Below are 54,948 nucleotides of genomic sequence, written 5' to 3' on the forward strand. Positions count from 1 at the left end.
AAGATCCGCGATTCGAATGGGGCGTGGTGTTGCTGTGTGATCATTCTGCCGACGGCGCCATGGGCCTGATCATCAACAAACCGGCGCAAGACATCGACATGAGCGCGTTGCTGACGCAGCTGGACATCGAAAATACCGCGGATCTGGGGGCTTTGCCCGTGCGCTATGGCGGCCCGGTCGAGATGGGGCGCGGCTTTGTGCTGCATTCGCCGGATTACGCGTCTGCGGTGACGACGCTGGAGGTCACGGATGATCTGAGCATGACCGCGACGCTCGATGTGCTCGAAGATCTTGGCCAGGGGCAGGGGCCTGAGAAGTGGCTGATGATGCTGGGCTACGCCGGCTGGGGGCCGGGCCAGTTGGAACATGAAATTGCCGAAAACGCCTGGCTTGTCTGCGAGGCCGTGCCGTCGTTGATCTTTGGTCTCGCGGATACCGACAAATGGGAGGCCGCGCTGGAAACCCTGGGCGTGTCGCCGATGATGTTGTCGTCCGAAGGCGGTCGCGCCTAGCAGTTGGCGGCGCGACCGGCATGGCGCTTTAGGCGCGGGCCTCGTCCATAAGGCGGCGCATTTCAGCTATGGCGGGTTGCAGCCCGCGAAAGATCGCTTCGCCGATCAGGAAATGCCCGATGTTCAGTTCCATCACCTCTGGAAAAGCGGCGACAGGCTTGACGGTCTCATAGGTCAGGCCATGGCCTGCGTGGACCTCCAGCCCAAGGCTGTGCGCGTAGGCGGACATGTCGCGCATTTTCTCCAGTTCGGCGGCGTGCAGCTCCATGTTCCCATCGGAATAGCTGTCGCAGTAGCCACCGGTGTGCAGTTCGATGACTTGCGCGCCGATGCGGTGGGCGGCGTCGATCTGACGCTTGTCCGCAGCGATGAAAATCGACACGCGGCAGCCCGCTTCGCGCAAGGGGCCGATGAAATGCGCCAGGCGGTTTTCGTCATTGGCGACTTCCAGTCCGCCCTCGGTGGTGCGCTCTTCGCGCTTTTCCGGAACGATACAGACGGCGTGCGGCTTGTGCCGCAGGGCAATCTTTTGCATCTCGTCGGTGGCGGCCATTTCGAAGTTCAGCGGAACCGTCAGCGCGTCCATCAGCCGTTCGATGTCTGGGTCGGTGATATGGCGGCGGTCCTCACGCAGGTGAGCGGTGATCCCGTCGGCACCCGCGTCCTCGGCGAGCTTGGCAGCCCGGATCGGGTCGGGGTAGTCGCCCCCCCGGGCGTTTCGGACAGTGGCAACATGGTCAATGTTGACGCCAAGACGGAGGCGGCCAGCATAGTCGGTCATAGCTTTCGATCCCTTGCATTCCGCGGGGCGGTCAGATTTTGATCAAAAGGTAGCGTTTCGGTTACGGAAAGAAAAGCGCGTGATTGCCGTTCCGTCATGCGCGCTGCGCAAGATCAGCGACCCTCGCGGGCGCGGCCTTCTGCCTTGCGTTTTTTCAGTTCGGCCAGCTTTGCGGCGATGGCCCCTTTGCGGCGGTTTTGAAAAGCCGTGATGATCGGCAAGGAGATATAATAGCAGATCGTCGCCGTAATGATGCCGGGAATGATCCCGCCGATCATATAGGGGTAGAACACCTCGTCATAAAAGATACGGAGGTTGGTCCAGTCGACCTGATGGCCGCTGAGCACCGCCCAAAGATTGCTCCACAGATCATCGCCGGCCTTCAGGAATTTGGTGACCAGCCCGCCGCCTTCGTGGTGGTGGGTAAAATTGTCAGAGTTATTCAGATCCAGCAGCCAATACCCGGTTTTCATCGATACGACGCCGATGGGCACGTAGGTCAGCGGATTGCCAAAGAACGTGGCCAGGATCGCAGCCAGCAGGTTGCCGCGCATGACAAAGGAGATGATCGCTGCCGTCAGGAAGTGCAGCCCGTAGAACGGCGTGAACGTGGTGAACACCCCTGCCCAGATGCCGCGCGCAATGCGGTGCGGCGGGTCGGGAAGGCGGTTCAGCCGTAGACGGACGTAACGCGCTGCGCGTCCCCAGCCACCCTTGGGCCAGAGCGCTTCGAGCCCGATCCGCCAGATCGGCCGTCTGTCGCGTCGCTTAAACACCGAATGTCGCCCTTTATTCCGCCGCCTCCGGCATGGTTTCCAGACCCGGATCACGGCGTCGCTCAACCGAAGCCACCATGCTTTCGGCCTCCAGCGAGGAGATCACGGAATGCAGATGTTCAGCGTCACGCAGGTCCACTTGCATCATAATCCGGTAAAAATCTGGTTTGCGATCCTTGAAAGTCATGTCCGAGATATTGGCCTTCCGCTCGCCAATCAATGTGCAAATGCGCCCAAGCGCCCCTGCATCATTCGACAGCACCATTTCCAGGGAGACACAATAGACCGCCGGATGCGTTCCGTCCGCCCAATGCAGGTCGAGCCAGCGGTCCGGCTGTTCCTCGTATTCCTCCAGAGAGCTGCAGTCGATGGCGTGCACGGCGACACCTTTGCCGCGGTGCACGATGCCGACGATGCGTTCGCCGGGCAGCGGCTGGCAGCAGGTTGCGCGTTCGAACCCCTGACCGCCCAGGCCGACCACGGCGCGCTTCATCTCCACCTCGTTTTCGGCAGCGATGACAAGGTTGGGATAGACGGTTTCCACCACCTCACGCGTGGTCAGTTCCGCGCTTCCAAGCCGCGCAAGCAAGGTTTCCACGTCGCCAAGGCGCAGCGTGGTTGCGGCTTTTTCCAGCGCCTTGTCGGTGGCCTTCTTACCATGGGATTCAAAGGCAGCGCGGGCCAGCTCCATTCCCAGCTTGGCAAAGCGTTCCTTGTTCGCCTCGCGCAGGGCGCGGCGGATCGCGGTCTTGGCCTTGCCGGTGGTGGCGATGTCGAGCCATGTGGCCTGCGGCGCTTGCCCCTCGGCGGTGATGATCTCGATCGACTGGCCATTTTTCAGCCGGGTCCAGAGCGGCACGCGGATGCCGTCCACCTTCGCGCCGACGCATTTGGACCCGATGCGCGTGTGAATCTGATAGGCGTAATCCAGCGGTGTCGCCCCTTTGGGCAGCTTCACAACATCGCCCTTGGGCGTGAAGCAGAAGACCTTGTCCGAGTACATCTCCAGCTTGACGGCCTCCAAGAAGGCGTCGTGGTCTTCCTCCTGATCGAATTGCTCCGTCATCTGGGCGATCCACTTGGCAGGATCGACGGCAAAGCGGTTCGCGGCGGGGGCACCATCGCGGTAGGACCAATGCGCAGCGACGCCGGTTTCGGCGACCTCGTGCATTTCACGGGTCCGGATCTGCACTTCGACGCGCTTGCCGTCGCGGCCCGACACGGTCGTGTGGATGGAGCGGTAGCCGTTCGATTTCGGCTGGCTGATGTAGTCCTTGAACCGGCCGGGGACGGATTTCCAGCGCTGGTGAATCGCCCCCAGCACAGCGTAACAATCGGCCTCTGACCGGGTGATCACGCGGAAGCCGTAGATGTCGGAAAGACGGGAAAACCCGATCTTCTTTTCCTGCATCTTGCGCCAGATCGAGTAGGGCTTTTTGGCGCGCCCGTAAACTTCGGCGTCGATGCCTGCCTTTTCAAGTTCCTTGCGCATGTCCGAGGTGATCCGGTGGATGACGTCCCCGGTTTCCTTCTGCAGCGTGATGAAGCGGCGGATGATCGATTCGCGGCCCTGCGGATTCAGGACGCGGAAAGCCAGATCTTCGAGCTCTTCGCGCATGGACTGCATCCCCATGCGTCCGGCGAGAGGCGCGAAGATATCCATGGTTTCGCGCGCTTTCTGCATCTGCTTTTCAGGCTTCATCGCCTTGATTGTGCGCATGTTGTGCAGACGGTCGGCAAGCTTCACAAGGATCACACGAAGATCCTTGGACATGGCCATGAACAGCTTGCGGAAGTTTTCCGCCTGCTTGGTCTCTGAACTGGAAAGCTGGAGGTTGGTCAGCTTGGTCACACCATCGACCAACTCCGCCACGTCCTTGCCGAACTTTTCAGTGACCTCGGAGTAGGTGGACCGGGTGTCTTCGATCGTGTCATGCAGCAAGGCCGTGATGATGGTGGCATCATCCAGCTGCTGTTCGGTCAGGATCGCGGCGACGGCGACGGGATGCGTAAAATAAGGCTCCCCCGACTTGCGGAATTGCCCATCGTGCATCTCGCGCCCGTATTCATAGGCCGCTTTGATCAGCTTTTCGTTGGTGCGCGGGTTGTAGTTGCGAACGAGTGCAACAAGATCATCAGCGGCGATCATGCTGCCTCATCCTTCCAACCCTTTGCCGGTCTCAGCTCTGGCCCTGTGCTTCCATCAGAGCGCGCAGGAGCTTTTCCTCAGACATATCGTCCTCCTGAGGTTTGTCCTGTTCTGCTCCCATGAGCAATGCCATCGCGTCGTCTTCCGGCTCGTCCACTTCGATCTGAGACTGGTTGGACTCGATCAGGCGTTCGCGGAGCTCGTCGGTGGACTGGGTTTCCTCAGCGATTTCACGCAGGGCAACAACCGGGTTCTTGTCGTTGTCTCGGTCGACGGTGATCGCCGCACCGGAGGCGATTTCGCGGGCGCGGTGCGCTGCGAGCATCACCAGATCAAACCGGTTGGGAACCTTATCGACGCAATCTTCTACCGTCACGCGGGCCATGTGAACGCTCCAATCCTATGGTGGATTCTTCTCGAGAAAATCCCACTTACCGCGAGACGGGCCGAGATACAAGGGACGGGCCATCACAATGCGACTGGTTCAGCCCGCAAATGATCGGGCAGGGCGGCACATAGCTCTGCGGTTGATTGTCGCAGTACGGGGTGCTGCCAAGTCGGGGCGACATCCATAAGCGGCACGAGAACAAAGGCGCGGTCCTGCAAGCGGGGATGCGGCAGGATCAGCTGATCCGGGGTTTGGCATGTCTGCTCCTGCGGTGTCAAACGCTGCCATGTGTCATAGGTTTCCGGGTCCGGCAAAATTGTATCGCCGACGGCCAACAGGTCCAGATCAAGCGTGCGGCTGCCCCACCGCTGAAGCCTGGCTCGTCCGAAATCAGCTTCAATTTCATGCAACTTATGCAGGAAGGTCGCAATTTCTGTTCGACCCAGATCAAATCGGGCGGCGCAGCAGGCATTGACGTAGTCAGGCCCGGTTCCGGCGGGAAAGCAGGGTGTTGCATAAAGTCGGCTTACCCGAAGGGGTGTGATGCCCTTGGCTGGCATCGCGTCAAGTGCGGCGCGCACCGTCTGGGCCGGGTCCCCAGCGGATGACCCTAGGTTAGACCCTAATGCAATCAGGTATTCTTGTGTCAATTATGCCCCCAATCTATTCTAAAGAGATATGTCGCCGCCTTGCGATACGTGCTCAAAGCATTATTCTTGTGCCCTACGCCTGCAAGCACTCACTCACTCACACTCAATCTGTTGCGCGGGCAAATTTAAAGAAAGGACTTTTCATGTTTTACAAGGACGAACGGCTTGCGCTGTTCATCGATGGGTCGAACCTATACGCTGCGGCAAAGGCTCTCGGCTTCGACATCGACTATAAGCTTTTGCGGCAGGAGTTCGCGCGACGTGGCAAAATGGTGCGCGCGTTTTACTATACAGCGCTTTTGGAAAATGACGAGTATTCGCCGATCCGTCCGCTGGTCGACTGGCTCCATTACAACGGCTTCACCATGGTGACGAAGCCTGCGAAGGAGTACACCGACAGCCAAGGCCGTCGGAAGGTCAAAGGCAACATGGATATCGAGCTTACGGTCGATGCGATGGAGCTTGCGCCACGTGTCGATCACATCGTGCTGTTCTCCGGCGACGGTGATTTCCGCCCGCTGGTGGAATCGTTGCAACGTCAGGGCGTGCGCGTGTCGGTGGTGTCCACCATTCGCAGCCAGCCTCCGATGATTGCGGATGAACTGCGCCGTCAGGCAGACAACTTCATCGAGTTGGATGAACTGCGCGACGTGATCGGACGCCCGCCGCGCGAAACGCCGGTTGAACGCAATTTCGAGGTTGCTTCCTCGACCTGATACGCCACATCCCGAGGGCGGCGCGGATGGGGCCGCGCCATCACCGGGGGCGATAGGATATGCAGTCATTATGCTGACAGATTTGGCCGCCTCGTCGCTTGGATTGGGCGGCCTTTTTGTAGCTGCCTTCGGCGCTGCGACCGTTCTGCCATTCCAATCGGAAATCGTCTTTGCCGGCTTGCAAGCCACCGGGCAGTGGCCCCTGTGGGTGCTCGTTGTTGTGGCCAGCATCGGCAATACGCTTGGGTCAGTTGTGAATTACGGCATGGGCGTGGGGCTGGAGCGGTTCCGCCACAAGCGCTGGTTCCCCGCCAACGAGGAACAACTGGATAAAGCGCAGCGCTGGTATGCCAAGTGGGGCTTGTGGTCGTTGTTATTGTCTTGGGCGCCACTGGGCGATGCGATTACGCTGGCCGCAGGGATCATGCGCACGCCATTGTGGCAATTCGTGCTGTTGGTCGGATTTGCCAAGACGGTGAGATATATTGCCTTCGCATGGAGCGCGGCGTTTATCCTCGGCTAGCTGCTGGGGTGATGATGGCCGAAAGGGCATGTCTGTGTCGTATCGAAAGCAGATTGTTCTAGCGCACGCCCACCGTGGGCGCGTTTGACAACCTTCGCTGACGGGCGTCACCGTCGATCACTGGACGAATGCTCACCGGGTGACTAGGTGAAGTGCCAAAGGAGACCCGTAATGACCGACACTGCTCTGCGCCCCCTCGACGTATACCTTGCCGCGCCGCGCGGGTTTTGCGCTGGTGTGGATCGCGCCATCAAGATCGTCGAGATGGCCTTGGAGAAATGGGGGGCACCGGTCTACGTGCGCCACGAGATCGTGCACAACAAGTACGTGGTAGATGATCTGCGGGCAAAGGGCGCAGTCTTTGTCGAAGAGCTCGAAGAATGCCCTGACGACCGTCCTGTGATCTTCTCCGCCCACGGGGTGCCCAAGGCGGTGCCGGCAGAGGCGGCGAAGCGTGAAATGGTCTTTGTGGATGCCACCTGTCCGTTGGTGTCCAAGGTCCATATCGAAGCGGCGCGCCACGCGGAAAACGGGCTTCAGATGATCATGATCGGCCACGCCGGCCACCCTGAGACGGTTGGTACCATGGGCCAGCTGCCGCAAGGCGAAGTCCTGCTGGTTGAGACCCCTGATGATGTCGCCCATGTGGAGGTGCGCGACCCGGAGCGGCTGGCGTTCGTTACGCAGACAACTTTGTCTGTGGACGATACGGCGGACATCGTGGCGGCGTTGCAGAAGCGGTTCCCTGCCATCGTCGGCCCGCATAAGGAAGATATTTGCTACGCCACAACAAACCGTCAGGAGGCGGTAAAGGCCATCGCGTCAAAGATTGACGCCCTCATGGTCGTGGGTGCACCCAATTCGTCGAACTCTCGCCGGTTGGTGGAGGTGGGGCGCAAGGCGGGCTGCGCCTATGCGCAGCTTGTGCAGCGCGCCGAAGACATTGACTGGCGCGCGCTGGAGGGGGCCAGATCCGTGGGCATTACCGCCGGAGCCTCCGCTCCCGAAGTGCTGATCGAGGAGGTCACGCAGGCCTTCCGTGACCGGTTCGACGTGTCCGAAAGGGTGGTGGAAACGGCGCAGGAAAATGTGGAGTTCAAGGTGCCGCGCGTGCTGCGAGAGACCGCCTGATGCCGCACCCGTTCGATCCGCAAGAGGTGCTTTCTCAGCCTCTGATGGCCTTTCTGGCGACGCTTGACGACACAGGCGCGCCGCGTACGGCGCCGGTCTGGTTTTCTTGGGAGGGCGGTGCGCTTTGGATGTTGTCCGACGAAGCTGCCAGTTCTGCGCGCAGGGTGGCCAGTGACCCGCGCGTCAGTGTCGAGATCGTGGATTACGACAACGAAGACGGGCTTTTGCGTCATTTGGGGCTGCGCGGCAGCGCCACGGTGGAGCCGATGGATGCCGCCCTCTTCCGGCGGTTGCTGACGCGTTACCTCGGCACGCCCGAAACATGGAACCCCTGGTTCGTTGAAACGGTCGCGCAGATCGACGCGCCGTCGGGGCGGCTGATCCGTCTGGTGCCTGAATCGCTTTTCACCAACGACGTGAGCTATTTTCGGACCGGCCCGGTTCTGGCGACACATGCCGTGCTCGATGGCACAGGGTCGTGACTGGACAAGTTTCACGGTTGAGGTAGGGTCAGGGTTGATTGTCATTAGCCCGGAGTTTGCCAAATGCGTCTTTTTTCCATGATCTTTATCACCGCCACCAGCTTTGCCTCCATGACCACATTGGCGCATTCAGAAGTGGCAAACCCGGTCGTCAAGGCGCGCATGGCCGCCATGAGCGACATCGGCGCATCGATGAAAACACTGGGCAAGATGGTCAAGGGCGAGGCGGATTTCGACGCCATGGCCGCTCAGGCGGCGGTGGATACGGTTGCTGCGCGGGCAGAGGCGGCGCCCGAGTTGTTCGAGCCAAAGGAAACCGACCCGGAATCCGAGGCGCTGCCAGCCATCTGGGACAACTGGGATGACTTCGTGACCAAGGCAGAGGCGCTTCAAACCACTGCGGAAGGGATCACGATCACCGCCGCTGCTGATCTCGGCCCGGCAATGGGCCAGTTGGGCGACGCCTGCAAAGCATGCCACAGCAAGTACAAGGAATGATGCGGATCACTGCACTCGCGGCGATTTGCGTCGCGGGGCCTGCTTGCGCAACCCATGAACTTGACGAGCGAGATCTGCAAAATGGGCAATCCGTCTATGCCGAGAGCTGTGCTATGTGCCATGGTGCAGCGCTCGAAGGCCAGCCGGATTGGCAAATCCCCAATGCAGATGGCAGCTTGCCTGCGCCGCCGCATGACGAGACCGGCCACACATGGCATCATTCCAATGCGCAGAATTTTGACTATGTGAAATACGGTGGGGCACAGCTGATGAAGCGGCTCAATGTCATCGACTTCACCAGCGGAATGCCCGGATTTGGTCACACTTTGTCCGACGACGACATCTGGGATGTGCTCGCCTACATCCGGTCGCAATGGCCGGAAGAAATCCAGATCATGCAGGCCGGCCGTAACCCCCCGCACGAGTGACGCATCCGGCAGACACTGGCGTTGAGAGATGTCCCGGCTACAATGGTTCGAAGTGGATGACGGGCTGCCCCTGTCATCCTCACGGGACCGGAGATACACAATGACACAGATTCCACGCTCTGCCTTGCTGCTGGGCCTTGCGGGCGTTCTGCCCTTCGTCTGGGGGGCGCTGACGTTGTTATCGCCTGCGTTGGGCGGCTGGGCGCTGGACACGCTTGGCGGTCGTTTCACCGGGCCATACGTCCAGCTGTATTACGGGGTCGTCATCCTGGCCTTCATGTCCGGCGTGCTTTGGGGCTTTGCCACAAAGGCGACAGGCGAGCAGGCAACGACATGCTATGTGTTGTCGGTCATCCCGGCGCTTTGGGCGTTTTTCATGACCGGGATCGGGACAAAGGCCTCGGGCATTTCGTTGATCGTGGGGTTCCTTGGGCTTTTGATGATCGACGCGGCCTTTGCCCGCTGGGGGCTGGCGCCCGCGTGGTGGATGAAACTGCGCGTGCTGCTGACGACATTGGTGGTGGCCTGCCTCGCCGTGAGCGTGGTTCTGTGAACGACCGCGAAACGCTTTCGGTCTACGACGCACGCGCGGCGGAGTATGCGGAGAGCTTTGGCAAAGATCATGCGGCGGACCCGTCGTTGCGCGCTTTCATCGACGCGCTGCCTGACGGCGCCAAGGTTCTGGACCTCGGCTGCGGTCCGGGCACTTGGGCGGCGGCTATGCTGGCGGACGGGCTGGAGGTCGATGCCGTTGATGCCTCTGCCGGGATGGTGGCGCAGGCGCGGCGCGTGCCCGGCTTGCAGGTTCGGCAGGCCAGTTTTGACGAGATCGACGCGGTTCATGTCTACGACGGTATCTGGGCGAATTTTTCGCTGTTGCATGCCCCGCGTGACGATATGCCGGGTCATCTGGCGGGGCTGCATCTGGCGTTAAAGCCCGGTGGCTTGATGCACATCGGCCTGAAAACCGGTCGGGGTGCTGCGCGCGACGGCTTGGGGCGTTTCTACACCTATTATACGGTGACCGAGATGACCGGCCTGCTGGAGGCGCTGGGCCTGTCCGTCGGCGATCTGCGCGAAGGTGCGGACAAGGGGCTTGACGGGGTGGTGGCGGGCTGGTTCACCCTGACCGCTCGCAAACCGCAGCAGGAGTGACCCATGCCCGACCTTTACGCCTATACTGACGGGGCTTGCTCCGGCAATCCGGGGCCCGGCGGCTGGGGCGTGCTGATGCAAGCCAAAGAAGGCGGCGCGGTCGTCAAGGAGCGTGAGCTGAACGGCGGCGATGCGCATACCACCAACAACCAGATGGAGCTGATGGCGGCAATTTCAGCGCTGGAGTCGCTCAGCCGGCCGTCGAAAATCGTTGTCGTGACAGACAGCCAATACGTCAAGAACGGCGTGACCGGCTGGATCTTTGGCTGGAAGAAGAACGGCTGGAAAACCGCTGCCAAGAAGCCGGTGAAGAATGTTGAGCTGTGGCAGCGGTTGGACGCGGCGCAAGCGACCCATGATGTGACATGGCAATGGGTGAAGGGGCACGCCGGCCACCCGGAAAACGAAAAGGCGGACGAGCTGGCCCGGGCTGGCATGGCGCCGTTCAAGAAATAAGCGCGCGGCGGAGAAACGTCTGAAGAGAGATATCTTTCGCGTCGATAGATATCAGGTCCGCACGAGGGGAGGCGTCATGACCGCTTTGAACCTGCTCGATTACGCAAGCGTTCTGATCTTTGCGCTGACCGGCGCTCTGGTGGCAAGCCGCGCGCAGTTGGACGTTGTGGGATTTGTCTTCATGGCCTGCCTGACGGCGGTCGGGGGTGGGACGCTGCGCGATCTGATGCTGGACCGCAATCCGATCTTCTGGATCGCGGACCCAACCATACTGGCTGTTGCAAGTGGCGCGGCGCTGCTGGTTTTCTTCACCGCGCATCTTCTGGAAAGCCGCTATTCCGCGATCCTTTGGCTGGATGCGGCGGCGCTGGCGGTTGCTGTCGCGGCTGGGTCCGGGATTGCGGTGGCCCAAGGACAGCCTGCGCCCATCGTGTTGGTCATGGGGGTGGTGACAGGCTGTGCGGGGGGCTTGATGCGCGATGTGGTCGCAAATGAGCTGCCATTGGTCCTGAAACAGGGCGAACTCTATGTGACATGCGCGTTTTTCGGCGGGCTGGCCACGGTGCTGGTCTCAGACTATGGCGCGGCAGAGGCGGGTCTGGCCTGTGCTGCGGTGACGTTTGTGGCGCGGGCGGGCAGCATGGCCTTTGGCTGGCGGTTGCCGGTCTACAAGGGGCGTCCGCCGCGCACCAAACCCTAGTTCATCTTTCCGTCGGTCAGGCCGCGCTTGCACAGCTCCGGACCTGCTTCATGCTGCGAAAAAGCCGTGACACCGCAGGTCTTGCAACGGAAGGGGCGCAGGCGGCCCTTGGCCTCCCCATCCGGCACCCATTTGCAGTTCTTTTTCGCCGGACGGGCGGCCCCGCCGCCGCCCATGCTCATGCCTCGACTGCCGCCGCGGGTGCGCCACGACCAAAGCGCGAGCGCGGCGATGACGAGGATGGCGAGCAGCGCCGTTGTCATTGCAGATCCCCGAAGGCCTGTTGCAGCCGTTGCACCGCCTGTTCGACGCGCGCACGCGGTGTCGCAAAGTTGAACCGCAAGAAGCTTTCCCCGCCTTTGCCAAAGGTCGGCCCGTGGTTGGCCGCGATCTTGGCGTCCTGTTCGACACGCTTGATGTAGTCCGCGCGCGGCATCCCTGTGCCGGAAAAGTCGACCCATGCGAGATAGGTGGACTGCATTGCCATGCTTTTGAGGCCGGGGATGGCGTTTACCCCTTCGTCAAACAGACGGCGGTTTCCGTCCAGATACCCGGTCAACTCATCCACCCAGGCCGCGCCTTCGGGGGAGTAGGCCGCTTCTGCCATGAACAATCCAAAAGAGTTTGGCGACATGCCAAAGCCGGCCATGCGCGCGGCGAATTTGGCCCGCAAGGCTTCGTCATGGATGATAACATTGCCGATGTGCGCCCCGGCGATGTTAAAGGTCTTGGTGGTGGCGGTCATCATCACCAAACGGTCCGCGATGCCGTCGATCAGCGCCATGGGCGTATGCGTTGCGCCGGGCATCACCAGATCGTGGTGAATCTCGTCTGAGACCAGCACAAGGTCATGACGTTTTGCGAATGCCGCGACGCCTTCGAGTTCGGCGCGGGTCCAGACGCGGCCGCCGGGATTGTGCGGCGAACACAGCACCAGCATGGTCTCCGACCCGGTCATCTGTGCGTCCCATGCGTCGAAATCCATGCAGTACTGGCCGTCGACCACGGGCATTTCACATTCCACGACCTTGCGACCGGAGGCCTGAATGACGCGGGCAAACGCGTGGTAGACTGGTGTGAAGAGAACGACGCCGTCGCCGGGGGCCGTGAAGGATTCGAGGCACATGGCCGTGCCATTCACCAGACCGTGTGTGGTAAAGATCGCACCTGTGTCGATGGACCAGCCGTGGCGCGTGTCCATCCACCAGCGGATCGCCTCGCGGTAGCTGCTGTCATCTCCGTAGTAGCCGTACACGCCGTGGTCGGCCATTTTCTGCACCGCAGCCTGAACGCAATTCGGCGGGCGGAAGTCCATGTCAGCGACCCACATGGCCAGCCCGTCATCCGCGGGGACGTTATAGAGCGTCTCCATCATGTCCCACTTGGCCGAGTGGGTGCCAGTGCGGTCGATCTCTTCGTCAAAGCGGCTCATGCAAGGTCTCCTGTGATGGTGTAAGAGTCCTCCCAAGAGGTGCGCGCAGGCGCAAGGCCAAAATTTGCGGGCTTTGTGACGTCTCGCGGGCCATTTGAGCTGAAATACGGTGCGCTTGTGCCCTTGCGTGATATTGCGATTCATCGCGCCTGCGCCTAAATCGTGCGGATGAAGCGTTCGATCCTGATCCACCCCGACCCGCGTCTGAAGAAGGTCTGTGCAGAGGTGCCCGACCTGTCGGACGACCTGCGCGTCTTGGCCGACGACATGTTGGAAACCATGTACGATGCGCCGGGGATCGGACTGGCCGCCCCGCAGATAGGTGTCATGGACCGCCTGATCGTGATGGATTGTGCCAAGCCTGATAATGGCGAAGAGCCGCGACCGCTGGTGATGTTCAATCCGCGTGTGATTGCGTCCTCGGACGATCTGAACGTCTATGAAGAGGGGTGTCTGTCTATTCCTGACCAATACGCAGATGTTGAGCGCCCGAAGGTGGTGGATGTGGCCTGGCTCGACGTGAATGGTGTCTTGCAGACCGAAACCTTTGACGGGCTCTGGGCCACCTGCGTACAGCACGAGATCGACCACCTCGATGGCAAGCTTTTTATCGATTATCTCAAGCCGCTGAAGCGCAACATGATCACCCGCAAGATGGTCAAACTGAAAAAAGAACGTGCGAGGGATTCTGTATGAGTGTGCACCCGATTGTAAAATGGCCGGATGCGGCGCTGAAATTGCGCTGCCGTCCGGTGGCGGTCTCTGATGATGTGACGGCACTGGTCGCGGATTTGTTCGACACCATGTATGACGCGCAGGGCCGCGGGTTGGCTGCGCCGCAAATTGGCGTGGACGCGCGAGTTTTCGTCATGGATGCGGGCTGGAAAACAGGGGAGAAGACGCCGCTCGCCTGTCTGAACCCGGAGATCGAAGTGCTCGACGGCCCGGAAGTCGACGGCGAAGAGGGCTGCCTGTCCATGCCGGGCGTGTCGGTGACGGTTCCGCGGGTGGAGCATATCTGCCTGCGTTTCAGCGACCTGCAAGGCGAGCGGCAGGAGCTGATCCTGACAGGCGCAGAGGCGCGCATCGCTCAGCACGAGGCGGATCACCTCGACGGGAGAATGCATTTTCACCGTATCGACAGTGCGTCACTGGCAGATGTTATGGCAGAATGGGGCGCGCGCACGTGACTGTTCGCCCCTTTGTGGCATGGCCGGACAAACGCTTGCGGTCGGTGGCGGACCCGGTTTCCGAGGTGACGGACGAGATCCGCACGCTTTGGGACGATATGATCGAAACGATGGACGCCATGCCGGGGGTCGGCCTTGCCGCGCCGCAAATCGGCGTGATGCTGCGTGTGGCCGTTGTGGATGCCTCCGATACGCGGGGGCAGGCGATCCGCATGGCCAACCCGGAGATCCTGCATGCCTCCGTGCAATTGCGCGAGCACGAAGAAGGCAGCCCCAATTTGCCGGGCGTCTGGTCCAAAATATCGCGCCCGCGTGCGGTGACTGTGGCCTATTTGGATGAGACCGGAACCCGGATCGAAAAGGACTTGGTTGGCCTTTGGGCCACGTCGTTGCAGCATCAGGTGGATCACCTGAACGGCAAGATGTTTTTCGACCATCTGTCCAAAGTGAAGCGCGACATACTGATCCGCAAGGCGCGAAAACGGTAAATGGCGTTTCGCTGCCTTGAAATGCGAAGCGGGGCCAGCCCGCAGAGTTTTTCTAAAGCACGGAAGCGGGCGGCGTTTTGTCGGTGGGCAACGGAGCCCAGAGTGGCTGCTGCGCGTGGAAGCGATTAACCAATCAGGGCTTTGATCCCCGCGGCGTGGTCTGACGTGGCGGCGAGCGTGTCGGTTGCCAGCATGCGCGCCTCGGCCAATGGATCGTCGATGATGCGGTCGATGAGGCCCCAGGTCTGCGCCTCCTCGACGGTGACTTTTGCACCGCCCATGAAGATCATCTTGGCACGGCTGGGACCGGCGAGCGCAGCGAGGCGTTTTGGGTCGGAGGGCTGCGGCAGAAAGCCAAGTTTCATCACTGGATAGAACAGTTTGGCGTTGGGGACGGACAGCCGCAGGTCGCAGGCGAGGAACATCCCCATTGCGCCACCGGCAACTGTGCCGTTCAGGGCGCAGATCGTCAGACCGCGATGGCGTGCAATTGCGGCTGACAATCGCTCCCACAAGGGGGATGTGGCAAGCCCAGCTTTGGCCGCGTCAAGGTCGGCCCCGGCGGAGAAGACCTTGCCCGTGCCCGTCAACACCAGAACGCGGGCGGTTCGGGCGTCCTCTGCGATCTGGCAAAGCTGCTCCAGCATGTCCTGCGTCAGCGAATTTGCCTTCTCCGGGCGGTCGATGGTGGCGGTCCAATAGTCACCGTCCTTGTCCAGCCGGATCATGCAAGGCCAACCTTGGCGCGGACGTCGGGATCCCGCAGAGAGATTTCGTCGCCCAGATAGGCATCGGCCTCGGCGCCGCACATCCAGACCAGTGTCTGCGCCACCCATTCCGGCGGGATGTGGTCGGACCAGTCCAGTTGGCTGATGGGGTTCACGCCAGACGCCTTGATTTCCTTTTGCATCTGGGTCGCGACAGTGCCGGGTGAGAGAGATATGGCGCGGATGCCTTTGTCGCCATATTCCTTATGCGCCATCTTGGTCAGCATAAAAGCGCCGGCCTTTGAGGCGCAGTAATGCGACCATGCCTCTACCGGGCCATGCGCCGCGCCAGAGCCGATGGTCAAAACCGTGCCGTATCCTTGTGACAACATGCCGGGCAACGCCGCGCGCATACCGTGAAACACCCCCTTGAGGTTGATGTCGATCACTGTGCCCCATGCGTCCGGGTCGGCGTCCGCCAGATGGGCGATGGGTTCGATCACACCTGCGTTGTTCACCACGATGTCCAGCCCGCCATGCGCGATCACGCAGTTGGCCACGGCTTGCTCCATCTCCCAGTAGCGCGAAATGTCGCAGGGAATCGCAACAGCAGAAGCGCCGATTTCCCCGGCCAGTTCCGCGATAGCGTCAGAGCCGCGCGCCACCAGCGCGACTTTGGCCCCCGCGGCGGCAAAGGCGCGGGCGGCTTGTGCACCTATGCCACGGCTTGCTCCGGTGATCAGAACCACTTTGCCTGTCAGACTCATCTCGTGCTCCATCTCGTTTGCGCTGGGTCGTCTCGCAAAACTGGTAAAGACAACTAAGTATGGAATCCAGCCCCTTGACCCCAAGGGCAGGCCTGCAACACTACGGCCAAGAATTTTATGAACGTACCAAAGAGGCACATTGATATGACACGGGTTTCCGCAGTTTCCATTCTGGCGCTTTCCGCCATGGCCAGCCCGTCCTTCGCGGACGTTACGAGTGAAGAGGTCTGGAACAACCTCGAGTCCTACCTGTCCGATTTCGGTTACGAGATTTCGGCGACAGAGACCGCCACGGACAACGGGCTGGAGGTGTCTGGCATCAGCTATACTGCGCCTCTGCCGGAGGACGGTGGCACCATGGTCGTGACGCTGCCGGACATGATCTACACCGATGTCGGCGATGGCACTGTCGATATGACGATGCCGGAAAGCGGCATGATGGAGGTGACCATCACACCCGAGGGCGAAGATGCTTCGCCGACCGTGGTGGCGGTGGCGCTGTCGCACAGTGGTCTGCTTGTGAACGCATCGGGCACCCCGGAAGAGATGACCTACGAGTCGCGGGCCGAAGAGATCCGGATGGTGTTGGACAGCGTGACGGACGAGGGCGAACTTCTGCCGAAGGAGGCCCTGAAAACATCGCTTTCCATGGGGCCTGTGGCGGGGACGTCTGTTGTCAGCATAGAGGACGGTCTGCGCAGCGTATCGCAGGACATGACTTACGGCGACATCACCTATGACTTCGCCTTCACCGCGCCGGAAGATGATGAAACCAAAGGTCTTTTCAGCGGGACGCTGCGTGGCCTCGCGGGGAAGGGGACGACGGTGGTGCCCGATGGGGCCGATATGTCCGACGCCCCTGCGATGCTGGCTTCGGGGTTTGAGGTCGATGCGTCGATCACGCATCAAGGTGGTGAGACCAGCTTTGACTTTCAGGACGGGTCGGATCGTGTGACGGGGCAGTTGTCGTCTGACGGTGGCGAACTGGGCTTTGCCATGTCGCAGGAAAAGATGGTCTATGTGCTGTCCGCCCTTGGCCAGAGCGTGTCGATGATGGTGCCGGACATGCCGTTCCCGATCGAGGGCAAGTTTGGTGAGGCGGGGTTCTCCTTCGAGATGCCGCTCGCGGCGTCAGAAGAGCCGGTTCCTGCAAGCCTGTCGGTGTTGCTGTCTGATTTCGAGATGGCGGATATGCTGTGGGGCATCTTTGACCCGCAGGGCGTGCTGCCGCGTGATCCCGCGACGATCGGCGCGAACCTGGAGGCGGAGGTCACGCCCTTTGTCAGTATCATCGACGAAGATGCGATGGAGGCTGTGGAAGAGGGCGAAGAGCTGCCCGGTGAACTGAACAAGGTTACCCTGACAGATCTGGTGGTGCGTGCCATCGGGGCTGAGATTCTTGGCGAGGGTGAATTCACCTTTGATAACACCGATACGGAAACCTTTGACGGGATGCCGCGCCCAGAGGGCCAGATCGATCTGACCATTTCCGGCGTGAATGGCGTGATCGACAAGCTGATCGAGATGGGCTTTGTCCAGGAGCAAGACGCAATGGGCGCGCGGATGATGCTGGGCATGTTCACCGTGCCGGGGGCAGAGCCGGATACGGCGACTTCGACCATTCTGGTGAACGATCAGGGTCACGTGCTGGCAAACGGTCAGCGAATCAAGTGATCTGACGATTGAGTGTTTGCATAGGGCGGGGAAGTTCCCCGCCCTACGCGTGTCTGGGGTAATTCAGGGGCACGCCCTGCGGCGAGAGATATCTCTCGCCTGAGGGGGCTGCCCTAGCCCTCCACCGAAGTATTTGAAACGCCAAGACGTTATGACTGCAAAGCCAGAACGCCGACGCCCGTCGAGGCAGATCTGCCGTCCACCGCGACCGCTCGACCGGTGATATATGCGGCCTTGTCCGGGCACAGGAAGCACCTGAGTGCGGCCAGTTCGTAGCGGTTCAAAGGTAGGGCGTCGTGATATGCGGGGATAGTCTCCGGAGTGTGGACGGCCATGGCGAGTTCGGTGCGCACCGGACACGGCGGGGCGCAGCTCACCCGGATGTCATAGTCACCCAGCCCCGCTGCGTGCTGCTTGGTAAGTTGGATCACGGCGGCCGTGGATGTGCCGTAGGCCCGACGACGGATAGGCCCTAGCGCATCAAGTCGGGGAGGTCGCCGTTGAGGCCGGCCGCTTCGCGAATGAAGCCGCGGCGGAGTCCGGGAGCGGCGTTGATTGCAGCCATGCCGATGTCGCGGGCCGCGCGGAGAAGGGGATTGTCATTTGAAAACAATCTGTTGAAAAGGTCCGTGCTGCCCGCAAGCGTCGCCGTGTCCCAGCGCCGCCATTGCTGGTAGCGGGCCAGAGTGAAGTCGGAGGCGATGTCTTCGCCCCGACGCGACGCATGAGACAGCACATGCGCCAGCGCGGCCACGTCGCGCAGCCCGGCGTTCAGCCCCTGGCCCGCGATGGGATGCATCCCATGTGCCGCATCACCCACCAGCGCCAGCCGCGTGTCGATAAAGCTGTTCGCCAGCGTCAGGCCCAGCGGGTAGGTGAAGCGGGTTCCTGCTAGGGCTATATCGCCGAGAAAGTCGCCGAAACGGGGGCGGAGGACAGCGAGGTAGTCATCTTCGCTCAGGGCATTGATGGCTTGGGCGCTGTCTTGCTTCTCGCTCCAGACGATGGAGGAGCGGTTGCCGGTCAGCGGCAGGATCGCCAGTGGTCCGGCCGGCATGAACAGTTGATGCGCTGTGCCCTCATGCGGCTTTTCGTGCGCTATTGCGCAGACAAGGGCGGTCTGACCGTAGCCCCAGCCGGTGCGTCGGATGCCTGCGCGCTGGGCGGTGCCGGAGCTGCGCCCATCTGCGCCCACAAGCAATCGTGCGCTTACGGTCTCGCCGCCTTCCAGCGTTACGGTGACGCCGCTGTGGTCGGTGTCTTGGGCGATCACCCGACAGGCGGAACGGGGCGTGATCTGCGGGCTGTGGTCCATGGCATCCATCAGGGCACGGCGCAGGTAGCGATCCTCGACCATATATCCCATGGGGCCTTCTTCGATCTCGGCGGAGTCGAAGTGCAACCCGAGGAACACGCGGGCATCCCCAACGCGCCCGTCGGAGACCTTGATCTGGAGCATGGGCTGAGCGTCGTCTTCGAGCCCGTCCCACAGACCAAGCCTGTCCAGCATGCGTTGCGAGGACAGAGCCAGCGCATAGCTGCGGCCGTCGAAATCGTCCTGCGTCCGGGTAGGGGCGGGCAGGGCGTCCAGCACCACGCTGGTGAGGCCGCATTGCGCCGCCGCCAACGCGAGGGCGGGGCCATTCAGGCCGCCGCCGACGATGATCAGATCGTGTTTCATGGGGCTGAATATGGTCGCGCGCGCGGGATTGTCCATGCGCCTTTGTGGCGCTAGCGTCGCGCGCAAAGAAGGAGTGCCCGAGATGACCGACTGGACCAAAGCCACCGCCGCAGAAATGGGCCGCGCCATCGGGCGGGGGGAGGTCGATCCGGTCGATCTGACGCAAGGGTTTTATGACGCCATCGCGGCAGAGCCGGCGTCCGACCGGATCTACGCGCGCCTGACCGAAGAGCGCGCAATGGCGGAAGCTCTGGCCGCGTCAAAGCGCGCCAGGGACGGTGTGCGGCGGCACCCGTTGGACGGGGTGCCGATCTCTTGGAAGGATTTGTATGACACCGCCGGCGTGGTGACGGAGGCTGGGTCAGGCCTGCTCGCCGGGCGCGTTCCAGACCGCGATGCAAAGGTGTTGCGCGCCGCGACGCTGGCGGGCACGGTTTGTCTGGGCAAGACACATATGTCGGAGCTGGCGTTTTCGGGGCTTGGTCTGAACCCGGTGACAGCCACTGCGCCTTGTGTGAACGATCCGGAGGCGGTCGCCGGTGGGTCGTCCTCTGGCGCGGCAGCCTCTGTGGCGTTTGGGTTGGCGGCGGCGGGGATCGGGTCGGACACCGGCGGGTCAGTGCGCTTGCCGGCCTGTTGGAACGATCTTGTGGGCTTGAAGACCAGCTCGGGTCGGCTGTCACTTGAGGGCGCGGTGCCCTTGATCACCAGCTTCGACACGGTGGGGCCGCTGGCGCGCTCGGTCGAGGATGCGGCCCTGTTGTTGTCCGCGATGGAGGGCAAGCCCGCACCGGATCTGCGCGGGGCTTCGTTGAAGGGGCGCCGCTTTGCAATGTTGCAGACCGTCGTGATGGAGGATCTGGACGAGGCTCCGGCGCGCGCCTTCGCCGATGCGGTGGCGCGGTTCCGCGATGCTGGGGCGGAGGTTGTGGAACTGGACTTTCCGCAGATCGGTGCCCCGCACCGGGACAGCGGGATGCTGTATACGGTGGAGGCCTGGGCCACATGGGGAGAGGCGATCAAGGCCAACCCGAACGCCATGTTCGCTCCGATTCGAGAGCGGTTCGAGTCCGGGGCGACGCATGATGCGGCGACTTACAAGGCCGCTTGGCAGCATCTGGAGGACGTGCGGCGCGCGTGGTGGCGCGAGACGGCCAGCTTTGATGCCGTGATTTGCCCGACCGCGCCGAACCTGCCCGCCAAAAAGGACAAACTGATGGAGCAGGGCGATTACTACGTCTCCGAGAACCTGCGCACATTGCGCAACACGCGCATCGGTAACCTGTTGGGCGGCGGGATTGTGACGCTGCCAACGGGTGTCCCGTCCTGTGGCGTGTCGCTGATGGCGCCGCCGATGACAGAGCCTCGCCTGCTGCGGCTGGCCCATGCCGCGGAGGCGGCGCTGAAGGTGTAAGTGGCGGGCGCGCCCGTCGAATCAGTTTGACCCAGTAAGAAAAACGCCCGCGATACAGGCGAACCCGAGCTGCGGTTCTGGCAAGACACCAATCTCATTGCGACTTTCGCGCCACAGGCCTTCTCTGCGGCGTCATCATTGTGGACAGCGCCCCCCTTTGTTCCGTATCCTGCGGGCAATCGCGGGGCGAACAACGACCCCGCACGAGGCAGATCAGAGCTAGACCTATGTCCCCCGAACGGTTTTCGAACCTACCGGCATATGCATTCCCGCGTCTGCGCGCCCTTTTGGACGTGCATGAACCCGGTGGTGATATACGCCACATGAGCATCGGCGAGCCAAAGCACGCCTTTCCGCAATGGGTCTCCGAGACCATTGCGACCCATGCGCATGAGTTTGGGAAATACCCCGCCAATGAAGGCACGCCGGAGCTGCGCGGCGCGATCCGTGACTGGCTGTATCGTCGCTATGACGTGATGGTTGACCCGGACACGCAGGTCATGGCGCTGAATGGGTCGCGCGAGGGGTTGTACAACGCCGGCATGGCGCTGATCCCGGAACACAAGAACGGCGCGCGCCCCGTGGTGCTGATGCCGAACCCGTTCTATCAGGTCTACATGATCTCGGCGATCTCGGTGGGGGCGGAGCCGCGCTTTGTCCCGGCAACCGCAGAGACGGGTCATTTGCCCGACTTCGCGGCCGTCGACCCGGAGGTGCTGAACCGCACCGCTGCTGTCTACATTTGCTCCCCTGCAAACCCGCAAGGGGTGATGGCGGATGAGGCATATTGGCGCGGGCTCATCGGGCTGGCGGAGCAATATGATTTTCAGATCCTCGCGGACGAGTGTTACGCAGAGATCTACCGCGACACGCCCCCTGTGGGCGCGCTGGAGGTGGCCAAGGCGATGGGCGCTGATCCGGAGCGCGTTGTGTCCTTTCATTCGCTGTCCAAGCGGTCGAACCTGCCGGGGCTGCGCTCTGGCTTCGTGACGGGCGGGCCGGACAGCATCGCGCGGATGAAGCAGCTGCGCGCCTATGCGGGGGCCCCTGTGCCGCTGCCGATCCAACGGGCGAGCGAAAAGCTGTGGGCCGAAGAAACGCATGTGACGCAGAATCGCGCGCTTTACGCGGAGAAATACGAACTGGCGGATGAGATCCTGGGACATGTGCCGGGCTATCTCAGCCCGCAGGCGGGCATGTTCCTGTGGTTGCCAGTCGAAGACGGAGAGGCCGCAACGCTGCGGCTGTGGCAGGAGACCGGCGTGCGTGTGCTGCCGGGGGCCTACCTGTCAAAGGACATAAGTGGGCAAACCAATCCCGGTGCGGGCTATATCCGCGTGGCGATTGTTGCCCCACTGGAAGAGACACGGGACGGGCTGACCCTGATCCGGGACACCCTGTACTGATAAAGATAAAAAGACGAGGCGGAACAATGGCATCATATCAGGTCAACCAGACGAACCGGCGGCGCGACCCTCTGCTCGATTCCGGCACCACGGAGGTGCTGGAAAAGCGCGGTCGTGAACTGGTGGGCTTGGTGCTGGTCTTGCTGGGCCTGATGGCGGCGGCAATGATCGCCTCCTATTCGCCGGATGATCCCAGCTGGCTGTCGGCCACCGACGCCCCGGCAGAAAACTGGATGGGCCGCCTGGGGGCCTTTGTTGCGGCCCCGCTGTTCATGATTGTGGGCACCGGCGCCTGGGCTTTGGCTGCGGTTTTGGTGGTCTGGGGCGCACGGTTCGCGATGAACAAAGCGCAAGGGCGTGCCTTCGGCTGCCTGATCTTTGCGCCGATCTGGATTGCAGTCTGCGCGGTCTATGCCTCTGGCCTGCCGCACGGCAACGACTGGTCGCATCACTTTGGCCTTGGCGGTTTGTTTGGCGACATGGTCATGGGCTCCGCGCTGACGGCCCTGGACGGGTTGGGCGTGTCCCCGGCGACGGGCCTGAAGTTCATGATGCTGATGCTGGGGGGGGCCATCCTTGGGCTTGGCATCTTCGTGCTGGGTTTCACCAAGGCGGAGCTGAAGTTCCTTGGTCGTTTCCTTTTGGTGGGCGTCATCATGACCTATGCGCAGATCGTGCGGCTGACCGGGGTTGGCGCGTCTGGCGCGATGGGCGCGGCGCGCAAGTTGCAGGAAAAGCAGGCGGACCGCCGGGCAAATCGCACCGTGCAAGCCGAGGCTGCGCGGGATCATGTGGCCGTCGCTGCGCCGCGGGTGCAGCGGGCCGTGCCGCCGATGCGCGCTATGGAAGATGACCTCGACGTGCCTCTGCTCGATGACGAAGAGATGGCACAGTACGAGGCCGCGGCCGCCGAGGAAAAGGCCGAGAAGGGCGGTTTCCTGTCCCGTATGCCGTCTTTGATGCGCCGCTCTGAGCCGCAAGTCATGCCGCAGCCTGAATTGGTGGACAACCTGATGGATCACGATGTGGATGCGCCCGAACCTGACCGGATCAGCGCTAAGATTGCCCATGCGGTGAAGGCGCGGCACCCCTACGCGGCCCCGGTCGCTGCACGCCGAGATGATCCGACCAAGCCGTTGACCCGTGGACGCGGCCATGGTCCCAAGCCGCTGATTTTCTCTCCCGCGCCGCGAACCAACGGCCTGCCGCCAGAGCCGCCCTTGACCGCCGGCCCCGCAACTCTCCCGCCGGAACCCCCGGTGACGGCACGGGATACGGTGCGCAGTTTGAGCGCCCCCGCTGTGGGTGCTGCCATGGCCACCATGCCGCCTGCGGCCAAGGCGGCGTCGGCTCCAGCCTATGAAGATGCGTACGACGCGCCCTATGAGGACGCACCCTATGATGACCTTGCGCATGAGGCTCCGGCATATGATGCCGCGCCGACCCGCAATGGTCCGGACGCCACCGCCTATGCAGAAATGCCTGCTCCCGCCTCGCCGCGCATCAATGCCGGCATGGACGATGCCTACGGCGAGATGACGGATTTCGATGATTACGGCGACGACTATGACGCTGGCGATTATGACGAGGCGCAAACGTATGGTGATGAGCCATCGGCCCCGGCGTCGTCCAGCTCTGCGCCGCCGATCCAGCGTGGCGGCAACGGAACGCATGACCTCATGCCCGAGGCCAAGAAGGTCGTGCAGCAACCGATCCGCAAGCCGGTACAATTGTCGACCCGCGCCAAGCTGGAGGCCCAGCCCTCGCTCGCGTTTGATGAGAAGAAACACGCGGAATACGAACTGCCGCCGCTCAATCTGTTGATGTCGCCGGAAGCTGTCGAACGCCACCACCTGTCCGATGAAGCGCTGGAAGAAAACGCGCGTATGCTTGAATCCGTGCTGGATGACTACGGCGTGAAGGGGGAGATCGTCTCTGTCCGCCCCGGCCCTGTGGTCACGATGTACGAACTGGAACCTGCGCCGGGCCTCAAGGCGAGCCGCGTCATCGGTCTGTCCGACGATATCGCGCGCTCGATGTCGGCTTTGTCCGCGCGTGTGTCCACTGTGCCGGGGCGCTCGGTCATCGGGATCGAACTGCCCAATGACAAGCGCGAGATGGTCTGCTTCCGCGAGATTCTCGCCGGGCGCGACTTCGGCGATGGAAACCAGAAACTGCCGCTGGCGCTGGGCAAGGACATCGGCGGTGATCCGGTCGTGGCCAACTTGGCCAAGATGCCTCACCTGCTGATCGCGGGGACGACCGGTTCCGGTAAATCTGTGGCCATCAACACCATGATCCTGTCCTTGCTGTACAAGCTGACGCCCGAGGATCTGCGTCTGGTGATGATCGACCCGAAGATGTTGGAACTGTCGGTTTACGACGGCATCCCGCACCTGCTGTCGCCCGTTGTGACCGACCCGAAGAAGGCCGTTGTGGCGCTGAAATGGGTCGTGGGGGAGATGGAAGACCGCTATCGCAAGATGTCAAAGATGGGCGTTCGCAACATCGACGGCTACAACAGTCGTGTGGCCGATGCGTTGTCCAAGGGCGAAATGTTCTCGCGCACCGTTCAGACGGGCTTTGACGAGGAGAGCGGCGAGCCGGTGTTCGAGACGGATGAATTCGAGCCCAAGAAAATGCCCTACATCGTGGTCATCGTCGACGAGATGGCCGACCTGATGATGGTGGCGGGCAAGGAGATCGAAGCCTGCATTCAACGTCTGGCGCAGATGGCCCGTGCCTCGGGCATTCACCTGATCATGGCGACGCAGCGTCCGTCCGTAGACGTCATCACTGGCACGATCAAAGCGAACTTCCCCACCCGGATCTCGTTTCAGGTCACCTCGAAAATCGACTCGCGCACGATCCTTGGGGAAATGGGCGCAGAGCAACTGCTGGGCATGGGTGACATGCTGTTCATGGCAGGCGGGGCAAAGATCACGCGCTGCCACGGGCCGTTCGTTTCGGACGAAGAGGTCGAGGAGATCGTTAACCACCTCAAGGCGTTCGGTCCTCCCGATTATGTCGGTGGCGTGGTCGAAGGGCCGGCTGAGGAGAAGGCAGACAACATCGACGCCGTGCTGGGCCTGAACACCGGTGGCAACACAGGTGGCGAGGATGCGCTTTACGATCAGGCGGTGGCAATTGTCATCAAGGATCGCAAATGCTCGACGTCGTACATCCAGCGCAAGCTTGGCATTGGTTACAACAAGGCCGCGCGACTGGTGGAGCAGATGGAAGACGAAAGCGTCGTCTCTGCCGCCAATCACGTGGGTAAACGCGAAATCCTGGTGCCAGAGCAGGCGTAATCCCTTTCGCGGAATGCACAAAAGGCCCGCGTCGCGTCCCTTGCGATGCGGGCCTTTTTATGTGCCGGTGCGCTTCATCCGTAAGTGTGCGGATCAGACAAATCAAAGATGCCCAGCACATGATTGGTCTCACCATTGTCGCCACGCAGAGGAACGAGCAGGGCTTGGACGCGGGCAGACTTGGTGCCGTCGTGCTCAGGCGTGAGTTCGATAAATTGAGCGCGGCCTAGATTTACGGCATTCATGTAGGCCGAAAAGCTACGGGTGCCGGGGCGGGAGATCGGCATCTCGGAGTGGAGGCCGCCCTCGCGCGCCCCGGTCTTGAGTATCCGCAGCTGTGGATTCAGATAAATCGTCTGAAAGTCCGTCGGCGCCGACGCTTTTTCGGTGCGGATCGCTTCGCTGATCGCTACGGGCAGGTCGATGCCTGTAAACTCCTCCAGCGGCAGATGGGACAGGCGTGGCGGCAGACCTTCAACATCACGATAGCCGGCCCACAAAAGAACCTTCTGGCGGAGGATCCGCGACATTTTCGGAAGATGATGAGCAATATCGTCCAACGGCGTATCCTACCATATCTTGCTGACTGTAACGCAATAAAATGGGTCTGTCTCGTGTTGCGATGCTTGCGTGGTACCATGCATGACATCCTTTAGGTCCACACGGGAACCAAAGGCAGGGTTCGACGCGTTAAGGAGTTGTATACGAATATGTGAGGCAGGAATGTGCGCGGGTAAGGTGGAGAGGATTCTGAATCGGCTCGATGATTGCGCTGATCAACAGAGCACCGTTTCCGTCGCCGGTGCGATGGACGAGATAGGCAACCGCAGTTTCGGCCCTTTGATCCTGTTGCCCGCGCTATTGGTGATAACGCCAATTGGCGGCGTTCCGGGCGTGCCCACGCTGTTCGCCATTGCCATCCTGATATTTGCCGTCCAAGTGGCTTTGGGGCGGGACAGCCTGTGGCTGCCGCGTGCGATCCGCAATCGATCCGTCGAAAACGATAGCATTCACAACGCGACGCAGAAGGCGCGTCCTGTTGCCAGTTGGCTGGACGACCACACCTCGGAACGTCTGACGGCCTTAACACGTCGACCCGCGCCCCGGGTTGCAGCTGTGATGGTGGTTTTGCTGTGCCTGACCGTGCCGTCCACTGAAATCTTACCCTTCGCCTCTCTCATGCCGATGTCCGCCATAGCGCTTCTGGGCTTGGCGATCACAGTGCGTGACGGACTTTTGATGGCGCTCGGTTTGATCGCGGGCGCTGCGGGCTTGATCGGCGGGGTTTGGCTATTGATATCGTATTGAACGGCCTCTGATATCGCATGACCGTTCCGCCCATGCCATATGTGGGTCAACAGACACCGGAAAGGACCCGTATGTTCCGCACGTTTCTCGCTGCAATCGCCCTGAGCCTCGCCGCTCTGCCCGCAATGGCACAGCAACTGTCGCTTGGTCAGGTTTCGCAGTACCTGAATACGCTTCAGACCGTTAAAAGCCCCTTCACCCAGATCAATGCCGACGGCACGATCTCGACCGGAGAAATCTGGATCAAGCGCCCGGGCAAGGCGCGTTTCGACTACAATCCACCAGAACGCGGGCTGGTGCTTGTGTCCTCTGGTGCGGTCTATGTCATGGATCGCAAGCTGGGTGGCAACCCGGAGACCTATCCGCTGAATCAAACGCCACTGTCGATTATTCTTGCGCGCAACGTCGATCTGGCACGCGCAGGCATGGTGACCGGGCACGGCTATGACGGCACCGCGACGACCGTTACCGCACAGGACCCAAAGCGCCCGGAGTACGGGTCCATTCAGATGAAGTTCACCGGAAACCCGGTCGAACTGCGTCAGTGGATCATCACCGATGGTGACGGCACCAAGACCACCGTTGTCTTGGGGGGGCTGGAAAAGGCTTCTATCCCGACGAGCGAATTCCTGATTGATACAGAGCTGAACCGATAAAGCGGCAGGGCGCGCGTTTAGTCGCCTTTTGCTGGATCTCATTCGCCAAGCCCGCTGGTTCTCAAGGACCGGCGGGCTTACCTGTTTAGTATCTCATGCAGGAGAGTTCGCGATGAACCGTCGCACCATGTTCAAGACCCTCGCCGCCACCGTTGGCATTGGGGGTGTGGGTGGGGTAGTGGCCACCCGACGTCGCGGGCGAAATCCGTATTATGAGGGGCCGGTCAGCGATCACTTTGACGGGGTTCGTTTCTTCAATCCTGAAGGCAAGCCGCCAAAAGGGTTTCGCGATTTGATGCGGTGGCGCTTTGGGCCGACGCCCGCCGCTTGGCCAGAGACGGTCGCAGTTATTCCCGCCAAACCTGCCACGCGAATCGATGATCTGACCGTCACTATGGTGGGTCACGCGACGCTGTTGGTTCAAATGGCGGGACTGAACATTCTCACAGATCCGTTTTGGTCGGACAGGGCGTCTCCGGTGAGGTTCGCAGGGCCAACGCGGATAGCGCCGCCGGGAATTGCGTTTGCGGATCTGCCGCCCATCGACCTGATTCTGCTGTCACACAATCACTACGACCATCTCGATATCGACACATTGCACCGGGTGCAGGCCGTGCACGCGCCACAGGTGATTACACTTCTGGGCAATGACACTTTGATCGCGCCGACGGGGCTGCAGACGCAGGCGATTGATTGGGGGGAGAGTACGGACTTTGGTCCGTTGCAGGTTCATGGCGTGCCTAGCCACCATTGGTCCGCCCGCGGCATGGGCGACCGGAGCATGGCGCTTTGGGGTGGCTTTGTGCTGACGGGGCCTGTGGGCGCTCTGCTGTTCATCGGCGACACTGGCTTTGATGAGGGGCGACCGTATCAAGGACTGCAGCGTTTCGGCCCGTTGCGGTTGGCGATTCTGCCTATTGGGGCGTATGCGCCGCGTTGGTTCATGCAGGACCAACACCAAAACCCGGACGAAGCCGTTCGCGGGTTCAAACTGTTGGGCGCGGCCCATGCGATCGGCCACCATTGGGGCACAATTCAATTGACGGACGAGGCGCGCGAAGCGCCCCGTGATGCCTTGTCAGAGGGGCTGAAGCGTCATGGCGTGGCCCCTGAACGGTTCCGCGCCATGGCTCCGGGCGACAGCTGGGCCATCCCCTCGATTTGATCAGCGCGCGTGGCGGCAGTTGCGCAATTGCTGGCTGTAGACCACGGCGCGTTCGCCAACCTCGGAAGAGACGCGAAGCAACCAGGCCTTGCTGTTGTAAGATCCGCGACGGTAACCTGTGCGCCCTTCGTGGTAAGCAAGATAATGGTTGCGGGCGTCCCACATCGGCAGATTCAGCTGGTCATGCGACTGCTTCATGTACCACCCCATGAAATCGGTTGCGTCCCGAATGTCATCGCGTCTGGCGTTACGCCGTGCAGTGGACGAGACGAGGTATTCCTTCCAGGTTCCGTCCAACGCCTGGCTGTAGCCAAAGGCAGAGCTTTGTCGACCCACGGGGATCACCCCCAGCGAGTAGCGCAATGGTGTGCGCGCATCGGAATCGAATTTCGATTCCTGATAGATCGTTGCCATTTGGACGTGCACAGGCACGCCCCAACGGCGTTCTGCAGCCTTGAAGGCGCGGTAGTATGTCGGGCGCTGCTGGAGAATCGAACAGGCGTTGTCCAAGTTGTCGGGGGACGTGCCAGAGCCGCCGCCGCCTCCACAAGACGCCACCAAAAGTAGAATCACCAGCGCGCGAAAGAATCTGCTCATCTGCCTCACGCGTATTACATTTTTTTCATTATCATCAAAATAACCGAAAACGCGGCGCTTTGAAATGATAATTCACGCGGAGGGCGGTCAGCCGCCGGGGAGATCACCATGGCCTGAGAGGGGGGAATGTTTCGTGTGCGAAGACGACTGTTCGGTCGCTTTCCACAGAGTGTTTCTGGCAAATCCGTGTCAATAGTTGGACAACCGGGGCCAAGCTTGGCTACAAGGTGAGTATGACAAAGGTGGAGCATATGCTGAAGAAGCGCGCAAAATATCACCTGGGACAGGTCGTTCGGCATCGCAAACACCCATTCCGCGGCGTGGTGTTCGATGTGGACCCTGAATTCAGCAACACAGAGGAATGGTACGAATCCATTCCCGAAGAAGCTCGCCCCGCCAAAGGGCAGCCGTTTTATCACCTGCTCGCGGAAAACGATCAGAGCTTTTACGTGGCCTACGTGTCAGAGCAAAACCTGATGGCGGATTATTCCGGCGAGCCGGTCGACCATCCGGACATTCCGGATCTTTTCGGTGCGTTTACCGATGGCAGTTATGAACTGCACTTCCAGCTGAATTGATCAGCTGACAACAGACTCTCTCTCACGCTCCGTGAGGCTGAAGGCGGTTCCTTACAGGGCCGCCTTCAGCTTTTGCAGGAACTCGTCAACGTGTGCGTGCTCCAGCGCCCAATCGACGACCAGACGTCCGCGCGTCATGTCTTCGGGCTGTGCATCCGCTGTGCGCATGTCGTAATACATTGCACCGGCCGCCTGTACGGCATCATGAGCGCGCAGGGGCATCTCAAAATAAAGCAGGTTCGCAGGCGTATCTGTCAGGACTTTAACGTCCAATGCGCGAAGACCGTCCACCAGCCTGGCACATGTGCCGTTGGCCTTTTGCGCCAGTTCAAGCCACAGGCCATCCTTGAGATAGCCGTTCATCTGGGCCGCCAGATAGCGGTGTTTCGACAGCAAGTGCCCCGAACGCATCCGTCGAAACGGCAGGCCGCGGGCCTTTTCGGGGTCGAAGAAAATCACCGCCTCGACGCCCATACAGCCATTCTTGGTTCCGCCAAAGACCGCCACATCGGCACCGGCTTTCCACGACATCTCAGCCGGAGTGCAGCCCAGCATGGCGCAGGCATTGGCAAAGCGGGCGCCGTCAAAATGCACAAACAGCCCGTTTTCATGCGCCAACGTCGCCAGTGCCGTCAGTTCATCAAGCGTGTAGATGTTGCCGCGTTCGGTGGTGTTGGTCAGCGACAGCGCGCCCCGATCAAATTGGTGTACATCGCCGGTGTTCCAAAAGGCCAAAGCCTTGGTCAGAGCCTCCGGCGTGACCTTGTCGCCCTCGCACACGCCGACCAGCTTGGCCCCGCCGGTGTAGAATTCCGGCGCGCCACATTCGTCGACATGGATATGCGCGAGGCCGGAACAGTACACCGCCTGATAGGGTTGCACCAATGTCCCAAGTGCCAGTGCGTTCGACGCTGTGCCGCCGGGCATGAGGAACACTTCTGCGTCCGGAGCCTCGAACAGGTCGCGCAGTGCGGACTTGGCGGCTTCGGTGTGCACATCGTTGCCGTAGCCGTGAACATATCCCTCGTTAGCCTCTGTCAGCGCCTGCATGACCTGAGGGTGGACCGGGCCGGTGTTGTCGGACGCGAGATACATGGCAGCCTCCTGAAGCTAGCGGGGTTCGTCGATGATATGGTCTTCCCAGTCGTCATCGTCGACGTCAAATTCCGGCACCGTCATGCCCTGCATCGACACACCAGCGCGATGCACGCTATCGGGATCGCCGGTCTCGAGCGGGTGCCATTTCGGCAGGGGGTTGCCGTTCCAAAGCAGCTTGTAGGCGCAGGTTTCCGGCATCCAATAGAGGTTTTTCGCCATGTTGGACGGCGAGAGCACGATGCACTCCGGCACGAACTGATGGCGAATCGGGTATTGCGCGCAGCGACAGCTTTCGTTGTCGAAAAGGCGGCAGGCTATCCGGGTCAAAGCGACCTCGCCCGTGTCCTCGTCTTCGAGCTTGTTCATGCAGCACTTGCCGCAGCCATCGCACAGCGCCTCCCACTCATCCTTGGACAGGTCAGTGAGTCGCTTCTTCTCCCAAAATCGAGGGGCAAGGTCGGGGCGCGCGATGGGGTCGGTCAAAGCGCCTCCAGAATGTCGCGCGCCTTGGCGCAATCTGCGTCCATCTGGGTGATCAGCGCATCCAGCCCGTCGAATTTCAGCTCCGGGCGAAGGTAATCGACCAGAGCGACAGACAGGGTGGCCCCGTAAAGGTCGCCGGTGAAATCGAACAGGAAGGTCTCGATATTTGGCACATCGCCGTCGAACATCGGGCGGACGCCGATAGAGGCCGCACCGTGATAGCTTCCCTTGTGGGGCCCATCGCGCACATCCACCAAAACGGCGTAGACGCCGAACCTTGGCGGATGCAGTCCCTCGATGGACATGTTGGCCGTGGGATAGCCCAGCTCTCGACCGCGCTGTTCGCCGCCGATCACCTCGCCCTCGATCCGGTGCCAGTGGCCCAGCAACTCGGCTGCGTCGCGCGGGCGGCCTTCGGTCAGGGCTTCGCGGATCGCGGTGGAGGACACCACAAGCCCATCGGTTTGCATGAGTTCAGCCACAGTCACCTCGAATCCCATTTCAGCGCCAAAGGTCTTCAGATCTTCGACGGTTCCGGCGCGCCCCTGCCCAAAGCAGAAGTCTGCGCCCACCACCACATTTCGCAGGCCCAAGCCCTCGCAGATAACGCGACTTGCAAAGTCTCGTGGCGAGAGCGAGGCCAACGATTTGTTGAAGTTAAGTTGATAAAGCACATCGACGCCAAGCTTTTCCAGTCGCGCGGCGCGGGCCTCTGCGCTCATTAGTCGAAAAGCGGGCGCGTCGGCAGCAAAATACTCACGTGGATGGGGTTCAAACGTCAAAACGCCCAGCGGCGAATCTGGCATGGCGCGGCGCGCGAGGTCGATCACCTGTTGGTGGCCCCGGTGCACCCCGTCGAAATTCCCGATGGCCGCGCTGGCGCCACGGTCCCCGGTTTGTGTATATTGGTAGTCTCTGACGATCCGCATACGCTGGGAGTTAGAGCATTCATTGGCAGGGATAAACCGCTTTTGTATTTTGCTTGCAGGTTGGTCGGTTGACGTAGCGACAGCCTTGGCAGAACATTGTTCCACGGGGCATAGGGAGAACAAATGAACGATGTTGTGATCCTTACCGACGAGCGGCTCGTCGCAGCGCTGATGCAGGCGCAAGGTGGCGATTGGGCCGGCCACGAGATCACCTCTGTCGAAGAGGCAGAGGGCGAGCGCGCGATGTATCGCGTAGGATCAGATTTTGCGGTGCGTATGCCGCGCCATCCGGACGCTGTTCCCCTGATCGAACGCGAGGCGCGGTGGCTGCCGCATTTATCGGGCTTGCCGCTGGCAATGCCTTCTCTGCGCCTGCGGGGAGAAGCGACGCCTCGGTTCAATTGGCCTTTCATCGTAGTGGACTGGATCGACGGCACCGAGGCAAATGAAAGCACGGTCCGGGACTGGTCTCAGGAGGTGGCGCTTTTGGCGCGTTTTCTGCGTGCGCTGTGGAAACGGTCGCTGAAGGGCGGACCGGCGGCCGGAGCGGAAAACCGGATGCGTGGTGTGCCGCTGCACCAATTGACGGACACTGTGCTGACCGAAGTCGGAACGCTGCGCGACGAACTGGACGTGTCGCTGACACGCGAGGTTTGGATGAACGCATTGGAGGCGGCCCCGCCGCGAAAAATGCGTTGGTTGCACGGAAATCTGAAAGCCTCCAACATGATCGTTCGCGAAGGAAAATTGGCGGGCGTGGTTGATTGGGGACATGTGGCTGTCGGCGACCCGGCTGTGGACGTCGCCGTGGCATGGCGCTGGGTGCCAGAGCTTGAAATGGGCAGCTTTCAAAGCGCCCTGAGCGCGGGTGATGATCTTTGGCGGCGGGCACGCGGCTGGGCCTTGTACGACGCCGTGTCGACTTTGGGTAAATATCGCGGCAGCAATCATCCGCGCCACATCATCGACTGCGACGACGCGCGCTGCGTCATTGGCCGTCTCGGGCTTGGCACAAGCTGCTAGGCTTTCAGGACCGCGGCGATTCGGGCGATACCCTCTTCGATTCGTTCGCTTGGTATCGAACTGTACCCCAGCCGGTAGAAGTTATGGGGTGGCTGCTCGCCCGCAAAAAAGGCCGTGCCCGGTTCAATCAAAACACTTTCTGACTGCAGGGACCGCGCGACGTCGCGCATGTCCCGATCTTTTGGGGCGCGCATCCACAGGCCGGAGCCTCCATGCGCGCCTTCGCCCGCGACCTCCAGGCCGTAGCGCGCGGTGGCGTGTTCCATCATTTCGCGCCGCGCAGCCAAAGCCCGTCCGATGCGCCGAACCAAGGCATCATAATGGCCAAGCGACAGAAAATGCGCCACAGTGCGCTGGATGTGGCCGGGCGGGTGACGCAGCACGGACGCCCGCAGCGCCCGCGCTTCGCGGATGAACTCCGCCGAGCCAACGAGATAGCCCAGCCTCAATCCCGGAAACAAAGACTTGGAAAAGCTGCCGACGTAGATGACGCGCCCGTCCTCATCGAGGCTTTTGAGCGCGGGGGAGGGGGCGCTGAGATAGGCCATCTCGAACTCGTAATCGTCTTCGACAATCACCGCGTCGAGGTCGGCGGCCCGCCGCAGCAATGCCTCCCGCCGTGCCAATGGCAGGGTGGCGGAGGTCGGGCATTGGTGGCTCGGCGTGGTAAATATCACGCGCGTGCCATCGGGGATTGTCTCTGGCGGCAGCCCATCATTATCCACCGAAAGCGGCGTGACCTGCGCGTCCGCGTGCGTCAACAGCTGTCGGAGCGCAGGATAGCATGGGTTTTCGACCACCACCTCCCGCGTGACGGCCAACAGCTGGGTGGCCAGCCAGAGCGCGTTCTGCGCCCCCAGCGTGATCAGGATCTCCTCAGGTCTGGCAAGGATGCCGCGCCGTGGCAGAGTATGATGCGCGATGAAGCGCACCAGCTCAGGGTCGTCGGCGTCGAATTGATCCTGGGTAAGTGCATTGAAATGCCGCTGCCCAAGGGCCTGTGTCGCGCAAAGCCGCCAGTTGGCGTGGTCGAACAAAGCTGGGTCGGTTTGCCCGTAGATAAAGGGGAAGCGGTAGCTCGCCCAATCCGCAGGCCGCCCCATGTTGAACGCAGGCCCTCCGGTGTAACGCCGCGCGAGCATTTCATTCCAGTTTACGGTGTCCTGCGATTGCGGCGTTGGGGCGAAATCAGGCGGCTCAGGTGCGTTGTCGGAGACGAAATACCCCGATCGCCCGCGCGAGGTCAGGTAATCGTTGGCGAGCATCTCCGTATAGGCGAGTGTCACCGTGATCCGGCTGACATTGAGGTGGCGCGCGAGGGCTCGGGTGGAGGGTAGTTTCTCACCACGCCGAAAGCGTCCTGACAGAATGCCGTCCGCCACCATCTGCTGGATGCGCGCTTGCAAGGTGCCTTGGGCACGCGATGTCAGATGAAATGTCTCTACCGGAATGGCCATGACGCGACCGTATTCTGGACTGATGGCGGGCGCAATCTGGACCGACGCCAAAGCGGCTTTGTCAAACAGCCCTGGCGTCAAAGGTTAGTGAACCTTAGCCATAGTCGCGTTCGCCAAAGATCGCAGAGCCGACGCGGATGTGTGTGGCCCCCAGCGCAATGGCCTGTTCGAAATCGCTGCTCATGCCCATGGACAAACCCGTCAGACCGTTGCGAGTGGCGATTTTTGCAAGCAAGGCAAAATGCAGCGACGGCGTTTCATCCACCGGGGGAATGCACATCAGCCCTTTGACAGGCAGATCCAGCGCGCGACATTCCGCTATGAAACCGTCCGCCTCGGAAGGCATGACGCCGGCCTTTTGGTCCTCTTCGCCGGTGTTGACCTGCAAGAACAAGTCGGGACAACGCCCGATTTCGTCAGCCAGGCGTGCAATCGTGTTTGCGAGTTTGGGGCGGTCAACGGAATGGATGGCGTCAAAAAACTCCATCGCCACACGCGCCTTGTTGCTTTGCAACGGGCCGATCAGATGAACCGAAACACCGTCATATTGTTCTTTGAACGGCGTCCAGCGGTCTTGGGCCTCCTGCACGCGGTTTTCACCATAGAGCCGATGGCCCTCGTCCAGCACGGCCTGCACCCGCTCGGCCGGTTGTACCTTGCTGACGGCGATCAATTTTACGTCCCCGCGGTCACGCCCGGCCTCTGAACAGGCTTTGGCTACACGGGTTTCGATGTCTTGCAAGCTCATGCGTCCCACTCCTTTGCGCCGAAGGGCCGGTCGCCCCATGCGTCTATAAATGGTTTCAGTTCCGCCTCGTAGCGGCGCCATGCCTCCCGGCGCCCGGTGTGAATCGGCTGGCGCACCTGCGCGAGGCTGAGGGTTTTGACCCGGTTTGTCTGCGTGTGCGGGGAAAGGCAGGCCTCCTCCCAGTCCAATCCGGCGGCGGCGATCAGAAGGTGGGTCTGCGGCTCCGGGTCAGCCACCAGATCCTCGTAATGAACCTCGTGAATGCGCTCGGGCATTCGGGTTTTCCAGTAAGCCACCTGATCGCGAAAGGCTTGTATCATATCGGCAATGGCGGCCAAGTCGTTGGCGTAACGGTGGGCGCCGGGCCGAAAGAAGTTCTTGTAGATAGACAGGGCCACATCACGCGGATCGCGATGCACGACGATAAATCGTGCGCCGGGCAGGGCGTGCGCCAGCAGGCCATAGATGTTCTGAAGCTGGATGGATTTGTCGGTGACGCGTCCACTGTCGACGCCGGTGTCCCGGCGCACCAACACGGCATACTTGTCGGCGAAGTCGGTGAAAGCCTCGGGCGCAGCCTTGGACAGATCGGCAAAGGTCTGGTTGCCGCCAAAGACCGCATTGGCCAGCTGCTCGGCGTGGGCCAGTTCGCCGCCAGCGGTGACAGCCGAATGTGCGGACAGGATCTGTTCCACCAGCGTCGTGCCAGAGCGCGGCGTGCCGGTGACAAAGATCGGCTGGATCGGTGCCGTGCCATCGCGTGGTGTCAGGTCAAGGGCCTGCTGACCCTGCTTGTAGGCGGCCCAGCGGCTGCGACGCGCATCCGGGTCATGGGGGTATTGGCGCGCTTGGGCGGCATTCGCAGCGTCGAGATAGGCAAAGACCTGATCGGGTTCGCCGATGTCCTCATGCACCTTGGCCAAGGTAAAGCCGAGCGCCATGCGCCCTGCATCGTTGAGCTTCGGGTGCGCCCAAAGGCGTTTCATCTCGCGGATCAGCGGATCGCCCTTGCGCGCCTTTTCGGCAAAGAAGATCAGCCGGTAAAGGTCGGTCTCATCGGGATGGCGTTTGACGAGGCGACGCAGAATGCTCGACGCTTTTTCAAATTCACCGATGTTTTGCAGATAGGTCGCCTTGTCCGCGCGGGGGGCGATCTTGTTCGGCTGGGCGGCGATACGCGCGTCGTGGATCGCCAGAACCGCCTGACTGTCACCGGCACGGGTAAAGATCGGCAGGGCGGCGTCGGACAGGACCGGATCGCCGGGACGTTTTTGCAGTGCGGAATGCAGCGCCCGAGCCGCGCCTTGTGTGTCGCCCAAGCGGTCAAGCGCGCGGGCCAGTTGGTAATTGACCTCCGGGGCCTGCGCGGTGGGGATCAGCAGGGCACGCAGAAGACGGGCTGCGTGTTCCGGCTTCTGGTTGCGGATGCAGGCCTGAGCCTCGTTGAACTGCGCCTTGATCTGGGCCGGGGTCATGCTGGTGTGCCTGTTTGGGATTTTTGCGCTTGAACCAAAAGAAAAGAGCGGACGCAAGCGCCCGCTCTTCCCTTAAGCCGTGAGGCTGGTGTCCTTAGAAGGACATTGCCAGACCCAAGGAGTAGTTGTCGGCGTCGAAGTCGTCGCCGCCGGAGACGTCAACTTTGGACAAGCCGTAGCCCGCCTGAACAGCAAGACCGCCGCCCAGATCGTATGCCACTGCCAGGCCGTAGCCGGAAGTTTCCAGACCGTCGATGCCGTAACGGTCGTCGTACTCACCGTAGTTCAGGCCGATTGCCAGAGCGTTCATTTCGTAGCCGATGCCGACGCCCATGTACTTCTCGGTCTCACCGAGACCCAGGCCGGACGTGCCCGCATCGCCGTACTTGGACTCTGCGTAGTTCAGGCCCATCATGATGCCGGAGTTCAGCGTCACGTCGACGGAAGCTGCGATAACTTCGTAAGCTGCGATATCGGAAGCGATGTCGTACTCGTCTTCGAGAGTCGCTGTCGCGGGCAGCAGGCCAAGTGCGGTAGTCGCAGCGACCAGAGTGGCGTCGGAGAAGTCTTCGTCGCCTTTCTGGTAACCGATGCCGAAGCCAACTGCTGTGCCAGCGAAGTCAGCGTTGTACTGGAAGCCAACACCCCAGATCGGGTCGAAGTCGCCACCGTCGTCGATTTCGGTCGACAGAGCAGCTGCGAAATCACCGTATGTGTAGGTCACACGAGCGATCTGGCCGTCGTAGTCGCCGTCTGCGCCGTAGTTGCCGTTGTAACCGAGGTGCTCGGTTTCAGCGTCGTCGATGGAGCCACCGGCCAGTGCAACTTCTTGCAGAGCCCAGTCAACCGCGCCGTCGGTGTCGCCCATGTCGAGACGTGCGTTGCCGAATGCGACGAACCAAGTTGCGCCACCATCGTCGGTGCCGTTGCCGTTTGCAGCTTCGTCCAGATCGATTTCTGCACCGAAGGTCAGGCCGTTGTCTGCTTCACCGGTCGCGATGAAGTCGATTTCGATATCGGTCCAGAGCTGGCTGACGCCGTCGCCGTCTGTACCTGCGTAGCGGAAATCGCCACCGACGATACCGACTTCTGCGGTGCCGGACACTTCGACTTGAGCAGCCGCTGCGCCTGCGAATGCGACCAGAGCGGTGGACGCGAGCAAGATGTTTTTCATTGTTTCCCTCATGTGTTCAAAGGCACGTACCAAGCCGTTGCCGGCTGTGATGACGTTTCTATGCGCCCGCAGACCCTTTCATTGCAACCCGCCCGAAATGCCGTCGCGCCCAAACCGATTTTGTGATGCACGATTGCCACAAGGTTCGGGGGTGGCAGGGGTTTTCGGCGCGAAATTGGCAAAATACTGCCGATACCTGATGGGTTGCCGGTTGAGGGCCGTCGCAGTAATGAGGGTGCAACAGGCATTCTCGTGGGAGTATATCGACATGACACAGCGCAGCGCGCCATCGCGGGTATGGCTGGGGATCGGCATCGCCGTGGCGCTTTCGGCGACAGCGTCCTGTGGCATGATGGGGGACCGGACCGAGCGTGAGCCGGTTGTAACGCCGTCGTCCGACGAGATCCTTGGTGAGATCAAGGATCGTGAAGGCGCGCGGGGACGCTCCAAATCGTCGGTGTTGGATATCTTCAAGTCGCGCGGTGATCAGGGGCAGGTCGGGCAGGTGAACAAATACCTGTGGAACGCCTCGCTCGAAGTGCTGAATTTCCTGCCGATCGAAACAGTCGATCCGTTTACCGGTGTCATAACCACAGGCTACGGAACGCCTCCGGGTGGGGGCCGCGCTTATCGGGCGACGATTCTGATCAATGATCCGGCGCTGGATGCGCGGTCTTTGAACCTGGCGCTGCTGACACCCAACGGTCCGGCCTCTGCCTCGACCGTGCGAGCCATCGAGGATGCGATCCTGACCCGTGCACGTCAGATCCGGGCACGCGACGCGCGTCTTTGAGCGCGGTATATAACGAGAGGCTCTTGGTTCTGCTGGCGCAATCTGCCCTCTGAGACATAGCCGCACTCAGTAGCCCGTCGCCGAGGCGCGGCAGGCTATCGAAGCGGGTCCAGGGGTGAGCGCCGCCTGAGGTGCAGCAAGCAGAAGTATCTGCACGTCCGCTATCCGAACTGCGTCAACTTCGGGCATCCGGTGGCTGTCTGCCTATCGTGGTGGGCGTTGTTTGAGTGGAGCCACGTTTTCCACCCGCTGGTGCGGCGGGACATCGTCGCCTCGTTGCTGTCCGCATGTAACTTGATCTGACCACTGGGTCAAAAACGGCTGCGTCGCGAGACTGGGTGAGCGGCGGTTTCGGTGACAAAGGGGCGGACTGCGTGAGCAGGAGGCCGGTCCGGTCACCATGTCTGAGGGTCAGTCCATGATCGGCCGAGGGGCGAGCGTCTCCAGGCCAGCCACCCATTCCAGATGCTGAGGCAGGCAGACACCGGCGAGATCGTATTTTCCCCTCACGAACTCTCTCGCCGTCTCTCCCAGGCGTTTGCGCAGGTCGGCATCGTCCAGAAGGGTGCCCAGGCGTTCCACCAATGCTTCCGTGTCAAAGAAGTCGACCATCAAGCCGTTTTCTCCTTCGGTCATGACCTCTTTGACGGGGGCGGTGTCGCTGGCCAGGATCGCGCATCCGGCGCTCATGGCCTCCAGCAATGACCACGATAAAACGAAGGGGTAGGTCAGGTAGACATGCGCGGTGCTGATCTGCATCATCGCAAGGAACCGATCGTAGGGGACGCGCCCGAGGAAATGCACGCGATTCCAATGCGGCGTGGGGATGCGGCCCCGCACCTCGTCGATGAAGATCTGCTTCCACGTCTGCCCTTTGGGCGGCTTTGCCCCATAGGATGTTTCATCTCCGCCCAGAATCACCACGTGGGCGTTGGGACGTTCCTTGAGGATTGCGGGAAGGGCCCGCATGAAGATGTGATAGCCGCGATAGGGCTCAAGGTTGCGGTTGATGAAGGTGATGACCTCATCATCCCGTGTCAGGGTCAGATCACCGATCTGCAAAGATGCGCCCGCGTTGGGACGGACCAGTTCGGTATCGACCCCGTCATGCGCCACGGTGATGCGGTTTTGCCAGTGGTCCGGAAAGGTCGAGGCTTGAAACCGGGTCGGAGAAAGCCCCGCATCCATGATCTCCTCATGCAGACGGTTGTTCATGTTTTTCATGCGAATGCGCAGAATGTCGGCTTCCGGTGACTTCGACGGAAACTCCGGGTCGAAGTTGAGGAAGGGGTGCGCGGTCAGGTGATACAGTTCGCAATACAGGCCCAGACGCGCATCGGGCCAGACATCCTTGAGGAACAGGGATTCGCCCCAGCCGTGGTGAGCACATATGACATCCGGCTCGAACCCCTGCTGCTTCAGCCCCTTGGCGCCGCGGTAGCACGACGTGGCGCGCACCAGCTTGGTTTCGAAATCTGCGAGCCACGGGTGAACATTGGGCGTGCTCTGGCCTTGGATCTTGTAGGGGACGATGCGAACGCCCTGCCAGATCTGAGGCTCCTTCACCTTGCAGGTCAGTGCCACGACCTCGTGTCCCTGCTTGACCAGTGCCGGGGCCAGATGTTTGTACTGACCGGGGAAGTTCTGGTGGATCAACAGGATTTTCATGGTGGCTCTCGACGATATGGGGTGCATCGGTTCTGCCATGCGGGGCGGCACAGGCCAAGACATGCCCATGCGATTAGCTCGCCGGGGTTGCGCCCGCACCGCAGCCCTCTACGGTTCCCAGTATCAGAAGCAAGGAAAGCTGATGCGTGTTCTGATCCATCCCGGGTTTCACAAGACCGGAACGAAAAGCGTTCAACTCTCACTGGAAACGCTGCGCCCGGATCTGCCGAAGGGGATCATCGTGGCGCTTCAGGCCGAACTGGCCGACCTGTGTGACATATGCCGCGAGGTGTCGGTGTCGCCGGAGGCTCCGCTCGTCGAGGTGGAGCGGCTGGCAACGGAGCGGTTCGCTTTGCTGGGGCAGGCGGCGTCGCTGCTGATCGTCTCGGCAGAAGACCTTGCGGGAGCGCTACCGGGGCGCCGGGGCGTCACACATTACACCCGTACACCTGAGTTGATGGGCGCCCTGACACGTGCCGCATACACCGCGCTTAATGCTGACGTGCACCTGCATTTCTCGACGAGGGGGGCGGAGGCGTGGCTCATCAGTCTTTGGTGGCAGAACCTACGAAGCACGCGGCTGACGGCCTCCGCCGAGGTCTATGCGCAAGAGATGGCAGAAGCCGCGCACCTCGACCGCGTGGTTGCCGCCGTGCGCAGCGCAGTGCCGCAGACCACCGTTTCCGTAACCGCGCTGGAGGACTGCGCGGCTCAGCCTGTGCTCCCGATCCTGCGCGCCGCCGATCTGGAGCACCTGGCTGAAAGGCTGCCGCCCCAACACGCCAATGCCCGCCCGGATCTGGGGTTGGAGGAGGTCTTTCTTGCCCTCAATCGATCTGGTCTGCGCGACGGCTTTGTCCGCGACACCAAGACCACAATCCTGCGCAAGGCGCGCCGCATGACGGGAACATAGCGCGAGTTTCAAGCCGCAATGCCATGCGGCCTCTGGACCATTGGCGCGTCAACACCTATCACCCGACGCGATACCCGCACCGTTAATCTTCCGGAGGCCCGCATGTCGCGTTACGACCCCGCCAGCATCGAACCGAAATGGCAGCAGGCCTGGGAACAGGCTGGAACGTTTGTCGCCACCCGCGACCAAGACAAGCCGAAATATTACGTGTTGGAGATGTTCCCGTATCCTTCGGGGCGCATCCATATCGGCCACGTGCGCAACTACACCATGGGTGACGTGATCGCGCGATATAAGCTCGCGACCGGCCACAACGTGCTGCACCCCATGGGGTTCGACGCCTTCGGGATGCCCGCCGAGAACGCCGCCATGGCGTCGGGAGGCCACCCAAAGGACTGGACCTATTCCAACATCGACACGATGGTCGAACAGATGAAGCCGCTGGGCTTTGGCCTCGACTGGACGCGCATGTTTGCGACCTGCGACCCGGAATATTACGGCCAGCAACAGGCGCTTTTCATCGACATGCTCTCCGAAGGCCTGGTCTATCGCAAGAACGCCGTGGTGAACTGGGATCCGGTGGACATGACAGTTCTGGCCAACGAACAGGTCATTGACGGTTGTGGCTGGCGCTCCGGTGCCGCGGTGGAGCGTAAGGAACTCACGCAGTGGTTCTTCAAGATCTCCGACATGTCCGGAGAGCTTCTGGACGCGCTGGACGGGCTGGACGAGTGGCCCGCCAAGGTAAAGACCATGCAGGCCAACTGGATCGGTCGCTCGCGCGGGCTGCAATTCGCCTTCTCAACCGTGGATGCCCCGGAGGATTTCGACCGCATCGACGTGTACACCACGCGTCCAGACACGCTGATGGGGGCGTCTTTTGTTGGCTTGAGCCCGGATCACCCGCTGACCCGCGCGCTGGAGCAGGACAACCCCGAACTGGCCGCTGCCGTGGCTGAAATGCGCAAGGGCGGCACGACCGAGGAAGCGCTGGAAAAGGCCGAGAAGCTCGGTTTTGACACCGGCATCCGTGTGCGCCATCCCTTTGACACCGCGTGGGAGCTGCCGGTCTACATCGCCAACTTCATCTTGATGGATTACGGCACCGGCGCGATCTTTGGCTGCCCGGCGCATGACCAGCGCGACCTTGATTTTGCGCGCAAATATGACCTCGAGGTGCGGACCGTCTTTGTCCCGGCCATGGGCGAAGAGGGGACGTTCATCACGCCGGAGGACGGCGGCCCTGCCTATGTTCCGGCCAAACAGGAAACCGTGCGCTACCTGCGCGGTTTTGCAGGCCAGGAAGCGCAGACCGGCGAGGCCGCTGTCGATGCGGCCGTGGACTTCTGCGAGGAAAACGGCGTCGGCCAGGGCGTGACCAAGTACCGACTGCGTGATTGGGGCCTGTCCCGCCAGCGCTACTGGGGGTGCCCGATTCCGGTCGTGCATTGCGACCAGTGCGGCGTGGTGCCCGAGAAGAAAGAGAACTTGCCGATTGAATTGCCCGATGACGTGTCCTTCGACATTCCGGGCAACCCGCTGGACCGCCACCCCACATGGCGCGACTGCGACTGCCCGTCCTGCGGTGCGCCCGCCAAGCGTGAGACCGACACGATGGACACCTTCGTCGATTCGTCATGGTATTTCGCGCGCTTCACCGCACCGCGTGCCGTGACACCAACCGACAAGGCCGACGCTGAATACTGGATGAACGTCGATCAGTACATCGGCGGCATTGAACACGCGATCCTGCACTTGCTGTATTCACGCTTCTTCGCCCGCGCGATGATCAAGACTGGCCATCTGCCTGCCAGCGCCGCAGAGCCGTTCAACGCGCTGTTCACACAAGGTATGGTCACCCATGCGATCTATCTGAGCGAAGAGTTGGACAAGCCCATCGAAGAGACTAAGCCCGGTAGAACTCCCCCAATGCTCCGCAAGATCTACCATTACCCAGAGGACGTAATTGAATTCAATTACGATGGGCGTCCGGTCGCGATTAGAAGGGTAGATGTCAAAGGGGCGGCAAACCTGGAAGAGCTGAGGGAGGTGTACGAGCTCGATCAAGCTGATGCGCGAGCGATTGAAGTGATCCCCTCCGCCAAGATGTCGAAGTCCAAGAACAACGTGGTCGACCCCATGAGCATCATCGCCACCTATGGTGCGGATACGGCGCGCTGGTTCGTGCTGTCCGATTCGCCTCCCGAGCGGGATGTCGAATGGACCGCATCCGGCGCAGAGGCGGCGAGCAAACACCTAACCCGAGTGTATCGCATCGCCTCCGAAATCGCAGCAGGCGACGTGCCGGAGACACGTGAGGACCCGGCACTGCTCAAGGAAACGCACAAGGCTATTCAGGACATAACGCTGGGAGTGGAGGCGTTCGGCTTCAACGCGGCGATTGCAAAGCTCTACGGTTTTACCAACGCGCTTTCGAAATCCCGTGCCGGGAGCGAGACAAAGCGCTTTGCCGCCAAGACGCTGGCGCAGCTGATGTCCCCCATGACCCCGCACCTGTCCGAAGAAATCTGGCAATTGCTGGGCGGTGAAGGGCTGATCGCCAATGCGCCATGGCCTGTGGCGGATGCGGCCATGTTGGTCGAGGATACGGTCACGCTTCCTATTCAGGTCAATGGCAAGCGGCGCGGCGAAATCGACGTGCCGACGGACATGCCAAAGGAAGAGGTTGAAAAGCTGGTGCTGGCGCACGAAGCTGTGGTGAGGGCCCTCGACGGGGGCCAACCGAAAAAGCTGATCGTGGTGCCGGGGCGGATCGTGAATGTGGTCGTCTGAGACGAATACCAAAGTCTGGCGCGCGGCGGGAATGACCCGACGCGCGGCCGTGCTGGCCTTGATTGGCAGCGTTGCCGCCTGCGGCTTCACCCCGGTGTACGGGCCGCAAGGGGGTGGGACGGCGCTGGTTAATGCCATTGACCTGCCCGAGCCGTCTGACGATTCTCAATACGTTTTCAACCGCCGGTTCGAGGAGCGCATGGGCCGGGGCGGGGGGGCTGCCCCCTACAGGCTGACGACGCGCATTCAGATCGACGATCAGGATATTGGCGCGACCTCTGCGGGCTCTGTGACGCGGGTACGCTTGATCGGGCGCGTGTTCTTTACCCTCACCGACACGGCGACGGGCGAGGTCGTGCGCGACGCACGGACCAATGCCTTTACCGGCTATTCGACCACCGGGGCGACCGTCGCCACGAGTGCGGCGCAACGCGATGCGCAGGAACGTTTGATGATCCTTCTGGCCGATCAGGTGATCGACGACCTCGTCTTGCATGTTTCCAACGTGCCCACTGCCGGGTCCACCCCATGAAACTTGCCGGACGCGCGGCCGAGGATTTCTTTCGCAAACCTGATCCAAAGGTGCCGGGCCTTTTGATCTTTGGCGAGGATACGATGCGCGTGGCAATGAAGCGCCAGCAAGTGGTCGCTGCCCTGGTCGGGCCTGAGGGCGAGACGGAGATGCGCTTTACCCGGATGAATGGCGCCGATCTGCGCAAGGATAAGGCTGCGCTGCTTGATGCGGTGAAGGCGGTTGGCTTCTTCCCCGGTGCGCGCGCGGTTCTGGTCGAGGAAGCCACCGACGGATGCGCCGACGCGATGAAGGCGGCTTTGCAGGATTGGCGTGATGGTGATGCGACGATCATCGCCACCGCCGGGTCGCTTACCGCGAAATCCTCGTTGCGCAAGGCGTTTGAGGGGCATCGCACCGCCTTGGCTGCCGCGCTGTACGCCAATCCGATGACCCGCTCCGAGATCGAAGACGAGCTCAAGCGCGCCGGGATCGCCGAGGTTGGGCGCGACGCCATGGGCGCTTTGGAAGTCTTGGGTCGGGAACTGACGCCGGGCGATTTTCGCCAAACGCTGGAAAAGATCTCGCTCTACAAGCTGGGCGACACCAGCCCGCTGTCCGTCGACGAGGTTGAACTGAACGCCCCCGCGTCAGTCGAGGCCGCAATGGATGACGTGTTCAACATTGTTGCCGAGGGCCGCACCGGGGAGATTGCCCCGGTGATGCAGCGCTTGGGGGGGCAGGGGGTCGCGCCTGTGACGCTGATGATCATGGGTGCGCGCCACTTTCGGACGCTGTACGCGCTGTCCGCCGCGCCAGGTGGGCCTGCGGCTGGTATCGGGCGCCTGCGTCCGCCGATCTTTGGCCCGCGCCGCGACCGCGTTCTACGCCAGGCCCAGAAGTGGAGCACAGCGCGCCTCGAGGACGCGCTGACGCTGCTGATGGACACCGACCTGACGCTCCGCTCGGCGGGCCAGAAGGCCCCGGCCATGGCATTGGTGGAGCGTGCTTTTGTCCGGCTGGCTCATATGGCGGGCCGCAGTTGACCATGGAATTGGTGTCGATTTAGCCAATCTCCAATGCAGCACCGCGGCAATCCGCTTTTTGATATGTGCAGTAAAACGCATCAGGCCAACGACTGATGTCCGATGGCACGTAAAAGGCCTGCCTCCCTTCCCAAGCGGACTACTCCCTTTCCGGGCTTATCTCCGGCGAGGCAAAGGCGCACACGAAGGGCCAGCGGTGTGAAGGTCTCAGCCCTTGTCGGTTACGTTTTCTTTGAACGCAGTCTCGAATGCTTTCTGCGTATCGGCTCCTGCGTCTGTCTGATAGTTGGCTTTCCACTCGTCCATGGTCATTCCGTAAAATGCCTCGCGGCCCTCATCTTTGGACATCTCGATGCCGCGCTCATTGGCGGCCTCCTGATACCAGCGGCTCAGACAATTGCGGCAAAAGCCTGTTAAGTTCATCATGTCGATGTTCTGCACATCGGTACGGTCTTCCATCAGGTGTTTTTGCAGTCGGCGAAAGGCAGCAGCTTCCAGCTCGATGCGGGTCTGGTCGTCCATGGTGTTCTCCTTCAATGGATCAGTCTGTGACGTGGGTCAGGGCCTCGACCAGCAGCGGTGCAAGGCGGTCGCCCCACGCCTGTTGCTGTTCGGGGGTTGCGATGATGTCCTGGCGCAGCTCGATAAGCGTGTTCGGGCGACCATGTTTCAAGGCGTGACGATCCATGGAATCGCCGGGCAGGTGGCCTGGGTAGGGTTCGTTGCGGCCCACGACGATATCGCGTTCGCGTTCGAGGGCAGCAATCAGCGGGTCCGATAACCGCGCATCCCAAGCGTGCAGAATGCCCACATGCCAGGGACGCGGGCGGCGTCCTCGCAATTGCGGTGTGAAACTGTGGACGGACACCAGCACCGTGTCATTGCGACGTGTGGCGAGCCGTTCAAGCGCATCATGGTAGGGGCGGTGATAGGCATTCAGGCGGCGTGCCTTTTCTGCACCGTCCGATGGGCGATTGCCGGGAATAACGGACCCGTCGTATAGCCGCATCAGGACCGTTGGATCATCTTCGCCGCGGTTCGGATCAATGACCAGGCGCGAAAAATTCGAAAGGATTGCAGGGGCACCAAGCGCGTCTGCCAGTGCGCGTGCCACACCCGCAGCGCCGGGATCAAACGCGATATGGCGGAGCATGTCGGCCTCTGGCAGGCCAAGTGAGCCGCCAAGTTCGGGCGGGACCACGTTGGTCGCATGATCGCATGTGATCAGGAACCGACTGTCGCGCTCTGCACCCAGAACTGTGTATGGCTGATAAGTCATAATGTCGTAACCTCCGCCCCCTTACATTTAGGCGAGGCGCGCCGAGATGAAAATGCACGAAGAAAATCATCGCCTGCGTTGCGTGCTGCAAAGAAATACGCGATAAGCTGGACGTGTTAGCGGTAACGCCCTTGCGCAGTGGCGACCGCACCGAAACATGTTTGTGACGGCGCATATTTTAAGCGACGCCAACGACGACAGGAAGGCTGGGACTGATGAAACGCGACCGCAATGTAAAGATCGTGGCCACACTGGGCCCTGCGTCCTCCACCTACGAGATGATTCGTGCCCTGCACGAGGCGGGCGCAGATGTGTTCCGTCTGAACATGTCGCATGGGACGCATGAGGAAATCGAGGAACGTCACAAGATCATTCGCCAGGTGGAAAGAGATCTCGACAGCCCGATTGGCATCCTCGCCGATCTCCAAGGACCCAAACTCCGGGTGGGCGAGTTTGAAAACGGCTCGGAAGAGCTGGAATGGGGCACGAGCTTCCGCCTCGACCTGGACGAGACACCGGGGACCCAGAAGCGTGTGCAACTGCCACATCCCGAGATCTTCGCAGCGCTGGAACCCGGATCGCACCTTTTGGTCAACGACGGTAAAATTCGCCTGCGCGTCACGGACTGCTCCAAAGAGCATGCCGATTGCACGGTCGAAGCAGGCGGCACCATTTCCAACCGTAAGGGCGTCAACGTGCCCGACGTGGTGCTTCCGCTGGCGGCGCTGTCGGAAAAGGACCGGAAGGATCTGGAATTCTCCTGTGCGCTGGGCATCGACTGGCTTGCGCTGTCCTTTGTGCAGCGCGCAGAGGACGTCGAGGAAGCCCGCGAATTGGCCGGTGGCCGCGCCGCTATTCTCGCCAAGATCGAGAAACCTTCAGCCGTGGAGCACTTTGATGCGATTCTGGCGGCTTCTGACGGCATCATGGTTGCACGCGGGGACCTCGGCGTTGAGTTGCCCGTTCACTCGGTCCCTCCGATCCAGAAGCGTCTTGTGCGTAAGTGTCGTGCCGCTGCAAAGCCGGTGATCGTTGCGACACAGATGCTTGAATCGATGATTGAAAGCCCGATGCCGACGCGGGCAGAGGTATCGGACGTGTCCGGCGCGATTTACGAAGGCACCGACGCGGTCATGCTTTCGGCAGAATCTGCGGCGGGCCAGTATCCCATCGAAGCGGTCAGCACAATGCACAACGTGGCTGTGTCCGTCGAAAATGATCCGACCTACCGCGAGGTGATCGAGGCGTCGCGCAGCGCGGCCCGTCACACCATCGCTGACGGGATCGTTGCCGCCGCCCGCGAGATCGCCGAAACGACCGACATCAAGGCGATCTGCTGCTTCACGTCATCGGGAACAACCGCTGCGCTGACCTCACGCGAACGTCCTCGTGTCCCAATCATCGCCATGACCCCGCAACGCGGCACCGCGCGCCGTCTGACGCTGCACTGGGGCGTGCAGTGCGTGATCGCCGGCGAATTGGAGCGCTTCAAGCAGGCTGTTGTGAATTCGGCCCGTGCCGCCCGCGCGCTGGGCTTTGCGACCGAAAACGACCAGATCGTTGTCACCGCCGGTGTGCCCTTCAATCAGGCAGGCACGACGAACATTCTGCGCGTTGCGCCCTGTGACGAACGACTTATTTTCCGCACAGATCCAGAGTGATACGCTGCGCGGCAAGCTTGCGTTAGCAAATCTGTATTACACCCTTCCCTGCAGAGAGCAGGGAAGGGTTTTTCATGCATGCGGCCATCACGGGCTATTGGACCGAAACGCAGCGCTCCAAAGGGCGGGATATTGTCGAGCTCATTTTGCCGGGGTTCGATGCTGGCATCCGGCAGGTCTATTCCGTCGCACTCGGTGTCGCTCCGGAGGATCTCCCCCAAGAGTTGGTGCAGACTGAAAGAAAGAAATTGCGCCTGATCCTCTCGGGCGATTTTGGTACCGACTATGTCCGGCTTCAGGAGGGGATCGTGCAAAACATCCTCGGGATGGGCACGGATTATCAAACCTACATGGTTGGGTATTCATTTTATCAGGCGACGCTGGTGGATCTGGTCATCGACGCCCAAGCCAAGCTGCCCATGCCTTTGAAGGAAGCAACGCGCATTGTGCAGGTAGCGGCCATGTGTGACGCAACCATCACCTTGGGCTATTTCTTTGAAGATCTTGATCGGCGCGCGCAGGAGCAGAGAAAGCAGCTTTTGGATCGACTGTTTTCGCAGATCGGCGAGGACACGCAGGCGTTGGAGTTCTCCTCTTCTGAATTGCGGGGCACTTTCGACTCGCTCAGTCATCGGGCCGAAACGCAGGCTGCGGCGCTGGAGCAAAACAGCGCGGCCCTGACGCAGCTTGAGACGCAGATCGCTGCCACTGCCAATGATGCAAAGGGCGCAGCGCTTCAGACGGCCGAGGCCAACACTCGCGCCAGAGATGCACGCCATGAGGTGGCGCAAACCCGTGAGTCCGTGCGCGACGTGGTAACCAAAACCGAAGAAATCCGCCGCTTCATTGATATGGTCGACCAGATTGCGCTGCAAACCAAGCTTCTGGCGCTGAATGCGTCGGTAGAGGCGGCGCGTGCTGGCGAGCATGGGCGCGGCTTCTCCATCGTGGCGACAGAGGTGCGTGCGCTCGCGGACCAAAGTGCCAAATCCGCCGCCGAAGTCGCGGCTGTGGTGAAGACGATCCTCGCCGGCATGACCGCCATTGATGTACGTTCGGATGCGCTGACCGCGCGATTGACCGACCTGGTGCAAGGCATCGGGGATGCGTCTGAAAGTGTAGCGCGAATCGACGCCGCAGCGCAGGAGCAAAGTGACGCAATCGTGCAGGTGGCCACCAATCAGCGGCATCTCGACCAGGCCAATCAGGCGAATGCCGCCGGTGTCGGGGCAGCTAACACGCAGGTGCGGGCCTTTGAGGAAACTGTTGGCCAGATCAACCAGCGCATCGCTGACTTCCGGTCGGAAACCGTTTCCTCCGACCAGCTTCGCAACGCTTGACCGCACAGCAAAGTTGCCTCTGCTTTAAGTCTGGCGCAGTGTTTTCCACAGCCAGCTGGAGAGCGCTCAATGGATGCAGATACCACCCTCGTCGTCGGCGCCCTGTTTGTGGCATTGGCCGTTCCCGCCTTGATCGCGGCCTGGGCGGAGCAGCACAAGCCCGTTGTGGGCACGCTCTTGCTGTTCGGCGGCTGCGCAATGATCGCTTTTGCTTGGCGCATGGCCGGGGGGTACAGCCCCGCGGCGCTGCCCGATGTGCTATACCGGGTCATCGGCAATATGATGGGGTAGGGCCGGGCGCGCCCAGCTTTCCTCTGGACAAAAGCCAGCCATCCACCTATACGGCGCGCTCTAACCGCGCGTCCGGCCTTCTTAGGCATGCCGAGTCGCGCCAAGAACGGAGATCCGAAATGCCCAAGATGAAGACGAAGTCGAGCGCCAAGAAGCGCTTCAAGGTGACCGGCACTGGTAAGGTGCTGGCAGGTCAGGCAGGCAAACGCCACGGCATGATCAAGCGCCACAAGAAATTCATCCGTGACGCGCGCGGCACGACAACTCTTTCGGCGCCCGACGCCAAGATCATCAAGGGCTTTATGCCCTACGATCGCTAATCGCCAGCTAGAGGAGATACGATATGTCCCGAGTAAAAGGCGGTACCGTCACCCACGCGCGCCACAAGAAAATCACGGATCAGGCCAAAGGTTACTACGGTCGCCGCAAGAACACCTTCAAGGTGGCAGCGCAGGCCGTCGACAAGGCCAACCAGTACAAGACCCGTGACCGCAAGAACCGCAAGCGCCAGTTCCGCGCGCTGTGGATCCAGCGGATCAACGCGGCTGTCCGTGCGTTCGACGATCAGATGACCTATTCCCGCTTCATCAACGGTCTGGCCAAGGCTGGTATCGAGGTGGACCGTAAGGTTCTGGCCGATCTGGCCGTGCACGAACCCGATGCGTTCAACGCCATCGCTGCTCAAGCCAAAGGCGCGTTGGAAGCGGCGTAAGCCTCTTTTGAACCCGATGTTGTCAGGGCCGTCCCGTCGGGGCGGCCCTTTTTTATGGTGGTGTCCGCAAACCGTGTTGGTTCGATTCGTGATCTTTTGAAATGGCTTATATCCCTCCGCTTTTTCCGCGGAGGATGCCCTTGCTAAACCATGACTTTCGCCGTTTTCTCGACGCCCCCGATCGCCTGAACTCGGCCCAGTTCAAGGAGGCCCAAACAAACATCCGGAATCGCCGTCGCAAGACGGACGCGATCTCGGAGATCGAGGCGCGGACCAACCAAGAACGCAAGTGCCCCTTCTGCCGCGACGAGCGGCGCCAGAAATAGGGCCGCAAACGGTCCAGGATCCAGCGCTACCAATGCTCGGGTTGCAAGAAGAAGACCTATTCCGGCCGCGCTGGCAGCGCACTTGGCCGCATTCGTCGTCCGGAGCTGTTCATGGTGGCGCTGCGGGATATGCTGGGCATCTCAGCGCCGCAGTCGGTGCGCAGGCTCGCGGCGACTTCGGCTTAACAAATGCAGGGTCTGGCGCTCGCGGATGCTCGTATTTTCGATCATCGGGAACAGCAGCGTGGCAGCGAGTTTCTCGAGAATAATCGAGGCAGACGAAACCTGCCAGCGAGAGACGCGCAAGGATTCTCGCGGATGGGCTCGTCACTTCGCGAATCCGAAGAATGTCGCGTCGCCGCTCCGTCCCAGGTGGGAGGATTACACGACGAAAGGGCTGAAGATGATGCGGGGGCTCTCCACAGCTGCCTATCCTCGCGGTCGCTGACCGAGGCGGCGCGCGCCTCTTCCGACGCCTTCCGACCGGTAAAGGCGTGACGCTCGAGCACGCAATGAGGCCTCTGGTGCCCGGCGATGCCGCGCTTTATTCGAAGCGCTTATAGAAGCGCGCGTCACTGCATTTAACTGACCAACACGATTTGCGGACACCCTCATTTTATTAATTTGGATGGGGGTAACGTCAGCGTGGCGGCAAAGCCCGTGCGATCAACCCGGCGATCCGGTCAGACCCGGCTGGCGAGGGGTGCGTGCGGTCCGTGTCGAACATGTTCAACTCGGATGGCGCAATGACGTCCTCCATATCGACCAAGGTCACACCCTCGTCCCGCGCAGCCATCACAGTGAGACGAGTCTCAAGAACTTGATAGGACGCAGCACAGGGCGTGCCTGCGTAGCGCGGCGACGTGTAGTAGTCCGCCCATATCACCTGAGATCCGCGTCCGCGCAGATCGGCCACCAGCGCCGGAATCGCGCCGCGCGCGCCATCGCTTGAGATCAGCCGGTCAAGCACCGCCGCGGTATCGTCGCGGCCGCAGCCGACCCCCAGATCGTTTGCACCGCCGTTCAGCACGATCCAGTCCGCCTGGACGCCTTCCAATTGCGTGGGAATGTTCAACGCGCCGCGCCCGCCTGCCACCTGCGCGAGGGGCAGGGAGACATCGCCCACAGGTTCCCCCAGTCGTGCACGCAAGCCGTCCGCGACGGACGCGCCCTCGATCCGGTTCCACGCCAAGACGGAGTCGCCCGCCACCACCACGCGCGCCGCGTCCGGCACACCGCGCCCGCAGGCGGCCATCAGGGTCAAACCCAGGATCACAAAAAGCTGTTTCATGCCTTACGAAATGGCGCAGGCCGTCCAAGGATCAAGCGCCCCTGTTGCAAAGCCTCCCCGCCGCCTCTAAACCCAGCCGCGACAGCCGAGAGGAAGCTCATGGACGACCTGCGCAACAAGTATATCGACCTCATCGCCGGCGCCTCTGACGAGGGCGCGCTGGAGGACCTGCGCGTGCAGGCCGTGGGCAAGAAGGGCGAGATCAGCCTGAAAATGCGCGAGCTGGGCAAGATGACGCCCGAGGAACGCCAGACCGCTGGCCCTGCGCTCAACGCGCTCAAGGATGAGATCAACGCCGCGCTCGCCGCCAAGAAGGCCGGTCTGGCCGATGCCGCGCTGAACGAACGCCTCAAGGGCGAATGGCTCGACGTGACGCTGCCGACGCGCGCGATGCGTCAGGGCACCATCCATCCGATTAGCCAGGTGACCGAGGAAATCACGGCGATCTTTGCCGACATGGGCTTTGCCGTGGCCGAAGGGCCGCAGATCGACACCGACTGGTACAACTTCGACGCGCTGAATATCCCCGGCCACCACCCGGCCCGCGCCGAGATGGACACCTTCTACATGCACCGCGCCGAGGGCGACGACCGCCCGCCGCATGTGCTGCGCACCCACACCTCGCCGGTGCAGATCCGCTATATGGAAAAGCACGGCGCGCCTTGCCGCATCATCGCGCCGGGCCGTGTCTACCGTGCCGACTACGACCAGACGCACACGCCGATGTTCAACCAGGTCGAGGGCCTTGCCATCGACAAGGACATCTCCATGGCGAACCTGAAGTGGGTCTTGGAGGAATTCTTCTCCGCCTTTTTCGAGATCGACGGCATCAAGACCCGGTTCCGCGCCTCTCACTTCCCCTTCACCGAACCCTCTGCCGAGGTCGACATCCAGTGTTCCTGGGTCGATGGTCAGCTGAAGATTGGCGAGGGCGACGGCTGGCTCGAAGTCCTCGGCTCCGGCATGGTCCACCCCAAGGTGCTGGCCGCAGCGGGCGTCGATCCGAACGAATGGCAGGGCTTTGCCTTCGGCATGGGCATCGACCGCATCGCGATGCTGAAATACGGCATCCCGGACCTGCGCGCCTTCTTTGACAGCGATCTGCGCTGGCTGCGCCACTACGGTTTCGCAAGCCTCGACGTGCCGACGCTGCACGGCGGCTTGAGCCGGTGAGCCAACGTCTTTCGCAAGCAAAACGAAGGCTGAAGTCGGACCTGTCCAAAGTCGAAGGTGGGTACGTGGAGGTAGGATACACGCACCCGTCCAATAAAGATGATGTAGATCGAATGGAGGACTACAGGCTGCTAGAGGACGAAGGTTTGGTGGTTTTGCATGATGAGCGAGACTTCCGGGCCGATCCGATCAGAGAAGCGGACGGTCGAACGATTATGCGCCTGCGGAACTATCGTGTCACAAGTAAGGGTTGGAAGGAAAATGGCCCTTTCTGGTCCAAAGCATACTCCAACATTCGACAAAACATCCCAACGATCATTGTGTCCGTTCTCTCGGGCCTCTTCCTAGCCTTATTGGCTAATCTGCTAGGAGTACCATTATGAAATTCACGCTTTCCTGGCTGAAAGAACACCTGGACACCACCGCCTCCGTCGACGAGATCGCGGAGACGCTGACCGACCTCGGGCTCGAGGTCGAGGAGGTGGTGAACCCCGCGGACAAGCTCAAAAGCTTTACGCTGGCCAAGGTTGTCCATGCTGAACAACACCCCGATGCTGACCGCTTGCGCGTCTGCAAGGTGATGACCAACGAGGGCGAAAAGCAGATCGTCTGCGGTGCGCCAAACGCGCGTGAGGGCATCACCGTCGTGCTGGCCAAGCCCGGCGACTATGTTCCCGGCATCGATACGACGCTGTCGATTGGCAACATCCGCGGTGTCGAGAGCCACGGCATGATGGCCTCCGAGCGGGAGCTGGAGCTGTCGGACGAGCACAACGGCATCATTGAGCTGCCCTCCGGCGAGGTGGGGCAGAAATTCACCGACTGGCTGGCGGAGAATGATCCCGCCAAGGTTGATCCGATGATCGAGATCGCCATCACGCCGAACCGTCAGGACGCGCTTGGCGTGCACGGCATTGCCCGTGACCTTGCGGCGCGGGGCCTTGGTACGTTGAAACCGCTCGCAAAGGCGACAATCACGGGGCAGGGCGCGTGCCCGATCACCGTCACGATCGACGAGGATGCGAAAACCGACGGCTGCGAGGTC

59 protein-coding genes (2 of these 59 only partly in view) are annotated in these 54,948 nt (G+C 61.4%); 35 read left to right on the forward strand and 24 right to left on the reverse strand.

Annotation, left to right across the window (positions count from 1 at the left end; translation table 11 throughout):
• Positions 1–512, forward strand: the 3' portion of a protein-coding gene (locus GGQ68_RS02950; protein WP_183962891.1) for a YqgE/AlgH family protein. 70 nt of this gene lie to the left of the window's left edge; 512 of the gene's 582 nt are visible here — the last part of the coding sequence; the start codon falls outside the window, past its left edge; it ends in the stop codon at positions 510–512.
• 28 nt (positions 513–540) lie between these two features.
• Here the strand turns inward: GGQ68_RS02950 and GGQ68_RS02955 are convergent, their stop codons facing one another.
• The 5 genes from GGQ68_RS02955 to folK form a co-directional block, all read right to left on the reverse strand.
• Positions 541–1,293, reverse strand: coding sequence for a pyridoxine 5'-phosphate synthase (locus GGQ68_RS02955; RefSeq protein WP_183962892.1), 753 nt, complete (start codon positions 1,291–1,293; stop codon positions 541–543).
• Positions 1,294–1,406: 113 nt separating this feature from the next.
• The gene (locus tag GGQ68_RS02960) at positions 1,407–2,069 is read right to left on the reverse strand and encodes a DUF2062 domain-containing protein (protein ID WP_183962893.1); all 663 of its coding nucleotides are present in this window, start codon (positions 2,067–2,069) and stop codon (positions 1,407–1,409) included.
• Between the two features lie 13 nt (positions 2,070–2,082).
• Positions 2,083–4,218 (reverse strand): RelA/SpoT family protein, encoded by a 2,136-nt coding sequence (locus GGQ68_RS02965; protein WP_183962894.1) that lies wholly within the window; start codon positions 4,216–4,218, stop codon positions 2,083–2,085.
• A gap of 31 nt (positions 4,219–4,249) precedes the next feature.
• Positions 4,250–4,603 (reverse strand): DNA-directed RNA polymerase subunit omega, encoded by a 354-nt coding sequence (gene rpoZ, locus GGQ68_RS02970; protein WP_183962895.1) that lies wholly within the window; start codon positions 4,601–4,603, stop codon positions 4,250–4,252.
• An 83-nt stretch (positions 4,604–4,686) separates the two neighbouring features.
• Entirely contained in the window at positions 4,687–5,256 is a 570-nt protein-coding gene (folK, locus tag GGQ68_RS02975; RefSeq protein ID WP_183962896.1) for a 2-amino-4-hydroxy-6-hydroxymethyldihydropteridine diphosphokinase, read from the reverse strand.
• Positions 5,257–5,399: 143 nt separating this feature from the next.
• On the opposite strand from folK, the gene GGQ68_RS02980 reads away from it, so the two are divergent.
• From GGQ68_RS02980 to GGQ68_RS03025, 10 genes are all read left to right on the forward strand, one after another.
• Positions 5,400–5,972, forward strand: coding sequence for a LabA-like NYN domain-containing protein (locus GGQ68_RS02980; protein ID WP_183962897.1), 573 nt, complete (start codon positions 5,400–5,402; stop codon positions 5,970–5,972).
• Positions 5,973–6,042: 70 nt separating this feature from the next.
• Entirely contained in the window at positions 6,043–6,495 is a 453-nt protein-coding gene (locus GGQ68_RS02985) for a YqaA family protein (protein WP_183962898.1), read from the forward strand.
• Positions 6,496–6,666: 171 nt separating this feature from the next.
• The gene (ispH, locus tag GGQ68_RS02990; protein ID WP_183962899.1) at positions 6,667–7,626 is read left to right on the forward strand and encodes a 4-hydroxy-3-methylbut-2-enyl diphosphate reductase; all 960 of its coding nucleotides are present in this window, start codon (positions 6,667–6,669) and stop codon (positions 7,624–7,626) included.
• Positions 7,626–8,108, forward strand: a complete 483-nt coding sequence (locus GGQ68_RS02995) for a pyridoxamine 5'-phosphate oxidase family protein (RefSeq protein WP_183962900.1) — start codon at positions 7,626–7,628, stop codon at positions 8,106–8,108. The genes ispH and GGQ68_RS02995 overlap by 1 nt, the downstream gene beginning before the upstream one ends.
• 63 nt (positions 8,109–8,171) lie before the next feature.
• The gene (locus tag GGQ68_RS03000) at positions 8,172–8,606 is read left to right on the forward strand and encodes a c-type cytochrome (RefSeq protein WP_183962901.1); all 435 of its coding nucleotides are present in this window, start codon (positions 8,172–8,174) and stop codon (positions 8,604–8,606) included.
• The gene (locus tag GGQ68_RS03005; protein ID WP_281374629.1) at positions 8,606–9,034 is read left to right on the forward strand and encodes a c-type cytochrome; all 429 of its coding nucleotides are present in this window, start codon (positions 8,606–8,608) and stop codon (positions 9,032–9,034) included. The genes GGQ68_RS03000 and GGQ68_RS03005 overlap by 1 nt, the downstream gene beginning before the upstream one ends.
• Before the next feature lie 100 nt (positions 9,035–9,134).
• Positions 9,135–9,587: a DUF3429 domain-containing protein gene (locus tag GGQ68_RS24230; protein ID WP_183962903.1), complete on the forward strand. Its 453-nt coding sequence runs from the start codon at positions 9,135–9,137 to the stop codon at positions 9,585–9,587.
• Positions 9,584–10,189: a methyltransferase domain-containing protein gene (locus GGQ68_RS03015; RefSeq protein WP_183962904.1), complete on the forward strand. Its 606-nt coding sequence runs from the start codon at positions 9,584–9,586 to the stop codon at positions 10,187–10,189. The genes GGQ68_RS24230 and GGQ68_RS03015 overlap by 4 nt, the downstream gene beginning before the upstream one ends.
• A gap of 3 nt (positions 10,190–10,192) precedes the next feature.
• A complete protein-coding gene (gene rnhA, locus GGQ68_RS03020) occupies positions 10,193–10,645 on the forward strand; it encodes a ribonuclease HI (protein ID WP_183962905.1) in 453 nt (150 codons plus the stop codon).
• Positions 10,646–10,721: 76 nt separating this feature from the next.
• Positions 10,722–11,345: a trimeric intracellular cation channel family protein gene (locus tag GGQ68_RS03025; RefSeq protein ID WP_183962906.1), complete on the forward strand. Its 624-nt coding sequence runs from the start codon at positions 10,722–10,724 to the stop codon at positions 11,343–11,345.
• Here the strand turns inward: GGQ68_RS03025 and GGQ68_RS03030 are convergent.
• Together GGQ68_RS03030 and GGQ68_RS03035 are read right to left on the reverse strand one after the other, a co-directional pair.
• Entirely contained in the window at positions 11,342–11,608 is a 267-nt protein-coding gene (locus GGQ68_RS03030; protein WP_183962907.1) for a hypothetical protein, read from the reverse strand. The genes GGQ68_RS03025 and GGQ68_RS03030 overlap by 4 nt on opposite strands.
• A complete protein-coding gene (locus GGQ68_RS03035; protein ID WP_183962908.1) occupies positions 11,605–12,777 on the reverse strand; it encodes a MalY/PatB family protein in 1,173 nt (390 codons plus the stop codon). The genes GGQ68_RS03030 and GGQ68_RS03035 overlap by 4 nt, the downstream gene beginning before the upstream one ends.
• Before the next feature lie 168 nt (positions 12,778–12,945).
• On the opposite strand from GGQ68_RS03035, the gene def (GGQ68_RS03040) reads away from it, so the two are divergent.
• The 3 genes from def (GGQ68_RS03040) to def (GGQ68_RS03050) are packed head-to-tail and all read left to right on the forward strand — an operon-like array spanning position 12,946 to position 14,455.
• A complete protein-coding gene (gene def / locus GGQ68_RS03040) occupies positions 12,946–13,473 on the forward strand; it encodes a peptide deformylase (protein WP_183962909.1) in 528 nt (175 codons plus the stop codon).
• Positions 13,470–13,967 (forward strand): peptide deformylase, encoded by a 498-nt coding sequence (def, locus tag GGQ68_RS03045; protein ID WP_183962910.1) that lies wholly within the window; start codon positions 13,470–13,472, stop codon positions 13,965–13,967. Before def (GGQ68_RS03040) ends, def (GGQ68_RS03045) begins: the two co-directional genes overlap by 4 nt.
• Positions 13,964–14,455 carry a peptide deformylase gene (gene def / locus GGQ68_RS03050; RefSeq protein ID WP_183962911.1) on the forward strand — a complete coding sequence of 164 codons (492 nt, stop codon included), beginning with the start codon at positions 13,964–13,966 and terminating at the stop codon, positions 14,453–14,455. Before def (GGQ68_RS03045) ends, def (GGQ68_RS03050) begins: the two co-directional genes overlap by 4 nt.
• A 125-nt stretch (positions 14,456–14,580) precedes the next feature.
• Here def (GGQ68_RS03050) and GGQ68_RS03055 read toward each other — a convergent pair whose 3' ends face one another.
• Together GGQ68_RS03055 and GGQ68_RS03060 are read right to left on the reverse strand one after the other, a co-directional pair.
• Positions 14,581–15,183 carry an enoyl-CoA hydratase/isomerase family protein gene (locus tag GGQ68_RS03055; RefSeq protein WP_183962912.1) on the reverse strand — a complete coding sequence of 201 codons (603 nt, stop codon included), beginning with the start codon at positions 15,181–15,183 and terminating at the stop codon, positions 14,581–14,583.
• The gene (locus GGQ68_RS03060; RefSeq protein ID WP_183962913.1) at positions 15,180–15,929 is read right to left on the reverse strand and encodes an SDR family oxidoreductase; all 750 of its coding nucleotides are present in this window, start codon (positions 15,927–15,929) and stop codon (positions 15,180–15,182) included. The genes GGQ68_RS03055 and GGQ68_RS03060 overlap by 4 nt, the downstream gene beginning before the upstream one ends.
• Before the next feature lie 144 nt (positions 15,930–16,073).
• On the opposite strand from GGQ68_RS03060, the gene GGQ68_RS03065 reads away from it, so the two are divergent.
• Positions 16,074–17,603 carry a DUF2125 domain-containing protein gene (locus GGQ68_RS03065; protein ID WP_183962914.1) on the forward strand — a complete coding sequence of 510 codons (1,530 nt, stop codon included), beginning with the start codon at positions 16,074–16,076 and terminating at the stop codon, positions 17,601–17,603.
• Positions 17,604–17,752: 149 nt separating this feature from the next.
• On the opposite strand, the gene GGQ68_RS03070 is transcribed toward GGQ68_RS03065, so the two are convergent.
• Positions 17,753–18,070 carry an SDR family oxidoreductase gene (locus GGQ68_RS03070; RefSeq protein ID WP_183963014.1) on the reverse strand — a complete coding sequence of 106 codons (318 nt, stop codon included), beginning with the start codon at positions 18,068–18,070 and terminating at the stop codon, positions 17,753–17,755.
• A gap of 5 nt (positions 18,071–18,075) precedes the next feature.
• On the reverse strand, positions 18,076–19,320 hold the full coding sequence (locus tag GGQ68_RS03075; protein WP_183962915.1) for a UbiH/UbiF/VisC/COQ6 family ubiquinone biosynthesis hydroxylase: 1,245 nt from the start codon (positions 19,318–19,320) through the stop codon (positions 18,076–18,078).
• 46 nt (positions 19,321–19,366) lie between these two features.
• Between GGQ68_RS03075 and GGQ68_RS03080 the strand changes: the two genes are divergently transcribed.
• From GGQ68_RS03080 to GGQ68_RS03090, 3 genes are all read left to right on the forward strand, one after another.
• Positions 19,367–20,698 carry an amidase gene (locus GGQ68_RS03080; protein WP_183962916.1) on the forward strand — a complete coding sequence of 444 codons (1,332 nt, stop codon included), beginning with the start codon at positions 19,367–19,369 and terminating at the stop codon, positions 20,696–20,698.
• A 227-nt stretch (positions 20,699–20,925) separates the two neighbouring features.
• A complete protein-coding gene (locus GGQ68_RS03085; protein ID WP_183962917.1) occupies positions 20,926–22,104 on the forward strand; it encodes an aminotransferase class I/II-fold pyridoxal phosphate-dependent enzyme in 1,179 nt (392 codons plus the stop codon).
• A gap of 26 nt (positions 22,105–22,130) precedes the next feature.
• Positions 22,131–25,415: a DNA translocase FtsK gene (locus GGQ68_RS03090; protein ID WP_183962918.1), complete on the forward strand. Its 3,285-nt coding sequence runs from the start codon at positions 22,131–22,133 to the stop codon at positions 25,413–25,415.
• Between the two features lie 74 nt (positions 25,416–25,489).
• Here the strand turns inward: GGQ68_RS03090 and GGQ68_RS03095 are convergent, their stop codons facing one another.
• Positions 25,490–25,975, reverse strand: a complete 486-nt coding sequence (locus tag GGQ68_RS03095; protein WP_183962919.1) for a hypothetical protein — start codon at positions 25,973–25,975, stop codon at positions 25,490–25,492.
• Positions 25,976–26,138: 163 nt separating this feature from the next.
• Here GGQ68_RS03095 and GGQ68_RS03100 point away from each other — a divergent pair, with 163 nt between their 5' ends.
• The 3 genes from GGQ68_RS03100 (at position 26,139) to GGQ68_RS03110 (ending at position 28,544) form a co-directional block, all read left to right on the forward strand.
• On the forward strand, positions 26,139–26,723 hold the full coding sequence (locus GGQ68_RS03100) for an exopolysaccharide biosynthesis protein (protein WP_183962920.1): 585 nt from the start codon (positions 26,139–26,141) through the stop codon (positions 26,721–26,723).
• Positions 26,724–26,794: 71 nt separating this feature from the next.
• Positions 26,795–27,379 carry a LolA family protein gene (locus tag GGQ68_RS03105; protein WP_183962921.1) on the forward strand — a complete coding sequence of 195 codons (585 nt, stop codon included), beginning with the start codon at positions 26,795–26,797 and terminating at the stop codon, positions 27,377–27,379.
• A gap of 112 nt (positions 27,380–27,491) precedes the next feature.
• Positions 27,492–28,544: an MBL fold metallo-hydrolase gene (locus GGQ68_RS03110; protein WP_183962922.1), complete on the forward strand. Its 1,053-nt coding sequence runs from the start codon at positions 27,492–27,494 to the stop codon at positions 28,542–28,544.
• Here GGQ68_RS03110 and GGQ68_RS03115 read toward each other — a convergent pair whose 3' ends face one another.
• Positions 28,545–29,141, reverse strand: a complete 597-nt coding sequence (locus tag GGQ68_RS03115; protein WP_183962923.1) for a transglycosylase SLT domain-containing protein — start codon at positions 29,139–29,141, stop codon at positions 28,545–28,547.
• Positions 29,142–29,392: 251 nt separating this feature from the next.
• Here GGQ68_RS03115 and hspQ point away from each other — a divergent pair, with 251 nt between their 5' ends.
• Positions 29,393–29,719, forward strand: a complete 327-nt coding sequence (hspQ, locus tag GGQ68_RS03120; protein ID WP_183962924.1) for a heat shock protein HspQ — start codon at positions 29,393–29,395, stop codon at positions 29,717–29,719.
• A 51-nt stretch (positions 29,720–29,770) separates the two neighbouring features.
• Here the strand turns inward: hspQ and GGQ68_RS03125 are convergent, their stop codons facing one another.
• From GGQ68_RS03125 to GGQ68_RS03135, 3 genes are read right to left on the reverse strand one after another with little or no spacing between them, the layout of a single operon-like run.
• Positions 29,771–30,814, reverse strand: a complete 1,044-nt coding sequence (locus GGQ68_RS03125) for a threonine aldolase family protein (RefSeq protein ID WP_183962925.1) — start codon at positions 30,812–30,814, stop codon at positions 29,771–29,773.
• A gap of 15 nt (positions 30,815–30,829) precedes the next feature.
• Entirely contained in the window at positions 30,830–31,300 is a 471-nt protein-coding gene (locus tag GGQ68_RS03130; protein ID WP_183962926.1) for a YcgN family cysteine cluster protein, read from the reverse strand.
• Positions 31,297–32,229 (reverse strand): bifunctional riboflavin kinase/FAD synthetase, encoded by a 933-nt coding sequence (locus tag GGQ68_RS03135; RefSeq protein WP_183962927.1) that lies wholly within the window; start codon positions 32,227–32,229, stop codon positions 31,297–31,299. The genes GGQ68_RS03130 and GGQ68_RS03135 overlap by 4 nt, the downstream gene beginning before the upstream one ends.
• Positions 32,230–32,352: 123 nt before the next feature.
• Here GGQ68_RS03135 and GGQ68_RS03140 point away from each other — a divergent pair, with 123 nt between their 5' ends.
• Positions 32,353–33,252 (forward strand): phosphotransferase, encoded by a 900-nt coding sequence (locus tag GGQ68_RS03140; protein ID WP_183962928.1) that lies wholly within the window; start codon positions 32,353–32,355, stop codon positions 33,250–33,252.
• Here the strand turns inward: GGQ68_RS03140 and pdxR are convergent.
• The 4 genes from pdxR to GGQ68_RS03160 all read right to left on the reverse strand — a co-directional run bounded on the left by pdxR (position 33,249) and on the right by GGQ68_RS03160 (position 38,106).
• Positions 33,249–34,709 (reverse strand): MocR-like pyridoxine biosynthesis transcription factor PdxR, encoded by a 1,461-nt coding sequence (gene pdxR / locus GGQ68_RS03145; protein ID WP_183962929.1) that lies wholly within the window; start codon positions 34,707–34,709, stop codon positions 33,249–33,251. The two genes, GGQ68_RS03140 and pdxR, sit on opposite strands and share 4 nt — an antisense overlap.
• A 94-nt stretch (positions 34,710–34,803) precedes the next feature.
• A complete protein-coding gene (locus GGQ68_RS03150; protein WP_183962930.1) occupies positions 34,804–35,457 on the reverse strand; it encodes a YggS family pyridoxal phosphate-dependent enzyme in 654 nt (217 codons plus the stop codon).
• Positions 35,454–36,932: a tetratricopeptide repeat-containing sulfotransferase family protein gene (locus tag GGQ68_RS03155; RefSeq protein WP_183962931.1), complete on the reverse strand. Its 1,479-nt coding sequence runs from the start codon at positions 36,930–36,932 to the stop codon at positions 35,454–35,456. Before GGQ68_RS03155 ends, GGQ68_RS03150 begins: the two co-directional genes overlap by 4 nt.
• 94 nt (positions 36,933–37,026) lie before the next feature.
• Positions 37,027–38,106: a porin gene (locus GGQ68_RS03160; protein ID WP_183962932.1), complete on the reverse strand. Its 1,080-nt coding sequence runs from the start codon at positions 38,104–38,106 to the stop codon at positions 37,027–37,029.
• A gap of 268 nt (positions 38,107–38,374) precedes the next feature.
• Here GGQ68_RS03160 and GGQ68_RS03165 point away from each other — a divergent pair, with 268 nt between their 5' ends.
• Positions 38,375–38,899 (forward strand): DUF3576 domain-containing protein, encoded by a 525-nt coding sequence (locus GGQ68_RS03165; protein ID WP_183962933.1) that lies wholly within the window; start codon positions 38,375–38,377, stop codon positions 38,897–38,899.
• 411 nt (positions 38,900–39,310) lie between these two features.
• On the opposite strand, the gene GGQ68_RS03170 is transcribed toward GGQ68_RS03165, so the two are convergent.
• Complete coding sequence (locus GGQ68_RS03170; RefSeq protein ID WP_183962934.1) at positions 39,311–40,567, reverse strand: glycosyltransferase; 1,257 nt, start codon at positions 40,565–40,567, stop codon at positions 39,311–39,313.
• A gap of 142 nt (positions 40,568–40,709) precedes the next feature.
• Here GGQ68_RS03170 and GGQ68_RS03175 point away from each other — a divergent pair, with 142 nt between their 5' ends.
• The 4 genes from GGQ68_RS03175 (at position 40,710) to holA (ending at position 45,830) form a co-directional block, all read left to right on the forward strand.
• Entirely contained in the window at positions 40,710–41,480 is a 771-nt protein-coding gene (locus GGQ68_RS03175) for a hypothetical protein (protein ID WP_183962935.1), read from the forward strand.
• Positions 41,481–41,582: 102 nt separating this feature from the next.
• On the forward strand, positions 41,583–44,273 hold the full coding sequence (leuS, locus tag GGQ68_RS03180; RefSeq protein ID WP_183962936.1) for a leucine--tRNA ligase: 2,691 nt from the start codon (positions 41,583–41,585) through the stop codon (positions 44,271–44,273).
• Positions 44,274–44,304: 31 nt separating this feature from the next.
• The gene (gene lptE, locus GGQ68_RS03185) at positions 44,305–44,805 is read left to right on the forward strand and encodes an LPS assembly lipoprotein LptE (RefSeq protein WP_246429224.1); all 501 of its coding nucleotides are present in this window, start codon (positions 44,305–44,307) and stop codon (positions 44,803–44,805) included.
• Entirely contained in the window at positions 44,802–45,830 is a 1,029-nt protein-coding gene (gene holA, locus GGQ68_RS03190; protein WP_183962938.1) for a DNA polymerase III subunit delta, read from the forward strand. The genes lptE and holA overlap by 4 nt, the downstream gene beginning before the upstream one ends.
• Before the next feature lie 207 nt (positions 45,831–46,037).
• On the opposite strand, the gene GGQ68_RS03195 is transcribed toward holA, so the two are convergent.
• On the reverse strand, positions 46,038–46,352 hold the full coding sequence (locus GGQ68_RS03195) for a DUF1244 domain-containing protein (protein WP_183962939.1): 315 nt from the start codon (positions 46,350–46,352) through the stop codon (positions 46,038–46,040).
• Positions 46,353–46,371: 19 nt separating this feature from the next.
• Complete coding sequence (locus GGQ68_RS03200) at positions 46,372–47,109, reverse strand: N-formylglutamate amidohydrolase (protein ID WP_183962940.1); 738 nt, start codon at positions 47,107–47,109, stop codon at positions 46,372–46,374.
• Between the two features lie 215 nt (positions 47,110–47,324).
• Here GGQ68_RS03200 and pyk point away from each other — a divergent pair, with 215 nt between their 5' ends.
• The 5 genes from pyk (at position 47,325) to rplT (ending at position 51,113) form a co-directional block, all read left to right on the forward strand.
• On the forward strand, positions 47,325–48,770 hold the full coding sequence (gene pyk / locus GGQ68_RS03205; RefSeq protein ID WP_183962941.1) for a pyruvate kinase: 1,446 nt from the start codon (positions 47,325–47,327) through the stop codon (positions 48,768–48,770).
• 74 nt (positions 48,771–48,844) lie between these two features.
• Positions 48,845–50,110, forward strand: coding sequence for a methyl-accepting chemotaxis protein (locus GGQ68_RS03210; protein ID WP_183962942.1), 1,266 nt, complete (start codon positions 48,845–48,847; stop codon positions 50,108–50,110).
• Between the two features lie 69 nt (positions 50,111–50,179).
• Positions 50,180–50,401 (forward strand): hypothetical protein, encoded by a 222-nt coding sequence (locus GGQ68_RS03215; protein WP_183962943.1) that lies wholly within the window; start codon positions 50,180–50,182, stop codon positions 50,399–50,401.
• A gap of 119 nt (positions 50,402–50,520) precedes the next feature.
• A complete protein-coding gene (gene rpmI, locus GGQ68_RS03220) occupies positions 50,521–50,721 on the forward strand; it encodes a 50S ribosomal protein L35 (RefSeq protein WP_183962944.1) in 201 nt (66 codons plus the stop codon).
• A gap of 23 nt (positions 50,722–50,744) precedes the next feature.
• Positions 50,745–51,113, forward strand: a complete 369-nt coding sequence (gene rplT / locus GGQ68_RS03225; RefSeq protein WP_183962945.1) for a 50S ribosomal protein L20 — start codon at positions 50,745–50,747, stop codon at positions 51,111–51,113.
• A gap of 966 nt (positions 51,114–52,079) precedes the next feature.
• Here rplT and GGQ68_RS03230 read toward each other — a convergent pair.
• Positions 52,080–52,730: an SGNH/GDSL hydrolase family protein gene (locus tag GGQ68_RS03230; RefSeq protein WP_183962946.1), complete on the reverse strand. Its 651-nt coding sequence runs from the start codon at positions 52,728–52,730 to the stop codon at positions 52,080–52,082.
• A gap of 99 nt (positions 52,731–52,829) precedes the next feature.
• Between GGQ68_RS03230 and pheS the strand changes: the two genes are divergently transcribed.
• Both pheS and pheT read left to right on the forward strand, forming a co-directional pair.
• Positions 52,830–53,903 carry a phenylalanine--tRNA ligase subunit alpha gene (gene pheS / locus GGQ68_RS03235; RefSeq protein WP_183962947.1) on the forward strand — a complete coding sequence of 358 codons (1,074 nt, stop codon included), beginning with the start codon at positions 52,830–52,832 and terminating at the stop codon, positions 53,901–53,903.
• Between the two features lie 379 nt (positions 53,904–54,282).
• Positions 54,283–54,948 carry the start of a phenylalanine--tRNA ligase subunit beta gene (gene pheT / locus GGQ68_RS03240; protein ID WP_183962948.1) on the forward strand. Its footprint extends 1,731 nt past the window's final position, so only the first 666 of its 2,397 coding nucleotides appear in the window; it begins with the start codon at positions 54,283–54,285; its stop codon lies off the right edge, out of view.

The organism is Sagittula marina (genome assembly GCF_014196795.1).
In the GTDB taxonomy this organism is placed as follows: domain Bacteria; phylum Pseudomonadota; class Alphaproteobacteria; order Rhodobacterales; family Rhodobacteraceae; genus Sagittula; species Sagittula marina.

Coding starts and splice junctions, on each gene's coding strand:
- holA (WP_183962938.1), top strand. CDS start 44,802: ATGAAACTTGCCGGACGCGCGGCCGAGGATTTCTTTCGCAAACCTGAT.
- GGQ68_RS03160 (WP_183962932.1), bottom strand. CDS start 38,106: ATGAAAAACATCTTGCTCGCGTCCACCGCTCTGGTCGCATTCGCAGGC.
- GGQ68_RS03125 (WP_183962925.1), bottom strand. CDS start 30,814: ATGTATCTCGCGTCCGACAACACCGGCCCGGTCCACCCTCAGGTCATG.
- GGQ68_RS03025 (WP_183962906.1), top strand. CDS start 10,722: ATGACCGCTTTGAACCTGCTCGATTACGCAAGCGTTCTGATCTTTGCG.
- GGQ68_RS03055 (WP_183962912.1), bottom strand. CDS start 15,183: ATGATCCGGCTGGACAAGGACGGTGACTATTGGACCGCCACCATCGAC.
- GGQ68_RS03115 (WP_183962923.1), bottom strand. CDS start 29,141: ATGAGCAGATTCTTTCGCGCGCTGGTGATTCTACTTTTGGTGGCGTCT.
- GGQ68_RS02995 (WP_183962900.1), top strand. CDS start 7,626: ATGCCGCACCCGTTCGATCCGCAAGAGGTGCTTTCTCAGCCTCTGATG.
- GGQ68_RS03175 (WP_183962935.1), top strand. CDS start 40,710: ATGCGTGTTCTGATCCATCCCGGGTTTCACAAGACCGGAACGAAAAGC.
- GGQ68_RS03150 (WP_183962930.1), bottom strand. CDS start 35,457: ATGAGCTTGCAAGACATCGAAACCCGTGTAGCCAAAGCCTGTTCAGAG.
- GGQ68_RS03000 (WP_183962901.1), top strand. CDS start 8,172: ATGCGTCTTTTTTCCATGATCTTTATCACCGCCACCAGCTTTGCCTCC.
- GGQ68_RS02955 (WP_183962892.1), bottom strand. CDS start 1,293: ATGACCGACTATGCTGGCCGCCTCCGTCTTGGCGTCAACATTGACCAT.
- pyk (WP_183962941.1), top strand. CDS start 47,325: ATGAAACGCGACCGCAATGTAAAGATCGTGGCCACACTGGGCCCTGCG.
- GGQ68_RS03135 (WP_183962927.1), bottom strand. CDS start 32,229: ATGCGGATCGTCAGAGACTACCAATATACACAAACCGGGGACCGTGGC.
- GGQ68_RS03005 (WP_281374629.1), top strand. CDS start 8,606: ATGCGGATCACTGCACTCGCGGCGATTTGCGTCGCGGGGCCTGCTTGC.
- GGQ68_RS03100 (WP_183962920.1), top strand. CDS start 26,139: ATGTGCGCGGGTAAGGTGGAGAGGATTCTGAATCGGCTCGATGATTGC.
- GGQ68_RS02965 (WP_183962894.1), bottom strand. CDS start 4,218: ATGATCGCCGCTGATGATCTTGTTGCACTCGTTCGCAACTACAACCCG.
- GGQ68_RS03035 (WP_183962908.1), bottom strand. CDS start 12,777: ATGAGCCGCTTTGACGAAGAGATCGACCGCACTGGCACCCACTCGGCC.
- GGQ68_RS02980 (WP_183962897.1), top strand. CDS start 5,400: ATGTTTTACAAGGACGAACGGCTTGCGCTGTTCATCGATGGGTCGAAC.
- GGQ68_RS03075 (WP_183962915.1), bottom strand. CDS start 19,320: ATGGACAATCCCGCGCGCGCGACCATATTCAGCCCCATGAAACACGAT.
- def (WP_183962909.1), top strand. CDS start 12,946: ATGAAGCGTTCGATCCTGATCCACCCCGACCCGCGTCTGAAGAAGGTC.
- rplT (WP_183962945.1), top strand. CDS start 50,745: ATGTCCCGAGTAAAAGGCGGTACCGTCACCCACGCGCGCCACAAGAAA.
- GGQ68_RS03060 (WP_183962913.1), bottom strand. CDS start 15,929: ATGAGTCTGACAGGCAAAGTGGTTCTGATCACCGGAGCAAGCCGTGGC.
- GGQ68_RS03085 (WP_183962917.1), top strand. CDS start 20,926: ATGTCCCCCGAACGGTTTTCGAACCTACCGGCATATGCATTCCCGCGT.
- GGQ68_RS24230 (WP_183962903.1), top strand. CDS start 9,135: ATGACACAGATTCCACGCTCTGCCTTGCTGCTGGGCCTTGCGGGCGTT.
- GGQ68_RS03105 (WP_183962921.1), top strand. CDS start 26,795: ATGTTCCGCACGTTTCTCGCTGCAATCGCCCTGAGCCTCGCCGCTCTG.
- leuS (WP_183962936.1), top strand. CDS start 41,583: ATGTCGCGTTACGACCCCGCCAGCATCGAACCGAAATGGCAGCAGGCC.
- GGQ68_RS03165 (WP_183962933.1), top strand. CDS start 38,375: ATGACACAGCGCAGCGCGCCATCGCGGGTATGGCTGGGGATCGGCATC.
- lptE (WP_246429224.1), top strand. CDS start 44,305: ATGACCCGACGCGCGGCCGTGCTGGCCTTGATTGGCAGCGTTGCCGCC.
- GGQ68_RS02985 (WP_183962898.1), top strand. CDS start 6,043: ATGCTGACAGATTTGGCCGCCTCGTCGCTTGGATTGGGCGGCCTTTTT.
- pdxR (WP_183962929.1), bottom strand. CDS start 34,709: ATGGCCATTCCGGTAGAGACATTTCATCTGACATCGCGTGCCCAAGGC.
- GGQ68_RS03195 (WP_183962939.1), bottom strand. CDS start 46,352: ATGGACGACCAGACCCGCATCGAGCTGGAAGCTGCTGCCTTTCGCCGA.
- GGQ68_RS03080 (WP_183962916.1), top strand. CDS start 19,367: ATGACCGACTGGACCAAAGCCACCGCCGCAGAAATGGGCCGCGCCATC.
- GGQ68_RS03140 (WP_183962928.1), top strand. CDS start 32,353: ATGAACGATGTTGTGATCCTTACCGACGAGCGGCTCGTCGCAGCGCTG.
- GGQ68_RS03030 (WP_183962907.1), bottom strand. CDS start 11,608: ATGACAACGGCGCTGCTCGCCATCCTCGTCATCGCCGCGCTCGCGCTT.
- GGQ68_RS03230 (WP_183962946.1), bottom strand. CDS start 52,730: ATGAAACAGCTTTTTGTGATCCTGGGTTTGACCCTGATGGCCGCCTGC.
- def (WP_183962910.1), top strand. CDS start 13,470: ATGAGTGTGCACCCGATTGTAAAATGGCCGGATGCGGCGCTGAAATTG.
- pheS (WP_183962947.1), top strand. CDS start 52,830: ATGGACGACCTGCGCAACAAGTATATCGACCTCATCGCCGGCGCCTCT.
- rnhA (WP_183962905.1), top strand. CDS start 10,193: ATGCCCGACCTTTACGCCTATACTGACGGGGCTTGCTCCGGCAATCCG.
- rpoZ (WP_183962895.1), bottom strand. CDS start 4,603: ATGGCCCGCGTGACGGTAGAAGATTGCGTCGATAAGGTTCCCAACCGG.
- rpmI (WP_183962944.1), top strand. CDS start 50,521: ATGCCCAAGATGAAGACGAAGTCGAGCGCCAAGAAGCGCTTCAAGGTG.
- GGQ68_RS03215 (WP_183962943.1), top strand. CDS start 50,180: ATGGATGCAGATACCACCCTCGTCGTCGGCGCCCTGTTTGTGGCATTG.
- GGQ68_RS03110 (WP_183962922.1), top strand. CDS start 27,492: ATGAACCGTCGCACCATGTTCAAGACCCTCGCCGCCACCGTTGGCATT.
- GGQ68_RS03170 (WP_183962934.1), bottom strand. CDS start 40,567: ATGAAAATCCTGTTGATCCACCAGAACTTCCCCGGTCAGTACAAACAT.
- hspQ (WP_183962924.1), top strand. CDS start 29,393: ATGCTGAAGAAGCGCGCAAAATATCACCTGGGACAGGTCGTTCGGCAT.
- GGQ68_RS03200 (WP_183962940.1), bottom strand. CDS start 47,109: ATGACTTATCAGCCATACACAGTTCTGGGTGCAGAGCGCGACAGTCGG.
- ispH (WP_183962899.1), top strand. CDS start 6,667: ATGACCGACACTGCTCTGCGCCCCCTCGACGTATACCTTGCCGCGCCG.
- GGQ68_RS03065 (WP_183962914.1), top strand. CDS start 16,074: ATGACACGGGTTTCCGCAGTTTCCATTCTGGCGCTTTCCGCCATGGCC.
- GGQ68_RS03090 (WP_183962918.1), top strand. CDS start 22,131: ATGGCATCATATCAGGTCAACCAGACGAACCGGCGGCGCGACCCTCTG.
- GGQ68_RS03155 (WP_183962931.1), bottom strand. CDS start 36,932: ATGACCCCGGCCCAGATCAAGGCGCAGTTCAACGAGGCTCAGGCCTGC.
- GGQ68_RS03210 (WP_183962942.1), top strand. CDS start 48,845: ATGCATGCGGCCATCACGGGCTATTGGACCGAAACGCAGCGCTCCAAA.